The organism is Apibacter sp. ESL0404, assembly GCF_019469245.1.
Lineage (GTDB): Bacteria > Bacteroidota > Bacteroidia > Flavobacteriales > Weeksellaceae > Apibacter.
This window is the reverse complement of record NZ_CP048267.1, coordinates 1-57671: the sequence shown is the minus strand read 5'-3', so window position 1 is coordinate 57671 and position 57671 is coordinate 1. Positions and strand designations below refer to the sequence as shown.

The following is a 57671-nucleotide window of genomic DNA, read 5'->3' as shown; positions in this document are numbered from 1 at the left end:
TGAAAATATTTTTTTATTAAATATTTTCTTGATACTAAGATATGTAAAACATAAAGATGATAATAAAAATAAAAAATTGATAACCTTGGAAGATTCAATATTACGAGTTAAACAGTAAACAGAATATTGCGAAAATTCAATTCCTTTTACATAATGATTATATACATATTGAAAAGGAATATCTTTTGTCATCTCTTCGTATATAGGATTCCATTTTTTATTAATTTCCAAGATAATACCTTTATGATATAACATGCCATCCTGACTAAAATCAATGATAAAGCTATTAATGACTATTGTAATTAATACAAAAGCAGTAAAGCAAAACATGATTCCGTTTACCTTGCTTGTTGGAAATTTAAATAATGCTAAAAAATAGGACAGAATTATAGCTAAAGGAAAAACAAATAAGTTAGATTCTATCTTGAGATTTAAACATAAATTTATAAGTAAAAAATTAAAAAATAAGGTTGATATACATAAAAAGCCAATTAAATATATATCAATTTCTTTTAAGGAAAAATATGATAAAATTTTTTTCATTAATTTAAATGATCATAATTTACATCTTTAATTTTTTAAATATAAATTCAGGAATATTTCTTACAATTAGCATTATATATCTCCAGATGCCCGTAATATAAATTTTATTTTTTTTCTTCTTATATGCTTTATAAATAATGTCTGCGGCTTGTTGCGGTGAAGCGGTTAGGAGTTTAGGTAAAGCCATTCCCAAAGTCATCTTGGTATCCATAAATCCGGGAAGAACGGTCATAACATGAACATTTTTATGATAAAGATAATTACGCAAACCGTCTAAATAAACCATAAATCCGGCTTTCGAACTCCCGTAAATAAAATTACTTTGCCTACCCCGAAGTCCGGCAACAGATGATAATCCGATGATAGTTCCTGATTTTTTATTTTCAAATTTTTGAGCAAAATAATTTACTAATGGTACAAGTTTAGAATAATTTATTTCAAGAATTCTTTGTGTATTATATTCATCATATAATCCCGCTTCTGTATTTTTTCCTAAAAAACCTGTCGCACAAAATAACAAATCTGAATCAATAGAATCAAATACAGAATAATCAACATCTTTAGTTAAATCAAAATTTATAATTTCGGAATCTTGTTTAAACTTAATTAAAATATGCTTTGATAATCGTTGGGTTTCTTCCGGGTTTGACGTTATTAAATATATTTTGGGATACCTATTTATATTTTCAGATAATAATTTATTAATAAATGCTTGAGAGATGTCTGAAGTTGCTCCTAGAATTATCATTTTATTTCGGAATTGTATAATATTAAACTTTTATTTGTAATTGAATTGTCTTTTTGAATGGTTTGTATATCAGGATTAATTGATCTTACAATATTAGAATTTATATAACCTGATTGTAAATAAGGATGAAAGTATTCAAATTTTTTATTAAGTAATGGAATTTTATATATCGAAACATGATCGTTACCCGTATCATTTAAAAAATATTTTAGATTTTTTCTTTCTTTTAAAATTTTTATCACTTTTACTCTATAAGAAAGGTAATTTACCGGCGATTTCAGTTGATATATTATATTTATTGCTAACGATAAAATACTTAACATAAAAATATAATGCAATTTGTTAGGATAAATTTTAAAAAATAATATTAGAAATGAAAAACAAAAACAGAAAGATGCCGGAGCCAACATTCTTGTGTTTAATGATTCTATTCCCTGTGTAAATTCTGAAATAAACATTAAAATGAGATATATACATCCTATAGTCATTAATAATTGATGAAATGTGGTAACCTTACCTTTAAAAGGCCTTTGATAAAACCAAATATAGGTTAGTAGAAAGAATAAATCAATTAACAATATACCTATCATTATAAAAATTACTGCCGACGTTGGTTCCAGCATTTTAATTGAAAATATAGGATTAACAACATTTAGTACACCTAACAAATTATCTAAGGTATGTTTCCAAAGGCTATCCAATGAGGAAGCTGATCTTATATGCTCACCAAAAAAACTTCCAAATTCCAGGTAATTATAAATTAAGTATATACCAATTCCTAAAAATGAAAATAACAAATAATAAAAATAATTTTTAGAGATAAGTTTATCGAAGAGCTTATATTTAATTGTATAACATATAAAGTATATTGTTATTGCTATAAAAATATATAGGCCTGTATATCGTACTAAAGTTAAAAATACAGTTAAGATAACTGCCGGATAAATAATTTTAAATTTTAACTTGTTTTCTGTCAAAAATTTATTTAAATTAAAGATTAAAATATAAAAAAGCGTTAAGAAAATACTTTCAGAAATAGAAAGAATATAGAGAGAAATAATAAATTTAAAAGTAACCAGTAAAGCCGTCTCCTTAAAATAAAATTTTTTAAAATATGAGAAGCTAATTATAACAGCAAAACTTAGGCAACTAATAATTCGAGAACTAAAATAAAACTCATTTGTAAAAAAATATCCAATTCTTAAAACTATTGGATATCCGATAGGAAACAAATTACTTTTACCATTCGGTATTTCCTTTGCAATCTTAAAATAAGACAATGAATCAGGTGTAATACCACCAAACGGTAAAAACAAAGGTAATAAAGTAATACTTAATAATGTAATTATGATGAGAGTCCAATATTTAACTTTCTTATAATCCGCCATTATCAAGATAAATAATTGGTAATTCTTTTTCTTTGTAAAGAATCAAATTTACCCGTTTCAGGAACTTTGACATAGTCTATAAGTGATTTTTTGGACATGGAATCTTTGGCTAAATAAATCCTTCCCCCATAATGTTCAACTATTTCATCTAATTCCTTAACTAGAAATGGTAATTTTTTATTGATTTTAAAATCCAATGCTAAACTGTATCCGTCAATAGGAAACGAATTATGAGCATTTATATTTCCTTTTTTATATAATTTTAAAACTGCAAGGAATGAACCTTGTCCACTTTTTGCTATGGTTTTTAAAATCTCTGTCATTCCCTCTTTACCAACCTTTTTAGGTATTATAAATTGATATTGGATAAACCCATTTTTACCATAAATCCTGTTCCAATTGTTGATCGCATCTAGAGGGTAGAAAAATGTATCATAGTCTACTACATTACTTATGATTTTTTTTCTTTGTTTCAAATAATATAAAAAATTAAAAGCCTTAACAGACCATGTATTCAACACAAATGACGGAAAATCAAAAGGAACATTTAATTTTAATTTTTTCTTAGTTTGTAATGGATTTTCTTTCCATTGAGTGGGTAATTCTGACAACTTTGCATGTTCACCCACCATTAATATTGATCTCCCCATTTGGTTGCCTTTTTGTAGACAATCAATCCATGCTACACTATACGTCCAATTTTCACATTCCTCGAAAAATTTAAAAATCTCCTCAAGGTTTTCAGCCTTTAAAACCTTTTGTTTAATATATGCCGTCTGTATTCTTTTTAAAGTAAATTTAGCAGAAATAATGATACCGGTTAATCCCATACCTCCAATGGTATTCCAAAATAAATCGGAATTTTCCTCACGGGAGCATTTTTTTATTTCTCCATCTTGGGTGATTATTTTAAAATCAATCAAATAATCCCCAAAACAACCTTCAGAATGATTATTTTTTCCATGAACATCAGATCCTATAGCCCCTCCAACCGTAATTAATTTAGTACCTGGTGTTACAGGTAAAAAATAACCTTCCGAAACAATTACATCAAGTATATCGGATAAAATAACTCCAGATTCACATTCAAAAATACCCTTTTCTCTATCAAAGGATAAAAATTTATTTAATCGCAGAGTAGATAAAATATGATCGCTATTTAACGAATTATCACCATAGGACCTCCCATTTCCCCTTGCAATAATTGAAGTACTATTTTTTATTATTTTTACTATTTCTTTTACGTCAGATGTTACATGAAAATTAGTATTAACTACCGGATATTTCCCCCAATTAGTTATATTTATTTTATTTTCAATTTCACTCATCTTTTTAATTTAAATATTTTAGTATAAAAATCATCACAACCCAAATTGCCAAGTCTATTTGGAGAAATAAGTCTCTGTAAAGCACCTTGGTAGGAGATTCTGTTTTATTATATACAAAAGTTAATTGTAAATACCTTAGTATACCAATTAACGCAAACAAAGAAGTATATACAATATAATAATGGAAGTTCATTTTTATTACAGGATCTAAGGTATACATAATATAGCAAACGACAAAACAGGTAGAAACCATCGTAATTGCAATATCTATAAATTGAAGATTATATCCGTCTAATGCTTTTCTAGTTTCGCCGGTTAATTGAACGTTTATTAATTCTCCCCTTCTTTTCCCTAAAGCCATAACTAGTGCTAAAAAAAAGGTAACTAATATCGCCCATACAGTAATGGGTAAATTTGTTGCAAATCCTCCCATATAAATCCTTAGTAAAAATCCTAAGGCAATAATCACTACATCTATAATAGCAATTTGCTTTAATTTAAAGCTATAAGCTAAATTCATTACAAAGTAAACCGAAATTATTAAAATTACTCCCCAAGAATGAATAAGATACCCCATAAAATAGGATGCAAGAACTAGAAATAGAAAAACAATAATTGCATGATTAATTCGTATCTTCCCGGCGGCCAGAGGTCTATTTTTTTTTTCAGGATGCATTTTATCTTTTTCAATATCTATATAATCGTTAATTATATAAATTGAACTGGCTATAAATGAAAACGAAAAAAAAGCGACTATTGAATTTAACAATAAATGCAAATCCAAAATCTTACCTGCAAAAAATATAGGAAGAAATACAAAAAGATTTTTTAACCATTGCTTGATCCTTATTAACCTTAAATAATCCACTTTTATTTTATGTTCTTGAATATATAAGTTGTAAAGATAAAAAATTTATGTCAATTATATCTTTATACAATGAGCTTTAAAAGCTATAATTTATAAATTTAAGAATAATTGATTGTCTAACAGTTTAAAAGTCTTTCTATGAAGGTAAGTAATTCCATATTTTTTTATTGCTTGCCTATGAGCAATCGTTGGGTACCCCTTGTTCTTTTTCCATAAATAATCAGGAAATTCTTCATGGAATTTATCCATTAAAAAATCTCTGTAATTTTTAGCCAAGATGGATGCAGCAGCTATATTCATATAATTAGCATCACCCTTTATCGCACAAAAATGCAGTATTTCTTTATATTTATGGAATCTATTTCCATCAACTAATAAAAATTCGGGTTGAACTTTTAATTTATCTACAGCTAAATGCATAGCTAAAAAGCTGGCATTTAAAATATTAATTTCATCAATTTTTTGTGGAGAAACTTCTGCAATAGCATAATCAATTGCATTTTGTCTAATAATACTATCTAATTCTTTTCTTTTCCTTTCACTTAGCTGTTTGGAATCATTGATTTCTTCATTAAAAAAGTCTTCAGGAAGCACGACTGCTGCTGCAACTACAGGACCGGCCAAACAACCTCTTCCTACTTCATCCAGTGCAACTTCAAATTTATATTTTGAATATTTTAATTTCATTTAGAATATTCTTCTGATAAAACGCAACTGATGCGTATATTTATTAAGGTCTGAATTAAATATCCCTGTATAATCTAAATTGTCAATGCGCACTTTTCCGTGGGCATGTAAAATTTTCCGATCAGGAAGTATAAACCCAACGTGTATAATTTTTCCATCCTGATTTTCAAAAAAAGCAAGATCTCCCGGTTCTGCTTCTTCTATAAAACTTAATACTTGCCCTTCTAATGCTTGTTGACCGGCATCTCTTGGTAATTTATACCCGGCTAATTTATATACCATTTGCACCAAACCACTGCAATCAATACCATAGGTTGTTTTTCCACCCCACAAATAGGGAGTATTTATGTATTTAAAAGCCAATTCTAAAATTTGATCTTTTTTTTGTTTTCCTTTTAACAAAGTTTCATCAATAAAAAAATGTTTATCTGGAGCTAATTTAAAAACACTATTTTCAATTGCACCGTGAACCTCTGCACCAATGGTAACCGGAAAAGGTTGATTATTTAAAATTAATAGGCTGAAAGGCTCTGATATATATGAATGATCTTGAGAAAAATTAGCAAATTCTATTTCACTTAGAATGGAAACCTGTTTATAATCTACCCATCCTTCATAACCATCAAAATAAATTTTAATTTTAACCCATTGTTGTTTCACTTCTAAAATCTCACATAGCTCTCCAAACAACAATTGAGTAACCATTTCTGAAGAATCAGACGGTTCTTTTCGTACTGGGGCAACACTTACCTGGCAAATAGATTTACTCATAAATGCAAATTTATTTTTTTCTAACAATACTTATACCATCTCTGATAGGTAAAATTAGCACTTCTAGTGATGAATCCGATCTTATAAAAGAATTGAATTCCCTTATACTTTCCGTTTTTTTGTCTTTAAAATCTTGGACTACCTTTCCCTTCCATAAAATATTATCTGCTATTATTATTCCCCCTGAACGCAACTTTGGCTTGACTATCTCAACATACTTACTATAATTCTTTTTATCGGCATCCAGAAAAACCATATCAATTTCCTGATTAATTTCTTGTAAAACATTTATAGCATCATCCAAAATAAAATGAATTTTTTTAGAGTATTCAGATTTTAAAAAGTATTTTTTTGGTATATATGCCGTTTCGCGATTATTATCTACTGTAATTATTTTACCGGACTCTGAAAGTCCTTCAGCTAAACATAAAGTTGAATATCCGGTAAAAGTTCCTATTTCAACTATTAAATGAGGAGAAATTAATTTCGAAATCATACTTAACAGTCTTCCTTGCAATAAACCGGACAACATATGTGGTTGTGTCGTTTTTAAATACGTTTCTCTCCTTAATTCTTTTAATAAAGTCGGTTCTTCTGTACTGTTTTTTTCTATATAATCTTCAAGTAAAGGGGGTATCTCCATTATTTTATATTATTCTTTACAAATATAATTCGTTTCTAAAAAATCATTACCATTAAATGGCATTATATCTAACTAATAATTAGGACATTTAAACTTAATAACATTTACATTCTATTATATAAAATGTCTTCTATAAAGCAAATTATAAAGAAATTTTTTTTATCAAAAATTTAATTACACATATTTTTAATGAATTTAATAACATAAATTACAATAACTTTTTAACAGTATAACATAATGGATAAAATACAATATTTTTATACACATAAAAGTTACAAAGAAAAAATATAACCATTATAAGTATATATAAGATAAACTAAAATCATATAAAATTGCATGCTACTGGTGAAAAATGCAAAAATGTCAGTATACAATTTTGTGTACATCATTGTAAAAATTATCTTAAAAAATGTTAAATTTTAAATTATAAATTTTATTCAAAATAAGCTACAATCCTTTATTTTAGCCTATCCTATGATATTATCACATTTTTTATCTATTGTTAAAAAATACAGAATAGTTTTGTTTATAAAATAATGGCATGATTTTTTCCTACCTTATGCCATATTAACACTAAATAGTATAACAATATGTTTGAAATTTTCAAAGACAAAGAAGGAGCTTTTTTCTTTAGATTAAAAGAAAAAAATGGTCAAATTATTCTTGAAAGTGATGGATATACACAAAAAACAAATTGTCAAAAAGGAATCAGTTCAGTAAAAAGAAATTCCAAAAATGAAGATCGTTTTGAAGTGAAACAAGCTTCCAATAAAAAATGGATGTTTAGTTTAAAATCCGGAAACGGACAATTAGTAGGGACCAGTTCTTATTTTGATTCTGAAACCGATGCTAAAAACGGTATAAGAACAGTAATGAAAACTGCACCTGTATCCGAAACAGTTGACTTGTCAAAATAATAGATTCCATAAATTGTTATCAAAAAATGAAAAAACCATCCGCTGGATGGTTTTTTTTTATAATTAATACGATACTAATTACATTTTTAAAAAATTATTTATTTCCCTACCTTTGTATATACTATATTTATAGTAAAATAGCGTTACTTTTCAATTTAGCTAATCAAATACAAACTTTTGAAAACAAATAATAAAATTAAAACACATCCAGATCAAGATGTGGTTTTCATAAAAAATGCACATCTTCATAATCTTAGAAATATAGATGTTTCCATTCCCAAAAATAAATTAACCATAATAACTGGTGTATCCGGAAGTGGAAAATCTACCCTGGCTTTTGATACCTTATACGCAGAAGGTCAAAGACGATATGTGGAAAGCCTAAGCTCCTATGCGCGGCAATTTTTAGGAAAATTAGAGAAACCTCAAGTAGATGACATTAAGGGACTTGCTCCGGCAATTGCCATTCAACAAAAGGTTATTTCAGGAAACCCTAGATCAACCGTAGGAACTTCTACTGAAATTTATGATTATTTAAGACTATTGTTTTCTCGTGTAGGTAAAACCTATTCGCCCATATCGGGACAAGAAGTAAAAAAAGATGAGGTTACAGATGTTATCGATTATATACTCTCTTTAGCGGAAGGTGGTAAATACATCTTATCTGCTCCGATTACTACGGTAGATAAAGATTTTAAAGTATTTTTAAATACTTTGAAAGGCCAAGGATATGTCAGGTTGGAAGTTGGTGGAAATATTGCTACTATTGAGGATTTGGAAAGTTTTGGATTTGTACCGGATAGCAATACCCCTATAAATTTAGTTATTGAACGTTTTTCCGTTGAACATAATGAGGAATTCTTACAAAGATTTGCTGATAGTGTTCAAATTGCTTTTTACGAAGGCAAAGGCTCTTGTTCCATTAAAAATGTTGATACCCAAGAAATTAAAACCTTTTCTAATGCATTTGAACTGGACGGAATTAAGTTTTTGGAGCCTACCATACATTTTTTTAGCTTTAATAATCCTTATGGAGCTTGTCCGGTTTGTGAAGGATATGGAAAAATTTTAGGTATTGATGAAGACCTGGTAATTCCTAACAAAAATTTATCCATATATGAAGATGCTGTTGTTGCTTGGAGAGGAGAAAAAATGAGTGAATGGAAAGATGATTTTATTAAAAAATCATCTAAACTCAACTTTCCCATTCACAAACCGTATTTTGAATTAACAGATAAACAAAAAGATATTTTATGGAAAGGTACAGGGGATCATAGTTTTCCCAGCCTGAACCATTTCTTCAAAATGGTTGAAGAAAATACGTATAAAATTCAATACAGGGTAATGCTTTCCAGATATAGAGGCAAAACTATTTGCCCGGAATGCAAAGGAAAACGTTTACGACCTGAAACCAATTACGTTAAAATCAATGGATATTCGATTAACGATTGGATTGATTTACCTATTGACCAATTACACGGTATAATAAAAAATTTAACGCTTAATGAATATCAACAAAAAATTGCTAAACGATTACTTTTTGAGATTAATAGTAGAATTGAATTTCTTTTAGACGTTGGCTTGGGATATTTAACTTTAAATCGGGCTTCTAATACCCTTTCAGGGGGAGAATCTCAACGAATTAATTTAGCAACGTCATTAGGAAGCAGTTTAGTAGGTTCAATTTATATTTTAGATGAACCTAGTATCGGACTACATGGAAGAGATACCAACCGCTTAATTACTGTACTGGAAAAATTAAGAGATCTGGGAAATACCGTGGTTGTAGTTGAACATGATGAGGATATTATGAAAGCTGCCGATTATTTGGTTGATATTGGACCAAAAGCCGGTAGTCTGGGAGGAAATGTCGTATTTTCGGGCACTTATTCGGAAATGATGCAAACCCATACATTAACCGCCGAATATTTAAATGGTGAAAAGAGAATTGAAATACCTAAAACTCGAAGAAAAACTAAAGAATTTATTGAAATAACAGGAGCCAGACAAAATAATTTAAAAGGCATTGATGTTAAATTACCCTTACACTGTTTAACGGTTATAACCGGAGTAAGCGGTTCAGGTAAAAGTACCATAATGAAAAATATCTTAACTCCTGCATTACAAAGAAAATTGGGAATAAACGGTGATAAACCCGGTAATTTTTCCGAATTAAAGGGAAATTGGAAGGAAATTAAACATCTGGAACTGATTGACCAAAATCCAATCGGAAAATCTTCTCGATCTAATCCTGCTACCTATGTTAAGGCTTTTGACGATATACGCGATTTATTTTCCAAGCAAAAACTAAGTAAGCTTAACAATTTCAAACCGAAACATTTTTCATTCAATGTAGAGGGCGGACGTTGTGAAACTTGTTTAGGAGAAGGATTTATAACTGTTGAAATGCAGTTTATGGCAGATATTGAATTAGAATGCGAAACCTGTCATGGCAAAAGATTTAAGCAAGATGTTTTGGAAGTAAAATATGAAGGTAAAAATATTGCTGATGTCTTAGAAATGACCATTGATGAGGCCATAGCCTTTTTCAACGAACACAATCAGGATAAAATTGCAACCAAATTGCAACCTTTACAAGATGTGGGCTTAGGTTATTTGGAATTAGGACAATCATCCGGTACACTATCCGGAGGAGAAGCTCAACGAATTAAATTAGCTTCATTTTTGGTAAAAGGTAATTCTTCCGAAAATACCTTATTTATTTTTGATGAACCAAGTACCGGTTTGCATTTTGATGACATAAATAAATTACTAAAATCATTTAATGCATTAATTGAGAAAGGCCACAGTGTAATGGTTATTGAACATCATCCGGATATCATCAAATGTGCAGATTATCTGGTTGATATCGGGCCGGATGCCGGAATTAATGGAGGAAATATTGTCTTTCAAGGCACTCCTGAAGAAATTATTAAATGTAAAGAATCTTATACCGGACAATTTTTAAAAGAAAAGTTTAACGAATAATGATACGTACACTTTGTTTACACGTTTAAATGTTTATTTAAAAATGACAAAATTTCAGTGGTCAATCATTATATTATTAAAAGAAAAAACACCGGAATGAACCGGTATTTTGTTATGATTGTTTTTTTATTTTAGATCTTACCCTCATTTTTCTTAATTAAATTTAATGCTGAACCTGCCTTAAACCATTCGATTTGTCCATTATTATAAGTATGATTGGCTATGATATTTTCTCTAGTTCCATCAGAATGAACTAATTCAATAGTAATAGGTTTTCCGGGAGCAAATTGATCTAAATCTAAAAAATTAAATAGATCATCTTCCTGAATTTTATCGTAATCTTCGGGATTACCAAAAGTTAAAGCTAACATCCCCTGTTTTTTTAAGTTTGTTTCATGTATTCTTGCAAAGGATTTAACCAAAACAGCTCTTACTCCTAAATGACGTGGCTGCATAGCTGCATGTTCTCTTGATGATCCTTCTCCATAATTATAATCTCCTACAACAATAGTAGGAACTCCATCTGCTTTATATTTTCTTGCCGAATCAGGAACAGCCATATATTCCCTCGTATCTTCATTCTTAACTTTATTTGTTTCCATGTTAAAAGCATTTACAGCACCAATCAAAGTATTATTTGAAATATTGTCTAAATGCCCTCTGTATTTTAACCAAGGTCCGGCCATAGAAATATGGTCTGTAGTACATTTTCCATAAGCTTTAATCAGCAATCTCATTCCGGTAATATTTTTGCCGTCCCATGCAGGGAAGCTTTCTAACAACTGTAATCTTTCTGAAGTAGGTGAAACTTGAACCTGTATTCCGGAACCATCTTCGGCAGGTTTTTGATATCCCGGATCATCTACTTCAAATCCTCTCGGTGGAAGCTCAAATCCTTGAGGTTCGTCCAACATTACCTCTTCTCCTAGATCGTTTATCAATTTATCTTTTCTAGGATCAAAACTTATATCTCCTGCAATAGCCAATGCAGTAACTAATTCCGGAGAAGCTACAAAAGCATATGTATTAGGATTTCCATCTGCTCTTTTGGCAAAATTTCTATTGAAAGAATGCACTATAGTATTCTTTTGTTGTTTTTCTGCCCCTTCTCTAGCCCATTGTCCAATACATGGTCCACATGCATTTGCAAAGACTTTGCCTCCAATTTTATCGAAAACAGCTAAATATCCGTCTCTTTCTACGGTATAACGTACCAATTCCGACCCCGGTGTTATGGTATATTCTGCTTTAGGACTAATCTTTTTATCTGCTGCTTGTTTCGCTATCGAGGCTGCTCTTGAAATATCTTCATAAGAAGAATTGGTACAAGAACCTATTAATCCGACATCTACTTTTAAAGGCCATCCATTTTTTTCAGCTACTTCTTTAATTCGAGATATAGGTGTTGCTATATCCGGAGAAAATGGACCATTGAGATGAGGCTCTAAAGAAGTTAAATCAATTTCAACAACCCGGTCATAATATTTTTCCGGGTTTTCATAAACTTCTTTATCGGAACGAAGTTCCTCTTTAATTTTATCTGCCATGTCTGCAACCTCTGTACGTCCGGTAGCTTTTAGATACTTTGACATATTTTCGTCATAAGCAAATATTGAAGTAGTTGCTCCTACTTCCGCTCCCATGTTACAAATAGTTCCTTTTCCAGTAGCCGATAATGATTCTGCTCCTTCTCCGAAGTATTCTATGATACATCCGGTACCTCCTTTTACGGTCAAAAGACCTGTTACTTCCAATATGATATCTTTAGGTGCAGTCCAGCCATTGAGTTTACCTTTAAGATAAATTCCAATTAATTTTGGAAATTTTAATTCCCAAGACATTCCCGCCATAACGTCGACCGCATCAGCTCCTCCAACTCCTATGGCTACCATTCCTAAACCACCTGCATTAGGAGTATGGGAATCAGTTCCTATCATCATTCCTCCCGGAAATGCATAATTTTCAAGAATTACCTGATGTATAATTCCCGCTCCGGGTTTCCAAAATCCTATATTGTATTTGTTGGAAACTGATGATAGAAAATTATATACTTCGTTATTTTTATTGATTGCCTCTTGCAAGTCTTTATCGGCTCCAACTCTGGCCTGAATTAAATGATCGGCATGAACGGTAGAGGGCACCGCTACCTTTTTCTTACCGGCTTGCATAAATTGTAATAAGGCCATTTGTGCAGTAGCATCCTGCATAGCTACTCTATCCGGTGCAAAATCTACATAAGATTCTCCTCTTTTATATGCTTCAGATGGATTTCCATCAAACAAATGTGAATATAATATTTTTTCAGAATATGTCAGAGGCCTCCCCACTACTTTTCGCGCCATTCCAACCTTTAACTGAAAGCGATTATACACCGCTTTTATCATATCTAAATCAAAAATCATATAGTAAATTTATTTTTTGCTTTGTTAATTTTATGTAACATTTAAATTTTACTTTACTATTGCTGTTTAATGACAGCCTTTTAATAAAACAAGTATTTTTAAAGGAAAATTTATCTGCTAGGTTTTTAAATATACAATTTTAAAATCAATATATATGATGTTTTAATTTTTTGACAGATATTTATAAAGATTCTAAATAATTTTAAGATATATTACATGCATTATATTAAATAAAGCTTTTTATATATAAATTTATTTGATATAAGAATTTATTTTTTTTATTCAATTTATACACATTTATTAATATTTAAATATGACTAATTAAAACCACTATAAAACTATCTATAATTAAATAAAAGAGGAAGTTATTAACATATATTTAAATTATTCTAGTGTTACAAACGGATTTATTTGCCTATAAATTTAAAGCATTAAACAAACAAAAAATAATTTTATTTAATCGATTAAATTTTATTTGAGTTTTCAATTAAAAGCTCTCTTTTTTTTAAAAAAAAGAGAGCTTAAACTACACTAATTAGTTGTTTTGGCTATAACAATAGGTGCTTAAATATTTAAAATTTGTACTTAGCAAAGATATTCTATTATTACTACATTAAATTGAGGAATCCCGTAATAATTATTTTTTTTATTGATTTTTTTTTATCAAAATATAGTTTTTTAATTAAAAAAAATTTCATTATACAATAAATCTTCTTTATTATAGCTTATTCACGTATAATATAATTCATTATAAATTTATTTTATAATTTTAATTTTAAATATAAATTTAATCGAAATATGAAAAAAATCATATTAAAAAAAAATTACCTAATAATCTAAGATATATACTAAATACTATAAATGAATAAAAATATATTACAATTTGAAGAATCTAAAATTACAATTTTTATATTTAGTATATTTATATAATATTAACATACAAATAAACATTATAATTATATATTATTATAATATTGAATATTAATGCTTTTAATTAATGACAAAAATATTTTTTTCTTAAATTTTAAAATATTTACATCACTGTTGAAACCATTAAGCTGAATTTAATATTTTTAAATTATCATTTTTATTGCATATATTGATTTTATAATATGCTAAAACTCTTATTATTTAAAATTTAAATCATCATAATAAAATTATAAGCTTATATTTTAATAATTCTTATGAATCATTAATTGCTTAAAGTATAAGAAACTATATCTTCAATTTTTATGAAATATTTTCCTATTAATCTATTACTTAATTAAATTTTAAATTACATATTTATTATTCTTACTATACAAATAATAATCTATCGGTTGCGGAACACCTTCTAAATAATAATCATAATGATTAAATATATTTTTTTCTCGTTTAGAAGCTTCATACCATTCTTTAAATTTATGCAATCCGTAATAATTATTTTTTTTAAATTCTTTTTCATATCTACCATCATCTTTATAACGATAAAAGTGCCCCATAAACATCTGATTATAATTGTAACATTTATCGTATTTAAATGATTCTCCCCAGTATAGAAGATAAGCAGCAATTTTTGCCTTTAATGAAATGTTCAATTCTTTTTCATGTTCTAATTTATTGGCAAGATATTCTGCAATATACATGATATATAAATTTTTATTAGGAGTTGACAGCTCTTTGAATACGTCCAACGTATTCTGATTGATATGTACGTTCCCATCATAATCTTTAGTCCATAATAATTTACCTAATTCCTCAAGATCATTATCATTAGCATGCTTATAAAAATTTGGCAATTTAGTATTCTCTATTACCCATTTCAATAATTTTTTATCTTCCGTATACCCAAAATCAATCACTAAGCTTCTCATGAAGCGTGAATCATGTTTAATTAACCAAGAAAATTGACTTGAATCATCATTAAATAAATACTTATTACGAGAAATTAATACTTTTTGATTTATGTTTACCTGTTGAGGCAATTCTTCAATATCTTTCCATCTTAATGTCATCGTAATTTCACCCATAGAATCAATTATATATGGGGGTTCTTCAAATGGAATATCGCGATATATATTCTGATAATCTAAAATGTATGGTAATGGTAAAAATGATGTTATAAAATTTTTTTTATCAACTATATATACATTACTATTAATATTTGAATAATCATATTGGTATTTAGATGACTTATCATTTTCTTTAAGACTACTAATTTTTAAATAGGAATTTTCTGATTGAGAATCTATAACTTTACCAAAAATTGATTTAATTTTTTCATCAAATATTTCTTGATTTGGAAATTCAAATCCACTACTTTTTAGTATTATTTCTTCTATTGATACTAAAACATCAAAATCTTTTTTAGAATAAAAATTACTGAAAAATTTTGTATTAGCTCCAATTTTAACTTGATTTCTTAAAGTATTTAAAAGATCAGGAATTTCTTTTATATTTCTAATTTTTCTATTTTCTTTTGCTCCTTTTCTTTCTTCCACCATACTCTTTTCTCGTGTTTTATTCTTTTTAGAATAACTGATTTTATCTTCATTACAATTATATAGGAATACGATAAGAATTGCAATAATTAAGTTTATTTTCATAGCTTTTGTTAAGAGTTTTACCCTTAGTAAATAATTATCATAGATTAAATTAAACCTTTACATCTTCTTATTTATAATAAATATACTTATTACGATATTTAAAATAATATTAACAAAAGAAACATATCAAAGAAATAAAGCATGATTATACTTCAATATTTCTCCTAATATTTTTAAATCCAATATTTAAATACTGGAAACCCAAAAATTTATAAGTATCATTTATTAATACTAAGATTTTAGCCTATATAGAAGCATTATCAATAAGATAATTATAACGATATTATTTCTTTAGCTTAACCAAACTTTTAAGTATAAAACAATTTTATTCATTTTACAACGTATAAGATCAGTTTTAAGAAACTATTAATGTCGTTGCATCTTAAAAATCTAATTAGTTTAAAATAACTAAATTTATTTATTAATACAACTTTTAAATATTCGTAATTAATAAGTTATAATTTAATTTTTAATAAAAAATTATGATAAAGAATTATAAACATTAAGATCTTTTTCTTTCTGAATAAGATGAAGATTAATTGCAATATAACTTAAAAATGAAATTTTTCTCTAAATAGCAGCTTTTGTGAAAAAAATAACAAATAAGATACTTCGATTGAGTAGAAACGAAAATTTTATTTTGATTTATAAATGTTAAATCAATATTTTTTTTCTCATAAGAAGACTTACAACTTACTTTATGAAAATTGATATCATAATTATTGTAAAATTTACTATGATTATTAATAATTATCTTATTATTTAAATTTAATTGAAAATTGATAAGATTTTCCTTTCTATTAATAAATTGAGGCAAACTTGAAAGCAAGAACGAACTTTCATAGCTTTCTTTTTCTCTGAATTTATCAATATAAAATTTTTCATTTTTTTTGATTAGATAAAAAAATAATCCATAAAATAAATCATATTTGGCAGAAATATTCATATAAAATAATTTTTATTATTAGTAAAATCAAATTTTAAGCAAATTTAGTAATTATTTTGATATTATATTTATAATTAAAAAAACAAAAATTATCCTAATAAATAATACACAAAAAAGTAAACATTTTGTTTTATATAAACATTATTTATACTTTTTAATCAACAATACATTTTTACATATTTTCATTAGTATTATTTTTTTTATACTCTATAGTCAATATTGACAATTCATTTTTTACTAAATTAACTTAATTGATTACTCTTATTTTATAAGAATTCTGATTCTACCTAATTATATAATTTTAATTTTAAAATTTATTATTTTTAGATTTTATTTTTAACTTTTTTTATTCAAATAATTCCTATTTTATAAAAATTACTACTTAAATCAATAACTTTATTTTATATTTTTAAAAATTTTATATTATTTTTAAATTATAAAAATGATTGACTAAATTCTTAATTCTCAACATCTACTTTATTATTCAAATTCATAAAGTAATTAATATTTTAAATTTTATGAATTCCTCTTTACAGTTGCAATACAGGCAATTAACTTCCTATTAGATAAATGCCCTATAAGTTTTAGAATATTGTTGGTCATTATCTTTATTAATTATACCGTTTCAGATATGTGTATTTTAATCAAACAAATTGTGGATTTATATTTACCTAATCTTGAAATTTTACAAATTTTTCCAATAGAGAATATTCTATTTATAAATAAGATTTAGTTGTTAAAAATTCAAAAAGTTTATCCTTGTATTTATTTATCCCCGCTAAAATATTGTTTATCGGTAACCGGATGAAGCCACACAGCTCCGCCTAAATTGCTATTAGTTCCAATGGCAATATGTGTCATGGACTGATCTTTTGAAGCTCCATGCCAATGCTCAATATCAGGCGGACATTTTATTACGTCTCCTTTTTTAATAATTTCAACGGGCTTCCCTTTTTCTTGATACCATCCTTCCCCTTCAGTTATCAATAATATTTGACCTCCAGGGTGATAATGCCAATGAGTTCTTGCTCCCGGCTCAAAACTTACAGAACCAATTACAACATTATAAACGTTATCGGATGGAGCTAAATATGTTAACCATACGTTTCCTGTAAAATGCTCATTGGAAACCTTAGTTCCTTTAAGAAAAATCGTCGACACTTCCCGTGCATCCTCCAATCTATTACTTTGATGGGTACTCCTACACGCCATTAATAATAATAAAGTACATAAAAGTATTCCTTGAAAAAATGAGCTCCTAATTTGATTCATGGTTTATTAAATTTAAAAAACTCAACGATTTATCCTCTACTTTTTAAAGGTTTTTCTTATAAAATTCAACTAATTTATTTACTGCTTGAGATACGTATTCAGGCTTCCAATAGGTTTGTATATGAGTTGACCCTTCTATTTGGAATAACTTCTTATTTTTTGCATTAATAGCCTTAGAAAAAGCTTCTTCGGTCATGTATTTGGTATCTGCTTTACTTCCAGCAATCATTACTAATGGCTGATTAAGTAATTCTATTTGATCGGTCGCATCCCACGCCATTAAATATATAAGGCTACTAGTAGTATAAAGAAAAGTTGAATTGGGATGCGCATGAGTTCTGTAATAATATACAAATCCTTCACGATATAAATCCGTAGGAGTTTTATTAATCTCTTCATCTGTAACACTAGCTACTCCCGAATACAAAATTTTTCCTCCGGATGCTTCTTGGGCTCGAGCCTCGGATGCTTGTTTTAATCGTTCTTGAATCGTACTGATTTGTGAGTTCCGGAATCCATTGCGTCGTACTTCTCCCGAATTAAACATACTAAGAGTGGCTATAGCTTTTAATCTTTTATCTGTTTGAGCCGCCTTAAGAGTATACCCACCGCCCCCGCAAATTCCCAGAGCTCCGATACGATTGGCGTTAACTCCGGGGTATTGAGAAATGTAGTCTGCCATGCCATGAATATCTTCGGTGCGATAGGCCGGATTATCCGTATGACGAGGCTCTCCCCCACTGGCTCCTTGATAGGCAGCATCGGCAGCTATGGTAATATAACCTGCTTCTGCCAATTTTTGCGCATAAAGTCCGGCAGTTTGTTCTTTCACTCCCCCGTTAGGATGGGCTACAACTACAGCCGGATATTTTTTTGAAGACTCGTAATGGGCCGGAGTATAAACATTAGCTGCTATTTCAATTCCATGTAATTTATAGGTAACCGGATGTATATTTACTTTCCCCGGTTCATTTTTTCCGATCGCGCCTTCATAAACTAAGGTAAACGGATTTAGTTGATCATTTTTATGAGACGATTGTGCTTGTATTGCATCAGCTCCTACTAATGATGTTGCAATAGCTAATATTGAGGTTAATTTATTCATGATTAAAATGTTATGTTTTTTTTCTTGCTGTTCAACTATTTCATTTACAATTTTTCGCACAGAGGCAGCTTCTTTTCTTTTTAAAGTTGTTTTTATTATGGATGTAAATTGTTGAAGTTGTCGTGAAGACCATCCTAAATGAAGACAGATATTTAAATGAGAACGAAGCATAGGTTCTGCTTTTCCAATTGCACTAATAGCTGAAATGGTAACTAACTCCCTTTCAGCATAAGTAAGAATATCTCTTTCAAAAATATCGGCAAATAAATGTTCTTTCAAAAAGGTATCAATTATCGGAGCAAATGCTGAATAACCACTAAGTTTTTCAGGTTGTTGGGTTTTAGTCAATTCTTCCAGTATCCTTTTTCCTCTTTCATATTTGTTTTCGTTCCTCTTAAGGGGAGAAATATCTTTTCCATCTATGTCTTTTATGCCTTGATTTTTACGATTCTCAATCACTTCCATAAAGGTTTGTAATCCCCGAATACTTCGCGGAAATCCACAATAGGCATATAAATGTACCAAGATCTCTTTGATTTCATTTACTGTTAAACCGGAGTTAAGCCCATTATTTAACGCTTTTTTAAGTTGAGATAAGTCTCCTTTAGCTGTATAGCTCGATATAATTATTATACTTTGCTGCCTTGAATTCAAAAGAGGATCCTGTATTTTATTGTTATATTGTGATATAAGATGGCTAACCATACCAATGACAATAAATAAAAACAGTATGGTTTTATAATATATTATTTTCATCCTTTAAATACATGCAGTTGTTAACAAGAATCTTCTAAAATTTAATTACTTCATCTCTACCTATACTCTAATTGCAATGATTATACCTTTATAATTTTTAAATCGTTGATAAAGACACCGATGGTATTTTTTTAAACTTTTTTTATTTCATAAACAAATTATTTTAATGATAATCATGTTTATAAACATTGATAGAGCTAATGTAAATTTCTGATTTTAAACTACGTTAATTTGTATATCTATTACCTTTATTTCTACCAATATAACTGATTTTTAAATGGATTGATTTTCAAAAGAGAGGAGGTACTTATAGGTGTAGAAATTAGAGTTATTAAAAAAATAAAAGCACCAAAAAAATAATTTGGTGCTTGTTTTTATATTTTTAGATTAATTGATTTCTTTTCTACTATCTATTTACTAAAATAAAAATTAAACATCTTTGTTTTTCTGTCACACTTAAAATTTATATCATTCTAATTCATGACTTTCTTTATGCCCTTTATCAACAACTTTAATAGTGCCTCCTGTTGCGCAAGGACAAAAAGAAGTATCCAATAAAATTTTATGGCCGTTTAGTTCATCTTTTTCCGCAGTTTGCTTCCATAAAAGTGGTGCCGGCATGCAAGGACGATATCCTCCGGAAAAAGGTTTTAATTTGCACAAACCTAAAGGATGTATATTGATATTGGGTTCTTTATCTCGCTCTGTGGCTATCGCTTTATTTTCTATATAGAAAAAATTTTGACTTGTTACCGTTAATTGTGTTTCAATAGTTCCCTTATCGCATTGTAATACTGCTTTCTCTGTTATTTTTTGTGACATTTTGTTTCAATTTAATCATCTAATAAAAATCGGGAAGTAAATCCATTTGGATCGTTTGGGTCTTTTTTATCATTTTTAGCCGATGAAATATTATTCTTACGTGCATATTCTTCATATAGCTTTTCTTCTAATTCTTCCCATTCTTTTTGGGTATACTCTTTGCCTGTATAGGTTTTATACACACTTGAAGTTTTATTATTATTTTGTAAGGGAATTAGTTCAAAAGGTGCACCTGCTCTATCTAACATATACTTATAAATCGGTGTTATTTCACCTGTTAAAGCATCTACTTTATATACTATTGCATAAGGTTGATTTCCATCATGTAAGTAATAGCTTCTAATTACTTCCCAAAAGGGTGTATCACCTTTTTTAAAAGTTAAAAAAAATGTCCAGTTTTTTGGTGATTTATCATAATGATATTGTACTGATAAAATACCTTTTTGTCGTTCTTTTTTACTGTATATTCCTTCTTTATCCAAAATATCAAATAATACTTCTGGATTAATTTTTACATCATTATATAATTTATTATTATCTACTTTGTCAATTAGCCTTCCCTTTTCATTATAATGGTATTCTAATCCAAATGATATATCTCCTCCTACGATATTCATTTTTGTATATTTAGTTTTTAAATTTCCATTGGGATAATAGATCTTATAAATACAAAACATTCCAGGAGGGGGAGGAGTAATACTTTCATTATATTCAATTATACCCGTATCAACATATTCTAAAACCTCATATATTATTTTAGTACCATCCGAAAGAGAATCAATAATTCTATCTCCCATTTTATTAACTTCAACATATTTGTCTTCACTTGAATTATAGGTTTTCCCAATTGTTTTTCGAGATTGATTAAATTTTTCAATATTAAATTTTTCCGTTGCATACATTTCTTCGGGTGTTATAATTTCTTTTTTCTGTCCGCTACACGAAAAAAAACTACCTATAAAAAAGATTAACAACAATTTAAAGGGTTTTCCTTTGATTCTAGTATTATATATATACGATCTAATCATCTAATAAAAATCTTGAGGCAAATCCATTATTATTTTTGTCTTGATTGTCATTTTTGGCAGGTGAAATATTATTCTTTCGAGAATATTCTTCATATAATTTTTCTTCTAATTCTTCCCATTCTTTTTGAGTATACTCTTTGCCTTTATAGGTTTTATACACCGAGATGGTGTCTTTATCTTCTGCTCCATCTATTTTAACTTTTCCTGTTTCTCCATCCATTACATAATTTAACGGTAAATAAGCCGGAGGTTCTCCAAACTTTGGAAAGTTTTTGGGATCGGTATTAGGGATTCCTTTAACTATGGATATGACCCAATATTTTTCTTTATTCTTTTCTCCAAAATATAGTTTAAATACGGGGCGCCCCTCCTCATCTACTCGTCCTTTACCTGTTTTCAGATTGATATACCCTTTTTCCTGTAAAAATTCCAATACTTGTTGGGGTTTGATTTTTCCAAATTTTTGGTCTTCATTTACCTTCTTTATAAGATTTCCCTGTTCATCGTAATACTGAGAAATTCCCACTTTCACTTGTTGACCTATATAGGTTTCTTTTAACTTTAAATTTCCATTGGCATAATATTCTTTATATATAGTTAAAAAGGAAGGAGGAGGTAGTCTTTCATATTGAAATCCTTTTTTATTCTTAATAAATCCTATAGAAAATATTGTATTACCATTAGGTAAAGTATATTCATCAGATCCTTTATTAGTTTTTTCATATATATTAAAATCAAATTTTTCTATCATGGTAGTATTTTTTTTATAGGATATTCTTTTTTGAGGTTGCAGCTCTTTACATGAAATAAAACCACTGATTATAAATAAGATCAGAAATTTTAAAAACTTTCCTTTGATTCTAATATTATATATATACGATCTAATCATCTAATAAAAATCGGGAGGCAAATCCATTATTATTTTTATCTTGATTGTCATTTTTGGCAGTTGAAATATTATTCTTACGGGCATATTCTTCATATAGTTTTTCTTCTAATTCTTCCCATTCTTTTTTGGTATACTCTTTTCCTTTGTAGGTTTTATAAACTCCAGAAGTTTTTTTATCCTGTATCATTTCTTTCCCTTTATATAGATGACTTAATATATCTCCTGTTTGAGCATCTATATAATAAATATTTTCAAATGTAGGTGGAGAAATAAAATTCTTTATAATCCAAACATCTTTATTTTGTAGTTGTTTTGTTTCTTGATTATTTTTTTCTTTTTTTATAAAAATAACAGACAATTCTCCTTTTAACTCTTTAGTTTTATCATTATATATATTTTCTTTTATCAAAAATGAAATTATATCTTTATATCTTATATTATTATATTTTTTATCTTCATTTATTTCTCTAATCATTTTCCCATTTCTATCAAACTCTTGTGTGATACCAATAGAATTATTATCTAAAAAATATAGTGATTTTCTTTTTATTATACAATTTGGATAAAATTCTTTATATAATGAAAGTAAAGGATTATCTCTTAAAATAGTTACTTGTACATATTCAGATTCTCCTTCTCCAATTGATTTAAAATACTCCCCACCCGATTCTATTACTTTATTTCCCAAATTGTCTGCATAAATGTACTTTCCAAATTTGGCATCTTTATCAAACAGTTTTTTATTAAAAGTATCTGGTTTAAAATTTAATATTTTTAAATATTCATAATATTGTATGGTATCCATATTTTGTATCATATTTTCAGAGTTCATTTTTACTGTTTTTTCGTTTACCTGCCCTTGACATGAATAACATAAAAAACAAAAAAGTAATAGTATATAATTATAATTCATTTTAATGAGTATTTTTTAAATTAGAATTTAATTTAATCATTTGCCACCTAAATAGTGTTCTTCCTTCTACTGGAGTCCTAGCGTTACCCTCAATATCTTGGTCCCAATGACAGTAATCCATGAAGTTATCGGTTTGCTGAGCTTTATATGTAAATTCTCCTCTTAGTCCATCAAATGTATGTGGTAATCCCATTGCATGCATAGTTTCATGGGCAAGGGTTGATTTATCATGCCCCTTAAAAAGCATTACATGCTTACAGTTCAAAGAAGGAGAATATCCTTGCACAATAGAACCAGGATAAGGACCAGGATAATAAATATCTAGAAAGTATAATTTAAAATAATCATTATATTTATTATTATATAATTTGTTTAGGTACTTATCTAAAAAATCTTCAATTTTCATTTTATTAAACTTACCTGTAGTTTTTTTTATTCCTTCTTTATTACAATATTCTTTTTCGATATGAGATTTCATATCCATCCCTACATATTCAACTTTGCCATTCTTAGGAAAAGTATATGCTTGCTTCAATCCTTGTAAAAAGAATGATTCTCCACCACGTACAGCTGAACCTTGAATCTCTTTACCACCAAATTTAGTTTTAATTTCTACAAATACAATAGGAATAAATCTATATCTAGAAGGATCATTAGCTAAAATTTTAAGTCTTCCACATATTTCTGTATCCGCAACTACTTCTATAATTTGATCCTTATTAAAACTTTTAATGCATTCTATTTCCAATTTGTTATATATACTATAATTTTGATTATCACCCCTTATTTCTAAGTTCGAATTTTTGAGGTTAAAATAATTTGAGTCTGATTTTTGTTGTCTTACAAATAGCTTTTTAGGCTTCTTAGAGATTTCTATTTTAAGAGTTAGCTTATGATTTCCTCCTTTTAGCATAGTCATTATTGGTATGGGATATAAATACGGATTTCCATTTATTTTTGGTTTCCATGGTATTATGATTGACTTATATGATCTTAATATTTTATCATATAAGTTCCGATCTTGTTTAAAAAATACACTCCAAGAGTTTGTATTAGGAAAAATTGTTGTATAAGATGCATCTGTATAATGCCTTCCAACTATTTCTCCAAACCATTTAGGATCTGAATTCAATCCACTATCTCCTAATCTAAGCCAGTCAAATCCATATTCTCCTTTCCAATTACCATGAGGCCTGAACATGACTAAACATTTTGCCTTTATTTCATCTCGGTGTGGTTCATAATCATTACTTTTATTACTCAAAGAATTTTTAGTTTCTCCTTTCATTTCTGCAATTCCTTGAGAATTTAGGGTAGCCAATTCATCGGAATGAAGCAACAAACGTTCCCCTCCTTGCACAAAGGTTTTCGGGCTTTCAATTTTTATTTGATTTTCCGAGTTTATAAGGGCCTTGCCCGCTTGGGTATGGTAAAAATTGCTGATCATTTGTTGCATAAACGGGGTGTTTATCAAAATTTTTTGCATTATATCCAGGGTTGCTTGGTTGCCTACCGAAAAATGCAAATCTTTGCCTACTTGTATTTTCATATTTTCGCCCGCAATCATTTCTATATCTTTGGGCGCATAGGCTTTCATGTTCCCTTTGCCGTCCAAAAATATCTTATTTCCGCTCGGGTCTTCCACTATAATGCTTCCCTGTTCTTCTGCATCGTTAAATATTATCTTAGTTCCACTGCGAGTTTGTATCACTTTCAGGTCATTTCCTTCACTGTAATAAGCGGCTATTTCTCCTCCGTTGTAGGCCGTTCCCAATACTATCGGCGCTTCAGCATTTCCGCCTTGGAAAGCACATAAAACCGTTTCCCCAATCTCAGGATTAAAATACGTACCTTTTCCATTCCCCGAATGCGGTTGTATGACTTGTATCCACGGAGTTTGACTGTTTGTGTTTCGTTGCCAGGCAAACTGTACCCGTACCCTGCCCATTTTCTGCGGGTCTTTATTATCTGTTACTCGTGCATGTTGGATATCGGCTTTGGGAGTATCTTTTATTTCATAATAAGGAGGAACCGGTATATCTTTTGGTACCCCTACAAAAGTATTCGTATATCCTTCTCCGTCTACAAATCTGTGAATCAGCTCAGTAATTTTATACGACTCAATGGGAACTCGTCCGCTTTTAAAAATCTCATGACCGGGCATCCATACCATCATCTTGGCAACATCACCCAAGCGTAAATTCGGATTATTACTCGTTGCTTCCAAGTATACCAAATTTTGCCTTTTTTTCTTATCTCTCTCCAAGGAACGTTGAATATCCATTGAGCCATTAGATAATAAACTTTGATCGTAATGACTGGTCGGGGATACATTATACAGGTTTTCCGAGGCTTGGAAGGCATACTGCTGGAAAGGATTTTGAGAGGGTTGCATGCCATAACTTCTTGAATCCAATAAATAATCTTTTCCTTGTTGGGCATCGTAAGCAGTATAGGAAAAACTTTGGGGATGAACCTCCATCTTCAGCTCATAGTCGTATACGTCTTCGCCTTCCATAATTTCAATTATTTTTCCTCCCCAAGAAGAAAAACAAAATTGATCCCCATTATAGTAAAAATATTCTCCAAAGCGACGGCTAAGTTGTTGTAAAAATTCAAAATCGCTGCTGTTATACTGGACTACATAGTTTATTCTTTCTTTATAATTAGGATTGATGTGAAAATTGATTAGGTTTTGAGGATAGTCTTTGATGACTTCTTTGATAATATCTTCAAAGTTTTTATTTTCAAAACTGCGACAATGTTGTCCGTTGTCCATTAAAACAGATGGGGATTTTCCTTTAAGAAGTATTTGACGTATACCTCCTTTATTAGGGGAGGAAATTTGGGTAATGATCCCCGTAAACATCGAGGAAGCCTTGCCGAACTGTCGAAATTGAAAGGTTATCCTTTTCCCTAAGTAGGCGCGTGAATTTTGTAATAAATAGGTATTAGCATTTTCTCCAAATTCTTCAGGTACACAGGTTAATGTAAATTCATGCAGTTCATTAATTTTTTGTCTGATTTCCAATTGAATATTGGTTTGAGTGAAAAACTCTATCCCGTCTATCTGTATTTTTACCGAAATTATATGGGAATTCTCGTATATGTCTTCTTTTGTTCCGCCATATTTGGCATAATAACGGACCTCTTTTGCAAGCGGATTTAATTGAAATGATGAGCCTGTGCCTTCCTCATTGTTTGCAGTGGTTTTCATATAAAAATATTTTATTTTTATAACTATACCTTAAATAACAGATTATTTTATAAATTGTTGTATAAAATATAAAATTATTTATTAATTTAACTATACAAGATAATTTTTTTTAATAAATTTGTTTTATTGTTCGAACAAACTATTTATTTATATTTTAATATTTAAAATACTTATATTGATTTTTATTATATTGATTAAACTTTACCTCTTCTGATTTAATGCTGATTTAAGGCAAAAACTTACTTCAGATTAAACAGCAAAAATTCAAAAACCGGCATCTATTCTTATAAATTTTAAAGTTCAGTTGATTTTGGAAAAAATAAAGGGTGAATTTACTTGTATAATATCCTAATAGAAGTTAATTATTTATAGTAAAATATCAGAGCTTTTTTTTAATCAACCTTTCATTTATTTTATTGGACTCATATTTTGGAAAGCATACGTATAAAGATTTAACCTATACTCATTTACTTTGGATACTATTAGATTTTAAACTACATTCGCTTAGAAAATTTTTTATATGGAATCTGATTTAATTCAAAGAGGAATAAAAGAAAACCTTATCAAATTAGATAAAGAAGCACATACAATAACCTATATACACCAAAATAAAAAAAGAAACTATGCTAACCCGGAAGAAAAGGTACAGGCTGAAGCTTTTTTAAAACTTATTTTACATTACGGATACAAACCCGAACGGATAAAACTTTTTGTTTCTGTTACGATGGGATCGGGTATAAAAGAAGCTGATTTAATTGTTTATAACGATGACGATTGCGAAGAGCCTTACATTTTGGTAGAATGTAAAAAAGAAGAGGTTAGCGAGCCCGAATTTGCCCAGGCAATAAATCAGGCATACAGCTATGCCTATGCCTTGCCCAACAATGTTAAGTTTGTATGGGTAACTTCAGGATTAAAAAACGAATATTTTGAAGTAAATAAAAATAAAAACAGTAAAATAAGCCAGCCCGACATACCTCAGTTTGGAGTAAAAAAACTGGCTAATTATAAATTTGTTTATGAAGCAGATAGCCTGAAATCTGAAACGGGAAAACAAAAATTTTCAGACATTAAAGTTGTTTCCGAAGAAGAACTTACCCGTCAGTTTAAAAAGGCTCACGATGCCCTTTGGGGTGGAGGGCATTTAAACCCTTCAGAAGCATTTGATGAGCTCGATAAACTTATTTTCTGCAAAATATGGGATGAACGCAAACCCCGCAAACCCGGAGAACCTTATGATTTTCAAATTATTACCATTGAACCTTCTGAAATAAAAAATTACTATAAATTACCCAATAAAGACTTAGAGGAAGCCGTTAGAAAAGAAGAAAATAACCGATTGGCCCAAAGGATAAAAATCTTATATGGAGAGGGTAGAAAAAAAGATCCCGAAGTTTTTAGAGACGATATACGCCTGGCAAACGAACGTATAAGAACCGTGGTTGCCTATTTGCAGGAAATTAATTTAGGAGAAACCGACCTGGATAGTAAAGGACGTGCCTTTGAAACCTTTATGAGTTCATTTTTCCGAGGCAATTTCGGGCAGTATTTCACTCCGCGCCCTATAGTGAAATTTATTACTGATGTGCTGCCTATTAACAAGGATTCCTTAGTATTGGATACCGCTTGCGGAAGTGGCGGGTTTTTATTGTATGCACTGAATAAAGTAAGAAACCAGGCTTCGGAATTTTACCCCAAATATAAAATAGACAGTACACAAGGTACCAAGCATTATAGATATTGGCACGACTTTGCTGAGAAGAATTTATTTGGAATAGAAATAAACGAACAAATTTCCAGGGCAGCCAAAATGAATATGATTATTCATGACGACGGGCATACCAATGTAATTACTTCCGACGGATTATTACATCCCAACGAAATTAAAAAAAACACGGCAAACAGTGGGTTTACTTATGATCGTTTTGATTTTATTATTACCAATCCCCCGTTTGGAAGCATTGTAAGACAGACCGAAAAGGCCTATGTGAAAGAATTTAACCTCGGAAAAAAAGAGGCCGATTGGCTGGCGTTAAAAACAAAGCCCGAAACCAATCGAGAAAACCAAAGTACTGAAGTACTCTTTATAGAACAAAATTACCGTTTTCTTAAAGAAGGAGGCTATATGGCTATTGTATTGCCCGACGGTATACTTACCAACAGCAGCCTTCAATATGTACGCGATTCTATAGAAGAAATGTTTCGTATTGTGGCAGTGGTATCCTTGCCACAAACAGCCTTTACCGCTACCGGTGCAGGTGTAAAAAGCTCCGTGTTGTTTCTTAAAAAGCATACTCAGGAAACTACTGAAAAAATAAAACAAATAAAAGATTCTTCCCGGTTTAGTTTACTATCGTCTTCACAATATAAAGAAAAAGTAACTCAATACGAAAAAGAGAAAAAACAGGAGATTAAAAAACGGGAAAAAGAGTACAAAAAAAAACATCCCGATTTAGATAAAAAAGCCCTGAATAAAGTAATGCAGGAGGAGAAAACCGAAATTAAAAATAGCATTACCGAAAAGATAAACCTTTTAAAAGAAGAGTTACAGGAAGCTTTTACTAAGGAAAGGCAAAGCAAATTGCCCGATTATCCTATTTTTATGGCTATTGCCGAAAATATAGGATATGATGCTACCGGAAAGGCTACTAATACTAATGAATTGGACTTTATAAGCGAAGAACTTACTAAATTTATTAATTCTATAGAGTAATGAAAACATACAAAGTATCTTCGCATATAGACCCCGATAAACTCTTTCTAGTAAACCGTTCTGAGTTGGAAGGAAGATTAGATCCTAATTTTTATAAACCTAAATATACTAATTTAGTATATCAAATAAGTAAAAAAGAATGTTTGAAGTTAAAACAAATTGTTAAATTTTCAAATGAAACTTGGAACCAAATTGATTTTTTTGAAAACCAATTTCCATATATAGAAATCGGAGAAGTTAATCTCGAAACAGGATATATTAACTCAATAAAGGAAATACCAATATCAGGAGCTCCTAGTAGGGCTAAAATGGTAGCAAGAGCTTATGATATACTTATTTCTACAACACGACCAACTAGAGGAGCAGTTTCTTATTTGAAAGATATTGGAAAAATAAATATAGCATCTACAGGATTTTCCATAATACGTAATATAAAAAAAGAAATTATTCTTAGAGAATATTTGTTTTATGTATTGAGATTACCAATTTTATTAGAACAAATGGGTCAACGTAGCAGTGGAGGTAATTATCCTGCAATAACTCAAGAAGAATTAGGTAATATAATCATTCCCCTTCCCCCGCTAGAAATACAACAACAAATAGTTGACTATTACCAAAAGGCTTATCAACAAAAACAACAAAAAGAAGCCGAAGCCCAGGCTTTATTAGAAAGTATAGATACGTATCTACTTACAGAATTAGGAATAGCCTTACCCGAAAAAGATAACTCTTTACAAAATAGGATTTTTACTACTATGCTTAGTGAGATATCTGGAGGAAGGTTGGATCCAAAATTATATGATACTAATACAACGAGGTTGAAAAGATCCTTATATAATACAGATGAGAATAGATTTATAAAATATCCACTAAAAAAATTAATAGTTCAAAGTATTTCGGGTGATTGGGGAAGTGAAAAAGTAGATGATTTTGACAAACAAAAATACAAAAAATGTCTCGTAATAAGAGCTACAGAATTTGATAATGATTATAATTTGAATCTTATTAATCCAAGAATAAAATTTAGGTTAATTAAAAATGAAAAACTGAAAAAAATTGATATTCAGGAAAATGATTTATTAATAGAAAAATCAGGTGGTAGCCCTGACCAGCCAGTTGGAAGAATAGCAATCTTAGATAATAAGATAATTAATGAAAATATAATATGTTATTCTAATTTTATACATAAAATTAGAATTAATGAAAAACTAATAAATCCGAAATATTTATTTAGTTATTTAAAGACAATCTACAATATTAAATTAACAGAATCTATGCAAAGTCAAACAAATGGCATTAGAAATTTAATAATGAGTAATTATTTTAATCAAACAATACTTATACCTAAAAATCAAGATAATTCAGTAAATTTTGAAAAACAAAACGAAATTGCCGAACATATACAGCAATTGCGTAGCCGGGCAAAACACTTACAGGAAGAAGCAAAAAATATATTAGAGCAGGCCAAACAAGAAGTTGAAAAAATGATTTTAGGCGAATAATTTTTAAATTTAATGACAATAAAATATGTAAAATAATCAAGGGAATTTTTGTTTACTTATAAGAAGATCACTTTTAAAATAAATCCGAAAAAGTTAAAGAATTGTATAAAACGTTTAAAAAAGCAATAATAAATCTACTGGAAACTATTGAGGCAAAACCAAAAAATTATACTCTATTTTTAAGGTAGTTAAAAGGAACATAGTAGATATATGTGTAAGATATAAAGGTTTAAAAGTTTAGATTAATTTAAAGATTGAATAGGTAGATAATACTAAAAAATTAACTAAAGATGTTTATATTACAAGACATTGGAATAATGGATATTATAATAAATTGATAAAAAATAAAACTAAATTTAGAATATTTTATTAGTTTAATAAAACAAACATTTACTTACTATCTTCTTTAAATTTTATTAAAAACTACCTCGGCTCTCTATTCAAAAATTCAAATTTAATTTTGAAATAAGGTTATTAGAAGTTTCCAGCAGGTTGTAAATATGAATCCGTACTTATTCTCCCTCTAACGTTGATTCCTTGTTTTCTAGTGAAAAAATGCGTTTGGCAGGTATTGAGTAATTAAAATAAGGAAAAACCCAATAGCTTATATAAAGAAGAAGCCTGTATGACCTATTCTTTTTATTTTCAATAAAAAATCAAACCGGCTTTATGGATATTGCCTAAAAATAAAAACACCGAATATTATAATTCGGTGTTACAGATATTTGAATTTTAATCTTGTGGAGCTGATGGGGCTCGAACCCACGACCTTTAGACTGCCAGTCTAACACTCTAGCCAGCTGAGCTACAGCCCCGAATTTTCGATCACAAAGATAACTTATTTTTCTTTTTTGCCAAACTTGCTAAGGTTGTTTTTCTATATATTTCTAAGGTTGCATCTCGAACTTCTATAAATACATCGCGTATGGTACAAGTATCTTCTGTTGTACATGTATCACACGGCTGATGGTACATAATCGACACACAAGGCAATAAAGCTATCGGCCCATCCATTAATCGAATCACTTCTATCAAGGTTACTTTTTCGGGATCTTTATTCAATCGATACCCTCCTTTTGCTCCTCTTCTACTGGTTAAAAATTGTGCATTCTTAAGGTCTCTTAAAATATTCTCCAAAAACTTTTTGGGAATATTTTCATCATTAGAGATTTCTGTCGATAATATACTTTTATCCTTATCTTGTCTTGCTATATAAATTAAAGCTTTTAAAGCGTATTTACACCGGTTGGAAATCATAAATCTAAAGATACTTATTTTCCTTCAATTAGTAAAACTATTTCGCCTTTCAAAGGCTTTTCTTTGCATATTTTTACTATTTCGCCTACGCTGCCCCGCAATGTTTCTTCATACATTTTGGTTAGTTCTCTGCTTATGCTAACTCTTCGATCTTCTCCGAAAATTTCAGAGATTTGTTCCAAAGTAGTATTTATTTTATGGGGGCTTTCATATAAAATAATAGTTCTGCTCTCTTGAGATAGCTCTTTAAGTTTTGTTTGCCTTCCTTTTTTGGCCGGTAAAAAGCCTACAAAAATAAATTCATGAGAAGGAAGACCTGAGATAGCCAGGGCAGGAACAAAAGCCGTTGCCCCTGGAAGGCATTCTACCGATATATTTTTTTCGATACACGATTTTACAAGCATATATCCGGGGTCCGAGATTCCCGGCGTTCCGGCATCCGTGATTAAAGCAATGACACGTCCTTCAGAAATTTGCTGAGTATACCCCTCTGTTTTTTGATGTTCATTAAACATATGATATGATTGCATAGGTGTTTGGATATCGTAATGCTTTAAAAGCTTTCCGGAAGTACGAGTATCTTCAGCCAAAATTAAGTCTACTTCCTTTAAAAGCCGTAAAGCCCGCAGAGTTATATCTTCCAGATTTCCAATAGGAGTTGGAATTAAATATAGCTTTCCACTCATATATTTTATAAACTTTTAAGAATCAAACCTGTGAACTATTAAACCGGATAGACGTTCCACATATTCTTCTTTGTTTTTCCAATTATATTTTACGAACATTTCTTCCATCCATCTTTTTGCTTCTTCTATGGTTTGCGTTTGGTTCAATTGGGCAAATTCATTATCCATATCTGATTTGCTGCCTTTAAACAATTGACTGATAAATGCTATGGAATCATTAAAATCTAAATTAATTGGTCGTACAATTCTATTCTTTTCTTGAGGTTTTATTTCTGCAATATGGATATTCAGAGAATCCATTTTTTTTAAATTTTCTTCCTCTGATTTTCTCATCTCTTCAGTTGTATCAACTGCTTCTACAAAGGGATCATCAACTTTTTGTTCTTCTGTAATTACATTATTTTCAACCTTATCATTTTTTGTTGAGACTATAGGATCAGACACTTCACTTGCCGTCTCATTGTCCGTTTCATAAAAATCTCTAACCTCTACTTTTTTTTCCTGAACTTTACCATTACTTTCTAAATTTTCAAGAATCTGCTGATATTTAGAAGTAGATAATTGTTTTAAAAAAATAAATTTTTCGTATAAATTTTGAATTTTCTGCTGATGCGACAAAAGACCTGAAAAGCTTTGCACACGGCTAATTTCTCCGGCAATGGATTTTATTTCCTCTAGAACTTCCTTTTGAAATATTTCTTTAGCATTCATAATTTGCTTTTTAATATGTTCGTTAATTTCTACTTTTGTAAAAATTTTTATTAAAGACCCGAAATTTACAAATGTTTCTTGAAAATACAACAAATAGCACTCAACAAACTGGCTGGATTGAAGTAATTTGCGGTTCCATGTTCTCCGGTAAAACTGAAGAACTTATACGCAGACTTAAACGTGCAGAATTTGCAAAACAAAAGGTTGAAATTTTCAAACCTGCCATGGATGTAAGATATGATGAAACATTGGTGGTTTCCCATGATCAAACCTCTTATCCCAGCACTCCTATTGATAATCCTTTAGAAATTCCTCTTTTGGCAGCCGATTGCGATGTTGTAGGAATCGATGAAGCTCAGTTTTTTAGCGATACTATAGTGGAAGTTTGCAATCTACTTGCGAATCAAGGAAAACGAGTTATAGTTGCAGGTTTGGATATGGATTTTAAAGGCAGACCTTTTGGCCCGATGCCCTTTTTAATGGCTACCGCCGAATACGTAACAAAAGTTCATGCTGTTTGCGTAAAAACCGGAAATTTAGCTAATTATTCCCATCGAATTTCATCCGGTGAAAACTTGGTGGAATTAGGAGAAAAGGACAAGTATGAACCTCTAAGCAGGCAAGCTTTTTGGGAGATAATGAATAAGGAAAAAGTACAGAAAAAGGATGAAATTTAACTAGAGATTTTCCGATGAAATATTCAGCATCTCAACTGGCCCGAATTATCGATGCCCAACTCATCGGCAATCCTGATAGAATAATTAAACTTGTATTCTATGACAGCCGAAATATAGTATCTCCTGCAGATGGTACTTTTATTGCATTTAAAGGAGTTCGAGACGGACATACTTATATGGAAGATGCTTATAATAAATCGGTTCGAATTTTTATAGCGTCACATATTCCCTCAATGCATCCCGATGCTACGTATTTGATAGTAGATGATACCGTTTCAGCGTTGCAAAAATGGGCTCGTCATCACGCAACTTCTTTTCCTAATCTTCTAACCATAGGCATTACCGGAAGTAATGGTAAAACCATACTAAAAGAATGGCTTGACCAATGTTTATGGGATGAATTTTCAATTATAAAAAGTCCTAAGAGTTTTAATTCACAAATTGGACTTCCCTTATCTCTATTACAAATTAATTCTAAACACAATTTAGGAATTTTTGAAGTCGGAATTTCCAAACCCGGTGAAATGGATAAACAGGAAGATGTTTTGCATCCTTCAATTGGAGTTCTCACAAATATACTGGCAGCTCATTCCGAATATTTTAAAGATCGCGAAGAGCAAATTATAGAAAAAATAAAACTTTTTAAACACTCAAGGGTAATTATTTATCCAAGTGATCCGATTATTTCAAAAATAATTCAAAAAACGTATCCCAATAAAAAATTAATTTCTTTCGGAAAGGAAAATTCAGACATCCAATTATTAGATATTTCTCTTACCGGTAATACAACAGAATTGAGCATTTCCGTTTGGGGGGAAAAGAGAACATATACTATCCCTTTTACTGATAATGCCTCTATTCAAAATGTATTATGTTTAGTAGCCGTACTTTCTGAATTGGGTTGTAAATACGATTTTATACAAGAAAAAATTTTTCATTTGCAACCGGTATCGATGCGTTTAGAACAAGTATCGGGAATTAACAATTGTACTATCATAAACGATACCTTCAATTCGGATTATCAATCATTGGAAATAGCCTTACAGTTTCTTTTTCAGCAAAATAAACCTAAAAAAGTATTGGTATTATCAGATATTTTCCAATCTCGTCTTCCTGAAGCTGCATTGTATAAAAAAATTGCTGACTTAGTTAATTCTTTTCCTTTACATCATGTCCTTTTAGTAGGAGAAAAAATGCACCAATATCAAAGCTTATTTAATGCTATGTTAAAAAGCTTTTTGACCACGGCAGAAGTTATTAAGTTTTTAGAAAGTCGATCTATAAAAGATGCTGCCCTATTAATTAAAGGGGCCCGTGCGTTTGAATTGGAAAAAGTTGCTCAATTACTGCAAGTTCAATCTCATGATACCATACTGGAAGTTAATCTGAATTCACTTTTGAATAATGTAAATTATTTCAAAAGTCAATTAAAACCGAAAACTAAAATTATTGCCATGGTTAAGGCTTTTTCTTACGGTTTGGGAAATTTTGAAATTGCAGAAGTTTTACAATATTATCATATAGACTATCTGGCCGTAGCTTATGCGGATGAAGGTATTAAATTAAGAGACCGGGGGATTTATTTACCCATTATGGTTATGAATCCTGAAATCAGCAGTTATGATCGTGTCATTGAATATAACTTGGAGCCGGAAATATACAGTTTTAGGGAACTTGATTTATTTACACAAAAATTAAAAGAAAAAAACTTATCGGATTATCCTATTCATATTAAAATAGATACCGGAATGCATCGTTTAGGCTTCCAACCCGATGAAGCTCAAAAATTAGGTGACTTATTAAAAGATAATATTTATGTAAAGGTAAAATCGGTTTTCAGTCATTTTGCAGTGTCCGATGTGTTAGAGCAAGAAGAATTTACCAGATTGCAAGCGACGAGACTGAAATATTCATTTGATCTATTAGTTAAAATATTAGGTTATCAACCTCTTCTTCATATAGCAAATTCAAACGGTATTCTTAATTATCCCGAATATCAATTTGACGCCGTTCGTTTAGGTATTGGTATGTATGGATATATTGATAACGAAAAGGCTTTAAAAATGCTGGAAAATGTAATTACTTTAAAAACTGTTATCTCTAATATTCACAATCTTAAACCCGGAGAAACGGTTGGATATGGCCGACATTATGTTGTTGAAAAAAATTCTTCTATTGCAACTTTACCTATTGGCTATGCAGACGGTATTCGTAGAATCATAGGAAATGGTAAAGGATATGTAACGATACATGGAATGAAAGCTCCTATCATTGGAAATATTTGTATGGATATGATGATGATTGATGTAACGGGCATTGCTTGTAAGGAAGGTGACCCAGTCATTATAATTGGTGAAAATCCTAGTTTGAAAGAATATGCTGACTGGTATCAAACAATTCCTTATGAAGTCTTAACCTCTATTTCGCCCAGAGTAAAGCGCATCTATTACAGGGATTAAATATTTCTTCCTATTTATATTTGAGGATTATCTATATTCTTATATAATTTTGAATTAATAAGCTTTTAATTACTATTGATCACAATATTATTTATTTATAAAAATTTATAATATCTACAGGTTTAAAAAAAACGGTTAAAGTAAAAAAAGTTACTTTATGAAGTTTTCAGATAAATTTTACTTAACCGTATAAAATCTCAAACGTATTAAATATAGTAATTTAATTATGCAACCGTATACTTGCTCGTATTAAAGCAATAGCATTTATATGTTCCATTAACATATCTTTAGGCTGATGATGTTGATTCTGTGAAACCAGCTTTATATAATTGTCTCCTAATTCGGATTTTTGGACAAACTTAACGGTAATATATTCGCTCCAATCATCAATTTTTATAGATAGTAAATACATTTCTCCCCAAAAAATTTTATCTAAAGTTATTTCTTTATATAATACTATATCACCACTTTTCAGTAATGGATACATGGAATCTCCTTTCACATATACTCCTCCATCGCAATTAGCTATACCCGGTATACGAATTCGATCCAGAATTGCTTCACTGGAAGTCCCCTTAAAAAGCTCAACCAAACCGGCTGTAGCTTCTAAATCATATAATGGGACATCTTGTATTTCTCTAACAGGATCCGCCGTTTTACGGTGCACATTTATCGGAACAGTAATAATTTCTTTTCCTCTCGGAAATCCTGATCCTCTTTTTAACATAGATTCTCTTCCGGTAAGAAGCCAATTTACATTTATTTCATCAAACTTATTGGCAATATCTTCTAATATGTCATAAGAAGGCTTAGTTCCTTCCCTTTTTAATCGGTTTAATTTTTCCGAAGAACTATATCCCAACCCATTAATTGCAAAATCATGAACACTTCTAAATCCTTTATATTTAATGATCTCAGCTATTCTTTCAAAGAAATTTGTGTTATTTTTCATATTTTATTTATTTTTTGCAAATATGTTTGTATGTTTGTTTTGTATTATAACGTAAATATACATTATTTTTTTAAAAACCCATATAATTACCAGAAAATTAATTTATTAGATATCGAAACTTTTATTTCGATTTACAAACAAACAAGAAAGATGTTAACTAAATAGGAACTAATAAATGATTATATGAATATTAAGAACAAAATACCATTTTTAAGATTGATTCCACGAATTATAACGGTTTAGTTAAATATAGTGCGCGAATTTAGAATGATCCAATTATTAATATTCAATTATAATCCGATTTAGCCTGGTCTCATTTAGCAATTAAAAAGAAGCAATTCACCAATTAATACACCATACCATGAGAAAAAGAAAATTAAACATCCATGATTTAAGAACCTGTTTAAGCTATGATTCTGAAGTTCGAAAATTTCTTAGTTTAAAGGAAAGATGTATCATCCATCATAATCAAATTAAAATTTTAGAGTGGTCTTACCCTTTAGAAATACCCGTCGATCTCATTAATAAAATTGAAGATAAATTAGATGAAATACGTCGAAAAAGATGGAAACGACCTGAGTTTCATTTTGAAAGAGAAAGCAACCATATTACGAGAATACAAATAAAATGAAAGAAAATATTCTTTTTTTAAGATTTATCTATTGATATGTTACCGATTTCATTTTGTAAGAATTTCCTTTTTTTATTCTTTTTTATTGAAAGCTTCTTTATTATTAGCTTTTCTTATCCCTTAATTTTCAAGAAGTAATAAGCTAATAATTTTTGTTATCGAAACTAGACACCCTAAAAATTAATATTTTATATGATATAATTAAAGTGTATTTCATATTAAAACCTTAAATAACAACCTTTAAAAAGCCCATATGATACCATATTGTAAAGAAATTAACGAAACACTATTTGATTTTTTTATCCAAAACAAAGGTGTGATCTTTGTTACTGTGATCAGTATGATCGCTCGTTCCTTATATAAAGGAACTTCGGTATGCAGACTTCTAATCAAAACACCCATTTCCATAATAATAGGAATTTCCATGGGGATACTGATGCAAGAATTTACCGATGTATCCCACAATACTATATACGTATTATGTATGCTTACCGGTGCATATACGGGAGAAATTTTAGATGGCATTGAACAACTTTTAAAGTGGATTCCATCGGCTTTAAAGAAAATTATAAGTAAAAAACTGGATATTGATGATAAAGACCCTTAATTTAAAGAAAATCAACATCAATTGAATTTATTGAATTTATTAAAACATACTTTTTTATATAAGAAGTATTTTAAAATGAGAGATTTTCTGTGAAATATTCCATTTAATAGGAAACCTTTGCATTAGTAAGTCTTTGAAAAATATTTATTTAAATAATGTTAATCAATTTTGAAATCAATAAAATTTATAACCTATTTTTTACAGCAGTTATAAAGGTAGTATATTTGTTTTTGAATAAGTTTAAGATAATATACGATAAAAATGCTATCAATAAAAAATTTGCACGCAAGAATTGGAGAAAAAGAAATACTTAAAGGAATAAATCTTGAAATTAACAAAGGAGAAGTACATGCGATTATGGGGCCTAATGGAGGGGGAAAAAGTACGCTTTCCAATGTAATTACCGGAAGAGAAGATTATGAAGTTACCGAAGGTTCTATTCTTTTAGACGGAAAAAATTTGTTAGACCTTGCTCCTGAAGAAAGAGCCAATGCCGGTATATTTATGTCTTTTCAATATCCCGTGGAAATTCCTGGTGTAAGCGTTTCCAACTTTTTAAAGGCAGCCATTAATGCTAACCGCAAAGCTCGCGGACAGGAAGATATTTCGGCACAGGAATTTTTACAAAAAGTTAAAGAAAAATCTGAAATGCTTGAAATAAGAAAAGATTTTCTTTCCCGATCTCTTAATGAAGGATTTTCAGGTGGTGAAAAGAAAAGAAATGAAATTTTCCAAATGGCTATGTTAGAACCTAAATTATCCATTTTGGATGAAACGGATTCAGGGCTTGATATTGATGCATTACGTATTGTTTCTAACGGGGTTAATAAATTAAAAAATAAAGATAATGCCGTTTTAGTTATTACTCATTACCAACGCTTATTGGATTATATCGTTCCTGACTTTGTACATGTTTTAATGAACGGAAAAATTATAAAATCGGGAACTAAAGAATTAGCATTGGAATTAGAAGAAAAAGGTTACGATTGGTTATAATTTTCAAATACGCCAATCAGTCATCCTCTTAACTAAAATTAGTAAAATGAACATTCCACAACATACAGAATTAGTAAAAATTATAAAACAAGCTCAACAAACATTAGAGAATAGCAGTCTTCCAACCTCAAAAAATGAAGATTGGAAATTTTCTAAAATAGCAGATTTTAATCCGGAAACTTATAAAGCTGCAAAAAACAACCCTGTTTCTAAAGAGATTATAGAGAGTATTTTAGGTAATGAATCGAATCCTTTTAAAATAGTTTTGATTGATGGAATCATTTCACCAATGTATTCCAATTACCCACAGGATTCATGGAAAGTGCTTCCTTTTTCTGAAGCATTACAAAATGAAACGTATCAAACAATTATTCTCTCTAAGCTAAATTCCATTTCTAATAATGAGAATTATTTTAACGTATTAAATACGGCATCATATCAAGAAGGAACTTTTATTTATGTGCCTAAACATACAATAGAGAATCAGTTAATTGAATTAATCTATATAAGCTCAAAACAAGAATATAAGGCCATTAGCAACCTTCGTAATTTATTTGTCATTGAAGATCAGTCTCAAATTCAAATTTCTGAAAGAATTCATACGCTTTCTGAATTGGACTTCTTTCATAATATAGTTACAGAAATTTTTGTTGGAAAAAATACGAATTTCAGCCTTTATAAAATTCAGGATGATAAACATTCCTCTTGTTTAATAGACTCTACCTATATTGAACAAGAAAAAGACAGCAACGCTTTTGTGCATACTTTTTCTTTTGGCGGCAAAACGGTTCGTAATGAATTATCTTTTGATCACAAAGGAAAAAATATCAATTCAACATTAAAAGGGGTTACCCTTATAGGAGATGGACAAGAAGTGGGAAATCATACACTTGTTAAACATAACCAACCTAATTGTGAAAGCCATGAACTTTATAGAGGGATATATCAAGATTCTGCACATGGCATATTTAACGGAAAAATCAAAGTAAATAAAATAGCTCAAAAAACGAATGCTTTCCAGCAAAATAATAATATTTTGCTATCTGAAAATTCGAGCATCGATACGAAACCTCAGTTAGAAATTTTTGCAGACGACGTGAAATGTTCCCATGGATGTACCGTAGGGCAACTTGATGAAGATGCCTTGTTTTATATGAAACAAAGGGGAATACATGAGAAAGAAGCTAAAGCTTTACTTATGTTCGCATTCTGTGCGGATGTAATGGAATCTGTTTCCATTCCTTATTTGAAAAATAAAATAAACAAGATTATTGCTCACAAATTAGACGTAAATTCTGATTTTGAAATATAAAAAATATATATAATTTTTTTCAAAGGTTAGGATTAATTCCTAACCTTTCGTATTTAAATAAGTTAAATTCAACGTTTAAACATCAATCTTTTTTAATAACTTAGCTACATCGCTAATAAATTTTAAATGAAAATACTTCTTTCTCCGGCAAAAATTATGAGTTTGGAAACCAATTCAAGCTGGAATCAACACACTCAACCCGAATTCATTGATTATAGTAAAAAATTACAATTTGTTTTAAAGGAATATTCTCCATCTGAATTAGAAAATCTATTGAATATTTCATCAAAATTGTCCGAAGAAAATTGGGAACGAATTCAGAAATGGACTCCCAATCCTTTAAAAAAGGAGTGTGTACAGGCAATTTTTGCATTTAAAGGAGAAGTTTACAGAGGGCTAGATGCCGAATCCTTATCTAAATCCGCCTTAGATTATCTACAAAAAAATTTATTAATTCTTTCAGGCCTTTACGGTTTGCTTCATCCTTCAGATGATATTATGTTATATCGATTGGAAATGGGCAAAAAACTTAAAACCGAACAGGCCAACGATTTATATGGATTTTGGAAAGATATATTGAATACTTATTTGAATAACTTACTTGAAAATGATGAACCTATACTAAACCTTGCGAGTAAAGAATATTTTAAAGTAATTGACCTAAAAAAGTTGAAAGGTCAAGTTATGGATATTGAATTTAAAGATTATAAAAATGGATCTTTAAAAAGCATTATGATGTATTTTAAAAATGCCCGTGGAAAGATGACTCGTTGGTGCGCTGAAAACTCTATCACCCATTGGGAGGATATCAAGACGTATAATGAGGACGGATATGAATATTCAGATCAATTATCTACAGAAAAAAGTTTGGTATTTGTCAGGTAATTAAAGTAAATTTTTTTTAAGATAAAAGCTTACGTGCTCTCATCAAGCTTACTTTTACATTAGCTAAAGATAAACCTGTTTCTTCAACTATATCTTTAAGCTTTTTTCCTTCTACATATCGTGAATAAATTAATTTTCGATAATTTTCAGGAAGATTATTTAATCTTTTTTCAAATGCTTCTAAATTTTGTTTATCAATAAACAACTGCTCAGGCGATGGTTCCCAATCTCTTGGCTGTTGATAGTCATCATCTAAAAATTTGTTTTTATCCTTATTTTTTTTTCTTAAAAAATCTATGGCTGAATTATGTGCAATGGAAGTAACCCAAGTTCTAAAATCAAAATCAGAATTGTATAAATTTAACTTACTTAAAACTTTTGTAAAGGTTTCAACAGTGAGCTCTTCTGAATAATTTTCATCTTTCACTAAAGAAAAAATATAGGACTTAATATCACTCCAAAATAAATTTACTATTTTACTTTGAGCCTGTTGCCTGGAATTTTTTGCTTCTTCGATTAGCTGTAATAGATCTAATTTATTTTTCAATTTGAAATTATTCTCTTTTTTAGTTGACAATCTACAATAATAATACCTAATTAAAAAAATAAAAATTTAATAGTTACACTTATTATATGAGTACTTATCAACCTTTATTCCATTTGTATATAACAATTTCATGGCATTATTTTTGAAATTATCTTATCCTAATAATTACATAAAATTTATATGAAATCATTTATAAAAAATTGGTGGATTATGCTCCTTTTAGGCATATTGTTCATTTTAGCAGGTATTATAGTAATGGTGTCTCCTACTCCATCACTAATTTTCTTAACAACATTTTTTTCTGTCTCTTTTCTGGTTTTTGGTATTTTCGAAATTGTTTTTTCATTAAGTAATACTCATACCAGCAATTGGGGATGGTATTTGGCCGGTGGTATTTTAGATTTATTGGTAGGGATTATATTAATATCCTCCAATATATTTACTCAAATGGGAATCTTATCTTTCTTTATTGGCTTTTGGCTGTTATTTAAAGGAGTTAGTTTAATTGGCCACTCGTTTGATATTAAGAACATGGGGTTAAGTAATTGGGGATGGTTATTAACTTTAGGTATACTGGAAGTTATCCTTTCATTTGTAATAGTGGTATTCCCTCCAATAGGATTAGCCGCTTTGCTAATATGGGTTAGCATATCTATGTTGTTTTTAGGAATTTATTACATCAGTTTATCTTTTAGTGTTAAAAAAATAAAAAATAATATAGTTTAATTTTAAATTATCTATATTTCATTATAGACCTTTGATATTTTTATTTTATCAAAGGTTTTTTCATTTATACATAAGATTTTTAAACGTATTTTAAACTTATAGCACTATATTACAAATACTTATTTATAAAAATAAATACCCCACTTAAACAATATATATAAGTCATCTGACACCTTGACGCGTTTACTTTCTTTTTGTCATAAAACTTTTATTTGGCATATTTTTAGAAAAAAGAAAAGGGTATTACCAATTAGTTTAAAAAAATAATATAAAAATTAAAAATAATAGATATGTCAGAACTATCAATTAAACCATTGGCTGACCGTGTAGTAGTAGAGCCGGCAGCTGCTGAAACAAAAACAGCTTCAGGAATCATTATCCCTGATAGTGCTAAAGAAAAACCACAAGAAGGGGTTATAGTTGCAGTAGGAGCCGGAAAAAAAGACGAACCGTTAACTGTTAAAGTTGGTGATAAAGTTTTATATGGTAAATATTCCGGAACTGAACTAAAACTTAATGGAAAGGATTATCTTATAATGAGAGAGTCTGATATTTTAGCAATTGTTTAATTAAACCAAATACTCAAATCTTAAAAAAATTAAAATGGCAAAAGATATAAAATTTAATATTGAATCTAGAGATGCCCTTAAAAAAGGGGTAGATGCTTTAGCTGACGCTGTTAAAGTTACTTTAGGACCTAAAGGAAGAAATGTAGTTATACAAAAATCTTTCGGAGCTCCTCATGTAACTAAAGATGGTGTTACTGTTGCAAAAGAAATTGAATTAGAAGAGCCTATTGAAAATTTAGGAGCTCAAATGGTTAAAGAAGTTGCTTCTAAAACCAATGATGTTGCCGGTGATGGAACAACTACAGCAACTGTATTGGCACAAGCTATTGTAAGAGAAGGATTAAAAAATGTAGCTGCGGGTGCAAATCCAATGGATTTAAAAAGAGGGATTGATAAAGCAGTAGCAGCTGTTGTTGAAGAATTAAAAAAACAATCCCAAGAAGTTGGTTCTGATTCAGAAAAGATCAAACAAGTTGCATCAATTTCTGCAAATAACGATGATACTATCGGTTCACTTATTGCTGAAGCTTTCGGTAAAGTAGGAAAAGAAGGTGTTATCACTGTGGAAGAAGCAAAAGGTACAGATACTTACGTAGACGTAGTAGAAGGTATGCAATTTGACAGAGGATACCAATCTCCTTACTTTGTAACTAATACAGATAAAATGATCACTGAGCTGGAAAATCCATATATTTTATTATGCGATAAAAAAATATCCAGCATGAAAGATTTACTTCCTGTATTAGAACCGGTTGCACAACATGGTAAATCTTTACTTATTATTTCTGAAGAAGTAGATGGTGAAGCATTGGCTACTTTAGTAGTAAATAAGTTAAGAGGGTCTTTAAAAATTGCTGCTGTTAAAGCTCCAGGATTTGGAGACAGAAGAAAAGCAATGTTAGAAGATATCGCTATTTTAACAGGAGGAACCGTTATTTCTGAAGAAGCAGGATTAACTCTTGAAGGAGCAACATTAGAAATGTTAGGTACTGCTGAAAAAGTATCTATTGATAAAGATAACACGACCATCGTTAACGGTGCTGGAAGTGATGAAAACATCAAACAAAGAGTAGCTCAAATTAAAGCTCAAATTGAAAATACTACTTCTGATTACGATAAAGAAAAACTTCAAGAAAGACTTGCTAAATTAGCAGGAGGAGTTGCTGTTTTATATGTAGGGGCTGCTTCAGAAGTTGAAATGAAAGAGAAAAAAGACCGAGTAGATGATGCATTACATGCAACTCGTGCTGCTGTTGAGGAAGGTTTTGTTGCCGGAGGTGGTGTCGCTTTAGTTCGCGCAATTAACGGAATTGAATCTCTTAAAGGTATTAATCAAGATGAAGAAACCGGTATCAAAATCGTTAGAAGAGCTATTGAAGAACCACTTCGTCAAATTGTAGCTAATGCCGGTGGTGAAGGTTCTGTTGTTGTTAATAAAGTTAAAGAAGGAAAAGATGATTTCGGGTACAATGCTAAATCTGAACAATACGAAAATATGTTCAGTGCCGGAATTATTGATCCTACTAAAGTAACTCGTGTTGCATTAGAAAATGCGGCTTCTGTTGCCGGAATGTTATTAACTACTGAATGTGTAATTACTGATATTAAAAAAGATGAACCTGCAATGCCACCAATGGGTGGAGGAATGCCGGGAATGATGTAACAATCACATTTTTTCTTTATAAAAATAAAAAATCCCGGAATTCCGGGATTTTTTTATTTTATTTTAAATTATTCAATTGATTTTTAGAATATTCTTTATTTTATATTTATACCGTTATTTGTTGAATTTATTTTTACCCATAACATTACAGTTATTTAACTTCTTATTTAAAAAACCGTCTACAACAAGGTAACTCGCTAATTAGATGAATAATAGCAATTATATCTAAACCTAAAAAAATTACTGATACGTATGCAATATCAAAAAATTTGTATACGATTAAGTTAATCTTCAAGTTACTGAAAAATTTATGTCAAATTATTCATTTTCAGCAATATTATTTTGTTCATAAAGCCATTCGATTGAAATAATTTTTAAAATAAGAAACTGTCAAAGGTTTTTAAAAATATTAGTTAAATTTTAATTATAAAATTAATATAATGTGTAAATTTGTAACGTTTTTTGAAGAATATTAAAATATGAAGCATCCTTTATTTTATGCAAAAATTTTACTCTTTGGAGAATATGGAATTATTGAAAATTCAAGAGGGTTAACCTTACCCTACAATGCCTACAAAGGAACCTTACAGTTTTCATCAGAACTTAATGAAATTGAATCAAAATCAAATAAATCATTGCATAAATTTGCAGATTATTTGAAAACTTTATCGTTACCTGAAAAATTTTCGATTAATATTTCTCAGCTTGAAAAAGATATTGAAAAAGGAATGTTCTTTGATTCTAATATTCCTCAAGGGTATGGGGTTGGTAGCTCCGGTGCTCTGGTAGCTGCTATCTTCGATAAATATTCTGTAAATAAAATTTCATCTGATAAGATTCTAAAAACTGATTTAAAAGATTTAAAAAACGTTTTAGGACAAATGGAATCTTTTTTTCACGGAAAAAGTTCAGGTATTGACCCTCTTATCTGTTATATGAATATCCCGTTATTAATTCAGCCTAATGCAGATGTTGACAAAATAGGATTAACTGAGAGTAAAGATGGAAAAGGAGCTGTTTTTTTAATTAATTCCGGTATGCCCGGTGAAACAGAACCTATGGTTCAGATATTTTTCGAAAAACTTAAAAATGAAGGTTTTAGAAAAACTTTAAAAGAAGAATTTATAAAATATAATAACAATTGTATAGATTCTTTCCTAAATAGGGACATGGGATCCTTTTTTCAAAACTTGAAACATCTTTCTCTGTGGGCCTTAAATCATTTTACTCCTATGATCCCTCGAAAATTTTTAAAAATTTGGAAAAAGGGTATTGATACTAATACTTATTATTTGAAACTTTGTGGATCCGGAGGAGGCGGATATATATTAGGCTTTACCCAGGATTATGAAGCTACTGAAAAAATGTTAAAAAATTACAAAAAAGAAGTCGTATACCGTTTTTAATTATAAATCCCTTAATTTTTTTTGTATTTTTACCTGGTTAATATCCTTAATGGATGTACTCTTCAGGAAAAAAAATAATTTTAATTAACCTCTCTTTTTTGGTTAGAGTTAGAATTTTTAATGTAATTATGCTAATTCTAGCCATGTATATTTCTGCTATCTATTTATTTGGTGATGAAAAAAATATTGTTGAGAATTTAAAAAATATAAAGCTTCATGGTATAGTCTTATCCTCCTCACTAAGCGCCATGGCCGGTTATATAATAAATTTTTTTTACGATCAGGAAAAAGATATGGTATATAGACCGATAACTTCTATATTGCAACGATTTATCAGTAATGGAATAGCTTTACGATTTTACATTTTTTTCAATTTCATATCTTTAACTATTGCCATAGTGTTATCTTATCGTATTTTTATTTTTTTTCTAATTTATCAATTTATCATTTGGTTTTACAGCCATAAACTAAGTCGAATAGTTTTTATCAATAATTTGACTAATTCTGCAATCATGCTTTTTCCTTTTTTAGCGCTGTTTTTATTTTATGAAAATTTTTCTTCTTACATTTTATATCTTTCTGGATTTTTATTCTTTATCATATTCATAAAAGATATTTGTAAAGATCTTCTCTCTTATAAATATGATCATCTATTTAACTACCATACTTTGCCTAATACTTTAGGTATTATACCTACCAAAATTATATTAAATATATTATTTTGTTTATTATTAGGTATTTCCTTTCAATTAAGTTGCGAACCTCATCTTTATGAAATACGACTTTATTATTTACTAACCATACTATTATGCGTTTGTTCGATTGTGGTTATCTGGTTAAGTAAACCTCAATATATTCAGATATTAATATTTATGATCAAATTTTGGATTTTTTTAGGCACTATTTCTCTAGTATTTATTGATGGGAATCCCTTAACTTTGCACTTTTAATGAAGTTTGTTTAAAAATAGCTTTCTACCCTATTTATACGCACGTATATCATAAAGGTATATTAACATAGATTTGCAACAAATGAAAAATAATAAATCATACGACAGAAGAGGCTCTGGAAGAAATGAAAAATCTCATAAAAAAGAATATTTCAAAGCCAATGATAAAAAGGAAAATAAATCCGGCAAAAAAAATAAATTCGAGGATAAAAAAAGGTACGCATCCGCTGCTCCATTTAGAAAAAGATTACCTAAATCTCCTAAAGAAAATGACGGAACAAGACTCAATAAATATATAGCAAATTCAGGCGTTTGCAGCAGAAGAGAAGCGGATATATTCATTCAAAATGGAGTTGTTGAAGTTAACGGAAAAATTATTACAGAATTTGGGTATAAAGTACAACCGGGCGATGAAGTATTTTTTGACGGGAGATATATTCGTCCTGAAAAAAATGTATACGTACTTTTGAATAAACCCAAAGGTTATATTTCAACTACTAAGGATGAAAAGGCCAGAAAGACCGTATTGGATTTAGTCGCCAATGCTTCTCCTTATCGTTTATATCCTGTTGGACGATTGGATAGGCAAACCACCGGTGTACTTCTTTTAACTAATGATGGAGATCTTACTAAAAAATTAACCCATCCTTCCCATGAAGTTAAAAAGATTTATCATGTCACACTAAATAAAAAAGTATCGGTTGAAGATTTTGGCAAATTGCTGGAAGGTTTACGATTTGAAGAGGGAATAGCTAAGGTTGACAAGATATCCTATATTGAAGGAGCTCCAAAAAACGAAGTAGGAGTTGAAATCCATATCGGGTGGAATCGTATTATTCGAAGAATGTTTGAAAGGTTAGGCTATGAGGTAGAAAAGCTCGATCGGGTCATGTTTGCCGGATTAACAAAAAAAGCATTAAAACGAGGTTACTGGAGAATTCTCACAGACCTCGAAGTTAATACTTTAAAAATGCTTTAAATATTTGTTATTATAACTTTCCTATTGGAAAGTTTTTTTTTTCTTTATAGTTATCTTATTTACAATATTGTCAATTAATTTTTGCCATACATACGCTAAAATAAATGTTAAAATGAATGCACATATATTTTCAATGTTGGAAGGCAAAAACAGATGAAATAAATAGAGGATTTTCTCATGAAATATAAATAAGGTAAGGCTATGTATTCCTAAAAATGTAAGAATCGGAAATTTATACGACTTAAATAAAGAAAATAAATAACATAAGAACATACACAATGGCAAGGTTATAAGAATGAAAGGGGCTACATAAATTCCATACTCTTCAAAATAGGGAGTATAATAATAAAAATAATAAAGAAGACTTACTCCTACTATTAGACATAATGCAAACAAAACTATTGTAAATTTATTAAATTCATATTCCTTATTTCTAATTAAGAAATCGGCTAGCCAAAAACCTATAACGTAATGAGGTATTCTAAATGTTAAATTATAAAGATATTCGTACGTATTATAGGTTGAATAGCTAAAAATATAAGCTGCTGCTATGGCACATAGTGTAGTTGCAGTCTTATTTATTTTAAAAAACTTGTAATATAAAGGTGTTACAAGGTATAAAAACAAAAGTGCAGGAATATACCAATCATATATTTTTCCTAAACCCACATTTCTCCAATAGCCTAAAGTAGTTAAATTATAAAATAATGAATCTGTATTCCAAATCCCTAATTTTATCGCTATGATAGTAACTATTAAAACAACTGGATAATAATAAGGTAATATACGTAATGCTCTTTTTTTATAAAAATGTCTAATTGAATCATCATTATGGATAGAAAAATAGACACCAAAACCAGATACTAATATAAAAATATCCACCCCACCATAGCCTATCCGTTTAAAGAATTCTAAAAATTTTGATGTACCTACATACACGTGAGAATGGTAAAACATAACCCATAAAATGGCAAAACCCATCAATAAGGTTCTGTATTTACTAAGTAAATTTAATTTCATAATATTTATTTTAGTTTATTTTGAGCGAATTTAACCAATCAATGTAGTCTCTGGCATTTTTCATATGCTCTGTCGGATTGGAGGTGAAGGCATGTCTGCCGGTATTTCTTATGGCACACATATACAAATAATCAGTTTTAGCCGGATTTAAAACGGCATCGACTACAAAATCATTAGGAATACAAATAGGTAGAGGAGGTAAACCTTTATACTTATAGGTATTGTACGGAGAATCAATAGATACATTTTTTACTCTCTTAACTTGAACCTTAAAGCCATATACTTTTCTTTCAGCATACTGAACGGTAGGATCCGATTGTAATTTCATATCTTTTTTTAGACGATTAAGATATAAGCTAGCGATGATAGGCAGTTCGTCTTTTTTAACATATTCCCTTTGAACTATGGAAGCTAAGGTATAAACCTCTAGAACAGACAACCCTAATTTATCGGCTTCTGCTTTTCTTTTTTCATTCCAAAAACGGTTATGAATAGTTTCAAATCTTGAAAATAATTTTTCAGGCGAAGTATTCCAGTCCATATAATAGGTTTCAGGAGTGAAATATATTTTCAGTTCTTCCACATCATTATATCCTTTTAACGATGCTTGTTTTTTAAAATAATTTATAAAATGTAAAGAATCATCTTCTAAATTCTTACCTAAATCGGAAGCTAATTCATAAATGTCATCATATGATTTAATTCTTAAATGAACTTCATCTTGCTTGCCCAGTAATAAACGTCTGATTAAATCTTTATTATTTTCTCCTACATTTAATTTATATCTCCCAGCTTTTATTTTATCCGGATAATTTTCGGCATAAGCTACTTTGTCAAAAGATTCGATGTCTTTAAGATATGGAGCAAGCATTTTTTTTACCTGATGGTAACTAGCTCGAGTTGGAATATATATAAGCTTTTCCTGAATAACATTAGAGCTGTAATATTTTTTGTAATAAGGAACGCCTACTATAATTAATCCCAACGAAAATAATAAAAACAAAATTATTATAACAATAATTATTTTTTTCATATTCGATTACTTGGTTCGACAAACATCCAATTAGGATTAAACGCTACAAAAATACATATCTTTATTTAATTTGTATAATATAAACTTGGGTTTTTATATATTTGTTAGTAACTTCAAGTTGATTAAATATGATTTTAGGTTTATTAGGGAAAAATATTTCTTATTCTTTTTCCAAAAATTATTTCACGGAAAAATTTAAATTACTGGGATTAAAAGATTTTTCCTATAAAATATTTGATATTCCTTCCAAAAATGATATTTCAAAACTCTTTAACACGCCAGATTTAATCGGTTTTAATGTTACCATTCCTTATAAAAAAGATATACTAGATTTTCTAGATGAATTAAGTCCTGAGGCTGAAAAAATTGGAGCTGTTAATACGGTTAAAATTAAAGGTAAAAAAAGAATAGGTTATAATACCGATGCTATTGGTTTTAAAAACTCATTAGTTCCTTTATTAAAACCCCATCATCAATCGGCTTTAATTCTCGGTAACGGTGGAGCTTCCCAAGCGGTCGCTTATATATTACACCATCTTTCCATACCTTATACAATCATATCCCGAAACGGAATAAATACCTATAGCTCATTAACCCAAGAAATAATTTCATCTCACAATTTAATTATAAATACAACACCGGTAGGAACTTATCCTAATATAGATGATTGTCCCCCCATACCAGCTCATTTTTTTACCCCTGAACATTTAATTTATGATTTGATATACAATCCGGAAGAAACTAAATTGTTACAGCTGGGAAAAAAAGCAGGTTCACAAACTAAAAATGGATTGGAAATGCTCCATTTACAAGCTGATCATGCCTGGAATATCTGGTATGAAAATAAGTAACTAAATAATTATTTTCTGTCAAATAACGTTCCGGAAGCTTGAGCTTTGGGAAATATGGTCATATCCGCAATTTGTACATGGTCGGGTCTAGAAACGGCATAATAGATAGCATCCGCTATATCTTCTGCAACTAAAGGCTCAAAACCCTGATAAACAGAGTCTGCTCTTTTTTGGTCTCCTTTAAATCGAACTAAGGAAAATTCAGTTTCAACAGCACCCGGAGCAATATTGGTAACTTTTATCCCTTGAGTTAATAAATCCATTCTCATTCCTTTACTGATTGCTTCCACGGCATGTTTGGTAGCACAATAAACCGTTCCTTTTGGATAAGTTTCTTTTCCTGCAATAGAACTTATATTTATTATATGCCCTCTTTTGTTGGCAACTAAAATAGGCACGACGGCTTTGGATACATACAGAAGTCCTTTAACATTCGAATCGATCATCGAATCAAAATCATCAATTGAAGAATCCAAAAATGTGTCTAATCCATGGGCATTTCCTGCACAATTTACTAATATATTTATATCTTTCTTGTTTTGATCAGACAAACTTCCTATAGCAGAAAATACCGCTTCTCTATTTCCAACATCGAATGAAAGAGTGGTTATTTTCACTTTATCTTCCAATTCTTTTTTTATATCGTCCAATCTACTTTTTCGTCTTCCACAAAGTATAAGGTTGATTCCTTTTTCAGCGAAAATTTTCGCCGTAGCTTGACCTATACCTGAAGTAGCCCCGGTAATTAAAGCTGTTTTTTGCATATACTATTTTTAAAGAATTAACTTACTAAATATACAAAATTATTCCAATTAAAATAGCTTATAAAAAACAGTTTGTTTATTATTTACCTTTATTCAAAATTCGGAAAATTCTCAACCAATTCAATATCATCAACTCTAAAACCTCTATCATTACTTGCCGCTTCACTGAACAATTCTAAGGTTGAAATTTCTTTTAAAATTTCATCAGGAATTCTGATCATTACGCCTTTGTATTTGTTTCTATTGTTGAATGCATTGAGTTCAATATCGGGTAATGTCAGCTCTTTCTCATTAAATCTAATTCTTAGCTTGTTTGTATTAGAAATTTCATCTGAGTTATAAATATTTGCATTGAAATTATATCTCAAGGCTATATTTTTTCGGTTTCCTAATGGGATATTACTTATGATTAAAGATGATTCTTTGTTTGCCGGGAACCATATAAAAAATTCTTTCTTGGCAATTTCACTGGATCCGTTTAATTTTCTAATATCAGCCAACCTAAATGGATCCGAATAAACTGCTCCTTCAGCCTCTCCATCAAAATTAGTAACCGCAGATACTTTAGGCCATGGACTTGAAATAATTATTCCTCCCTTGACTTTAGTTACCTTATTAAAAGTTTCTTTAAAAAATCCGCTAGGAGGAATCGGTGGCGTTGAGTAGTCATCATTATCAACACAGGAGATAAGAAACCCCTTAACCACTAATCCAATTATTATAAGTGAATATGTGTATTTTAATTTCATCATTTCAATAATTAATCTTCCAATTGTATCGTATCAATCCTAATTCCTTTTTTATTTTTACTTGCCGATCCAAAAAATTCAATTTTTTGAGTACCATCCGGAATAGGAATTCGCACAGTATAAAAAGTATTTTTATTGTTGCTTATATCTAAAGCAATATGGGGCAGCTCCACTTCAACATCATTACATTTCACTATTAAATCATCCACAAAGCCAATATCCAATGAATTAAAAATGCCTACATTGAGTTTAAACGATAAAACCATTTGTTTATGACCGGATGTATTGATATGGTCTATAATTAATGAAGCATTAGTATTTGCCGGAAACCATACCAAAGGGGAAGGAAATGAAGTTCCTGAAGTTCTAATATCTGCTTTTCCATAAGGATCACTATAGGCGACCGATTGAGAATTATCAAAACCGTTTGCATTATTTATTTTAGGTCTTACGGATACATTTGAAACCTTATTAAAAGTTTCAATAAAAAAAGGTTGAGTAAGTGGAAAATCTTTGACATCTTCTATAGTTCTCAGGTTCAACCTATAGGTTTTATACTTTCCATCATATCGGGTCATAATTCCTCTCAATTTACCCTCTCCATAGGGAATTTTATATCCCGCAAAAGAAGCATAATTACTTATAGGTACAGCAAAATAATTGAGATTTATAGTATTTACCTGATTGTCTGTACTAGAATTGTTTCTAACAAATGTTTTTCCCGGTTCATTAAATTCTACTCCGCTGATTTCAACCAAAGTACACAAATATTTTTCATTATTATTGACCTCTCTTGCAGTTAACAATTTACCGGCTGAATTTCTTTTAATAACCAATTCTTCTTCTTTTTTTTGATCTTTACCCAAGATAATATTCGATTTCATAATTGAAGGAGATATTTGATCGACGATATATTTTTCCGGCTGAGTGGGAAGCATACCAATCTGAACCATACCGTTTTGCTTACCATAATAGAGATCATCTAATTTAATATATAGTTTAGATCCAAGCGGATAATAAGTATATAAGCTGGATTTATTAATGCTGAGTACAATCCCTTGAGTTCCATCTTCAGTAACTAAAAATAAATTTTTATAAAAATTTCCGGCATGATCTGTTGAAATAACATAGCCCTCTAAAATTTCGCCATTTGTAAAAGCTTGTGCCTCTATACCATTTTTTCCGGTAAAAACAGGAGCTGTTTTTAAAAGATCAGAAATGTATACAGTCGCTTGCATTAGCCGACCTTGATTTACTGACGGATTTTTATAATCATCATCATGTACACAGGCCAAGAGAAACCAAGATATAAATATAAATAGTACACTATTTTTAATCATTTTTTCAATTTTAAAATTTATCGTTTATTTCAGCATTAATTTAAAATCTAAAAGAAACGTTTATGAAATACGATCTGCCTCTATCGTAAAAAAGCTTATTTCCAAAAAGCGGATAGGCCAACGATTTATCTTTTTCCAATTGTTCATAATTGGAATATCTTCCTTGTTCAAATGATCCGGTAACATATCCTCTTTCATTTAAAATATTATTTATCGAAGCACTTAAACTCAAGGAATACTTACCCATTTTAAGGGATTTACCCAAAGAAGCATTTAACATAAAAACATCTTGAAATTGCTTCTGTTTTATAATTGATTTAACATTTTCTTGAGTAGCTCCCTCATATGGAAAAGCATCATCTTTCATAACAAAGTTTTTGGTTCTTGATAGAGAAGATATATTCGAATAATTATCTTGTAAAAAATTACCACTAACTCCTACCCACCAATAGTTAGGCGAATCATATTTAATTCCTACAACATATGCTTTTTGTGGTGTTCCCGTAATCTTATAATTTTTAATGAAAGAAGATCCGTAATTATGTACACCCGGTGAATTATCACTAAGTATGTACAAATTAGGATTATTTTTATATGTATATTGTCCTATAGATGCTATTCCGGAGAGGGTTAAAGATGGTGTTAATTTCCATTCCAACCCTATTTCGGACCCTAAATATTCTTTTTCAACACCTGCTAAAACTTCTGAAACAAACGCGTCTTCACTTTCATCTAAACTAACTCCTTTAGCATAATAACGAGTTATTTCTACCGCATCTTTTATCTTTGTATAGTATCCGGTAATCCTGGCTTTCACAAAAGGAGACCTTAAAATATATGTTAAATCATTAGTATTTATTCTTTGATTGGATATATGAGGTGTTATATCATTATTTAATCGGGAATTCACAAATATTTCATTTAAAGTTGGTGAAGACTCAAAATAGGCTAAGTTTACTATAATGAAATTTCTTCCATTAATCTTATAAGTAATTCCTGTTCTAAGACCCAATTCTGTAAAATTGGCTTTATTAGATTTTCCGTACGAATTATTCGGATATAATCCGTGTTTAAATTTTCCGTTTCTATAGGCTTCATTCCAACCGAATACTAATGATACTGCCATCTCCCAATGGTTTAACGTCACTCTTGAGGTAGCATTTCCCGTTATTTCCTGCCTGAACATTCGGTAATCATATTCCGTTTTCTCGCCTTTCCTTGCTACACTACCAGGTTTTAAGCTGTTATAATCATCGGTAGATGAACCGGAACCATCACCCTTTATAAATGAACTTTTATTTACGACAAAATCTGCTCCCAATAAATCATTTACCTCTCTATAATTATCTGAAACTAAATTTTGATAATTTAAATTGAGAAAAAATTTCCAATTATCGCTCAAAAAAGTCTGCAAATGAGTGGCAGCATTAAAGGTTTTATCTTTATAAACATCATCCACCAGGAAATAGGAAGCTCTTCTGCCTATTTGCCCGCTGTAGGGATCTTGATATGTTGGAGCATGATAATTTGTATTATATAAATATCCCCAATCGAGTTGAGTCACGTTGAGATCATTAGTCTTCCAAGCATGAAGAAAATTTTCATATTCCGTCATATTTTCCTGACTAAGCCAGTAACTAGGTAAATTTTTATAATAAGTTGGAGTTGGATTATCGGCTTCATACCTATTTAGACGGGAACTTTTATTATATCCAAATTGATATGAGGCTGTAGTTGTTAACTTTGATTTATCGCTTAAATTCCAATAATGAGTTAACATAAATATCGGCTCAAAAATTCTTTTAACCCTTTCATTTCTTTTATCTCCATCTTGCCAGCCCCAATATGAATTATAATTCTTACCTCTTAGGTCATATACTTCTTGTGTATTAGGACTCATTCCTGTTTTTCTTGTTGGAGTACCGAATGCAGTAAGATTTAGTCTGTGGTTATCATTAATTTTTTTCTCAAGAGATGCGAAGTACGCATAGGAATTATTATAGGTCCCATCAATTACTCCTTCTTCCATCCATCTTCTGGAACCTGAAAAAGTGAAAGCCCATCCCGACGGTAGCATTCCCGAGGAATACGTTGTCATGATTCTATGTTGATACGTACGATTTGAGAAAGAATAGGTTAGCTGAAATCCTTTCCTGTAAGAAGAAGAACGTGTATCGTAATAGGTTGTTCCTCCCAAATTGCTGAAAGAATAATCAGAGATGGTATTATTTTCCGCTAATTCGTAAGGATATTTAATAACATTATTTAAACCACCCCAATTTCCAAAATCAGGTTTTCCTGTATGATTTTTAGACATTGGAATACCATTAAACATAATATTTGCATAACTGTTATCAATTCCCCTTACTTTGAACCAGTAAGATCCTAATTCAAAAGAGGCGGTTTTAGAAAATACATCTTTAGAAGATTGTAATAATCCAATTCCGGTCATAGATTGAGAACTCTCTTCATCAGGCGAAAAATCATCTTCCATCAATGTCAATAAACCTTCATCCTCTTGAGAAGGATTATATTCTAATTTTATCACTCCTAAATCTTTCTTCGTTTCTTTAGGAAAAACTTTTACCGTTAGAGTTAAAGGCACATAACCTACTCTATTAATGATGATTTGATAAGTTCCGGCAGCTACATCTTTAAATTGAAAATATCCTACCCTATCGGATTTAGATTGTATCAAACGATCTTCACCTAAGCTAACGACAGCCTGATCCAAAGGCTTATCCTGGTCTCCTTTGAGATAACCATAGATCATAGTTTGCGCAAATATTACCTGATTTACAAAAAGTATCCAATACAATAACTTAAATTTCATCATCTTTTAGTAATTTCAAGAAGCCTATTGAAGCAAAT

The 57671-nt window shown here is 29.8% G+C and carries 46 protein-coding genes and 1 tRNA gene (1 of these 47 running past the window's edge); 18 read left to right on the top strand and 29 right to left on the bottom strand.

From position 1 onward, the window contains the following. From GYM72_RS00240 to GYM72_RS00205, 8 genes are all read right to left on the bottom strand, one after another. Positions 1 to 543: the start of a hypothetical protein gene (locus GYM72_RS00240; protein ID WP_220264305.1), read on the bottom strand. The gene continues 1137 nt to the left of window position 1, outside the view; the window shows 543 of its 1680 coding nt (coding positions 1–543); its start codon is at positions 541 to 543; its stop codon lies beyond the left edge, outside the window. A 19-nt stretch (positions 544 to 562) separates the two neighbouring features. Beyond that, entirely contained in the window at positions 563 to 1291 is a 729-nt protein-coding gene (locus GYM72_RS00235; RefSeq protein WP_166005149.1) for an SDR family NAD(P)-dependent oxidoreductase, read from the bottom strand. Beyond that, on the bottom strand, positions 1288 to 2088 hold the full coding sequence (locus GYM72_RS00230; protein ID WP_220264304.1) for a hypothetical protein: 801 nt from the start codon (positions 2086 to 2088) through the stop codon (positions 1288 to 1290). Before GYM72_RS00230 ends, GYM72_RS00235 begins: the two co-directional genes overlap by 4 nt. Positions 2089 to 2681: 593 nt before the next feature. Then, entirely contained in the window at positions 2682 to 4007 is a 1326-nt protein-coding gene (locus tag GYM72_RS00225) for an FAD-binding oxidoreductase (protein ID WP_220264303.1), read from the bottom strand. 4 nt (positions 4008 to 4011) lie between these two features. After that, positions 4012 to 4875 (bottom strand): decaprenyl-phosphate phosphoribosyltransferase, encoded by an 864-nt coding sequence (locus GYM72_RS00220; protein WP_160557630.1) that lies wholly within the window; start codon positions 4873 to 4875, stop codon positions 4012 to 4014. A gap of 90 nt (positions 4876 to 4965) precedes the next feature. After that, positions 4966 to 5562, bottom strand: coding sequence for a ribonuclease HII (locus tag GYM72_RS00215; RefSeq protein ID WP_220264302.1), 597 nt, complete (start codon positions 5560 to 5562; stop codon positions 4966 to 4968). Next, the gene (locus GYM72_RS00210; RefSeq protein WP_220264301.1) at positions 5563 to 6333 is read right to left on the bottom strand and encodes a C40 family peptidase; all 771 of its coding nucleotides are present in this window, start codon (positions 6331 to 6333) and stop codon (positions 5563 to 5565) included. 10 nt (positions 6334 to 6343) lie between these two features. Beyond that, the gene (locus GYM72_RS00205; RefSeq protein WP_220264300.1) at positions 6344 to 6976 is read right to left on the bottom strand and encodes an O-methyltransferase; all 633 of its coding nucleotides are present in this window, start codon (positions 6974 to 6976) and stop codon (positions 6344 to 6346) included. 590 nt (positions 6977 to 7566) lie between these two features. On the opposite strand from GYM72_RS00205, the gene GYM72_RS00200 reads away from it, so the two are divergent. Further along, a complete protein-coding gene (locus GYM72_RS00200) occupies positions 7567 to 7893 on the top strand; it encodes a YegP family protein (RefSeq protein ID WP_105296398.1) in 327 nt (108 codons plus the stop codon). 177 nt (positions 7894 to 8070) lie between these two features. Then, entirely contained in the window at positions 8071 to 10881 is a 2811-nt protein-coding gene (uvrA, locus tag GYM72_RS00195) for an excinuclease ABC subunit UvrA (protein WP_255571509.1), read from the top strand. Positions 10882 to 11012: 131 nt separating this feature from the next. Here uvrA and GYM72_RS00190 read toward each other — a convergent pair whose 3' ends face one another. The 9 genes from GYM72_RS00190 to GYM72_RS00145 all read right to left on the bottom strand — a co-directional run bounded on the left by GYM72_RS00190 (position 11013) and on the right by GYM72_RS00145 (position 26816). Beyond that, positions 11013 to 13283 carry an aconitate hydratase gene (locus GYM72_RS00190; protein ID WP_220264299.1) on the bottom strand — a complete coding sequence of 757 codons (2271 nt, stop codon included), beginning with the start codon at positions 13281 to 13283 and terminating at the stop codon, positions 11013 to 11015. Between the two features lie 1271 nt (positions 13284 to 14554). Further along, positions 14555 to 15868, bottom strand: a complete 1314-nt coding sequence (locus tag GYM72_RS00185; RefSeq protein WP_220264298.1) for a hypothetical protein — start codon at positions 15866 to 15868, stop codon at positions 14555 to 14557. Between the two features lie 1711 nt (positions 15869 to 17579). Continuing rightward, positions 17580 to 18086 (bottom strand): cupin domain-containing protein, encoded by a 507-nt coding sequence (locus tag GYM72_RS00180; protein WP_255571508.1) that lies wholly within the window; start codon positions 18084 to 18086, stop codon positions 17580 to 17582. A 43-nt stretch (positions 18087 to 18129) separates the two neighbouring features. Then, the gene (locus GYM72_RS09845; RefSeq protein ID WP_255571507.1) at positions 18130 to 19947 is read right to left on the bottom strand and encodes a carboxymuconolactone decarboxylase family protein; all 1818 of its coding nucleotides are present in this window, start codon (positions 19945 to 19947) and stop codon (positions 18130 to 18132) included. A gap of 468 nt (positions 19948 to 20415) precedes the next feature. Then, positions 20416 to 20769, bottom strand: a complete 354-nt coding sequence (locus GYM72_RS00165) for a DUF4280 domain-containing protein (RefSeq protein WP_220264297.1) — start codon at positions 20767 to 20769, stop codon at positions 20416 to 20418. An 11-nt stretch (positions 20770 to 20780) separates the two neighbouring features. Beyond that, positions 20781 to 21746 (bottom strand): hypothetical protein, encoded by a 966-nt coding sequence (locus GYM72_RS00160; protein WP_220264296.1) that lies wholly within the window; start codon positions 21744 to 21746, stop codon positions 20781 to 20783. 43 nt (positions 21747 to 21789) lie between these two features. Further along, on the bottom strand, positions 21790 to 22548 hold the full coding sequence (locus GYM72_RS00155; RefSeq protein ID WP_220264295.1) for a hypothetical protein: 759 nt from the start codon (positions 22546 to 22548) through the stop codon (positions 21790 to 21792). Between the two features lie 130 nt (positions 22549 to 22678). Next, positions 22679 to 23518 (bottom strand): hypothetical protein, encoded by an 840-nt coding sequence (locus tag GYM72_RS00150; RefSeq protein ID WP_220264294.1) that lies wholly within the window; start codon positions 23516 to 23518, stop codon positions 22679 to 22681. Positions 23519 to 23600: 82 nt separating this feature from the next. Further along, positions 23601 to 26816, bottom strand: a complete 3216-nt coding sequence (locus GYM72_RS00145) for a phage baseplate assembly protein V (protein ID WP_220264293.1) — start codon at positions 26814 to 26816, stop codon at positions 23601 to 23603. A 520-nt stretch (positions 26817 to 27336) separates the two neighbouring features. Here GYM72_RS00145 and GYM72_RS00140 point away from each other — a divergent pair. Both GYM72_RS00140 and GYM72_RS00135 read left to right on the top strand, forming a co-directional pair. Beyond that, positions 27337 to 29529, top strand: a complete 2193-nt coding sequence (locus GYM72_RS00140) for an N-6 DNA methylase (RefSeq protein WP_220264292.1) — start codon at positions 27337 to 27339, stop codon at positions 29527 to 29529. Then, a complete protein-coding gene (locus tag GYM72_RS00135) occupies positions 29529 to 31031 on the top strand; it encodes a restriction endonuclease subunit S (protein WP_220264291.1) in 1503 nt (500 codons plus the stop codon). Before GYM72_RS00140 ends, GYM72_RS00135 begins: the two co-directional genes overlap by 1 nt. 741 nt (positions 31032 to 31772) lie before the next feature. On the opposite strand, the gene GYM72_RS00130 is transcribed toward GYM72_RS00135, so the two are convergent. The 4 genes from GYM72_RS00130 to GYM72_RS00115 form a co-directional block, all read right to left on the bottom strand. Next, positions 31773 to 31846 (bottom strand) — tRNA-Ala (locus GYM72_RS00130). Positions 31847 to 31856: 10 nt separating this feature from the next. Next, on the bottom strand, positions 31857 to 32288 hold the full coding sequence (locus GYM72_RS00125; RefSeq protein WP_105296402.1) for an Rrf2 family transcriptional regulator: 432 nt from the start codon (positions 32286 to 32288) through the stop codon (positions 31857 to 31859). Between the two features lie 14 nt (positions 32289 to 32302). After that, on the bottom strand, positions 32303 to 32974 hold the full coding sequence (gene rsmI, locus GYM72_RS00120) for a 16S rRNA (cytidine(1402)-2'-O)-methyltransferase (protein ID WP_166005127.1): 672 nt from the start codon (positions 32972 to 32974) through the stop codon (positions 32303 to 32305). Between the two features lie 15 nt (positions 32975 to 32989). Continuing rightward, positions 32990 to 33685 carry a hypothetical protein gene (locus GYM72_RS00115; RefSeq protein ID WP_220264290.1) on the bottom strand — a complete coding sequence of 232 codons (696 nt, stop codon included), beginning with the start codon at positions 33683 to 33685 and terminating at the stop codon, positions 32990 to 32992. Positions 33686 to 33756: 71 nt separating this feature from the next. On the opposite strand from GYM72_RS00115, the gene GYM72_RS00110 reads away from it, so the two are divergent. Both GYM72_RS00110 and GYM72_RS00105 read left to right on the top strand, forming a co-directional pair. After that, positions 33757 to 34362: a thymidine kinase gene (locus GYM72_RS00110; RefSeq protein WP_160557642.1), complete on the top strand. Its 606-nt coding sequence runs from the start codon at positions 33757 to 33759 to the stop codon at positions 34360 to 34362. Between the two features lie 14 nt (positions 34363 to 34376). Further along, on the top strand, positions 34377 to 36821 hold the full coding sequence (locus tag GYM72_RS00105) for a bifunctional UDP-N-acetylmuramoyl-tripeptide:D-alanyl-D-alanine ligase/alanine racemase (protein ID WP_220264289.1): 2445 nt from the start codon (positions 34377 to 34379) through the stop codon (positions 36819 to 36821). A 220-nt stretch (positions 36822 to 37041) separates the two neighbouring features. On the opposite strand, the gene GYM72_RS00100 is transcribed toward GYM72_RS00105, so the two are convergent. Further along, on the bottom strand, positions 37042 to 37773 hold the full coding sequence (locus GYM72_RS00100; RefSeq protein ID WP_255570981.1) for a S24 family peptidase: 732 nt from the start codon (positions 37771 to 37773) through the stop codon (positions 37042 to 37044). Positions 37774 to 38134: 361 nt separating this feature from the next. On the opposite strand from GYM72_RS00100, the gene GYM72_RS00095 reads away from it, so the two are divergent. The 5 genes from GYM72_RS00095 (at position 38135) to yaaA (ending at position 42204) form a co-directional block, all read left to right on the top strand. Beyond that, positions 38135 to 38404 carry a hypothetical protein gene (locus GYM72_RS00095; protein ID WP_220264288.1) on the top strand — a complete coding sequence of 90 codons (270 nt, stop codon included), beginning with the start codon at positions 38135 to 38137 and terminating at the stop codon, positions 38402 to 38404. A gap of 253 nt (positions 38405 to 38657) precedes the next feature. Continuing rightward, positions 38658 to 39011, top strand: a complete 354-nt coding sequence (locus GYM72_RS00090) for a hypothetical protein (RefSeq protein ID WP_166005119.1) — start codon at positions 38658 to 38660, stop codon at positions 39009 to 39011. A 261-nt stretch (positions 39012 to 39272) separates the two neighbouring features. Further along, positions 39273 to 40007 carry a Fe-S cluster assembly ATPase SufC gene (gene sufC, locus GYM72_RS00085; RefSeq protein ID WP_160542566.1) on the top strand — a complete coding sequence of 245 codons (735 nt, stop codon included), beginning with the start codon at positions 39273 to 39275 and terminating at the stop codon, positions 40005 to 40007. Positions 40008 to 40053: 46 nt separating this feature from the next. Continuing rightward, entirely contained in the window at positions 40054 to 41319 is a 1266-nt protein-coding gene (gene sufD / locus GYM72_RS00080) for a Fe-S cluster assembly protein SufD (RefSeq protein WP_220264287.1), read from the top strand. Positions 41320 to 41445: 126 nt separating this feature from the next. Then, on the top strand, positions 41446 to 42204 hold the full coding sequence (yaaA, locus tag GYM72_RS00075; protein ID WP_220264286.1) for a peroxide stress protein YaaA: 759 nt from the start codon (positions 41446 to 41448) through the stop codon (positions 42202 to 42204). A 16-nt stretch (positions 42205 to 42220) separates the two neighbouring features. Here yaaA and GYM72_RS00070 read toward each other — a convergent pair whose 3' ends face one another. Next, positions 42221 to 42751 carry an RNA polymerase sigma factor gene (locus GYM72_RS00070; protein WP_158254190.1) on the bottom strand — a complete coding sequence of 177 codons (531 nt, stop codon included), beginning with the start codon at positions 42749 to 42751 and terminating at the stop codon, positions 42221 to 42223. A gap of 180 nt (positions 42752 to 42931) precedes the next feature. Here GYM72_RS00070 and GYM72_RS00065 point away from each other — a divergent pair, with 180 nt between their 5' ends. The 6 genes from GYM72_RS00065 to GYM72_RS00040 all read left to right on the top strand — a co-directional run bounded on the left by GYM72_RS00065 (position 42932) and on the right by GYM72_RS00040 (position 49043). Further along, entirely contained in the window at positions 42932 to 43477 is a 546-nt protein-coding gene (locus tag GYM72_RS00065; protein WP_105296414.1) for an HdeD family acid-resistance protein, read from the top strand. A 290-nt stretch (positions 43478 to 43767) separates the two neighbouring features. Then, on the top strand, positions 43768 to 44046 hold the full coding sequence (gene groES, locus GYM72_RS00060; RefSeq protein WP_055426187.1) for a co-chaperone GroES: 279 nt from the start codon (positions 43768 to 43770) through the stop codon (positions 44044 to 44046). 34 nt (positions 44047 to 44080) lie between these two features. Beyond that, positions 44081 to 45709 carry a chaperonin GroEL gene (gene groL, locus GYM72_RS00055; protein ID WP_105296415.1) on the top strand — a complete coding sequence of 543 codons (1629 nt, stop codon included), beginning with the start codon at positions 44081 to 44083 and terminating at the stop codon, positions 45707 to 45709. Positions 45710 to 46188: 479 nt separating this feature from the next. Further along, complete coding sequence (locus GYM72_RS00050) at positions 46189 to 47115, top strand: mevalonate kinase (RefSeq protein ID WP_160542569.1); 927 nt, start codon at positions 46189 to 46191, stop codon at positions 47113 to 47115. 53 nt (positions 47116 to 47168) lie between these two features. Continuing rightward, on the top strand, positions 47169 to 48065 hold the full coding sequence (locus tag GYM72_RS00045) for a UbiA family prenyltransferase (RefSeq protein WP_220264285.1): 897 nt from the start codon (positions 47169 to 47171) through the stop codon (positions 48063 to 48065). An 81-nt stretch (positions 48066 to 48146) separates the two neighbouring features. After that, positions 48147 to 49043 carry a pseudouridine synthase gene (locus tag GYM72_RS00040; protein WP_220264284.1) on the top strand — a complete coding sequence of 299 codons (897 nt, stop codon included), beginning with the start codon at positions 48147 to 48149 and terminating at the stop codon, positions 49041 to 49043. Positions 49044 to 49064: 21 nt separating this feature from the next. Here GYM72_RS00040 and GYM72_RS00035 read toward each other — a convergent pair whose 3' ends face one another. Together GYM72_RS00035 and mltG are read right to left on the bottom strand one after the other, a co-directional pair. Further along, entirely contained in the window at positions 49065 to 50063 is a 999-nt protein-coding gene (locus tag GYM72_RS00035) for an acyltransferase (protein WP_220264283.1), read from the bottom strand. Positions 50064 to 50073: 10 nt separating this feature from the next. Next, positions 50074 to 51096 (bottom strand): endolytic transglycosylase MltG, encoded by a 1023-nt coding sequence (mltG, locus tag GYM72_RS00030; protein ID WP_220264282.1) that lies wholly within the window; start codon positions 51094 to 51096, stop codon positions 50074 to 50076. Between the two features lie 128 nt (positions 51097 to 51224). On the opposite strand from mltG, the gene GYM72_RS00025 reads away from it, so the two are divergent. Further along, positions 51225 to 51947, top strand: coding sequence for a shikimate dehydrogenase (locus GYM72_RS00025; RefSeq protein ID WP_220264281.1), 723 nt, complete (start codon positions 51225 to 51227; stop codon positions 51945 to 51947). An 8-nt stretch (positions 51948 to 51955) separates the two neighbouring features. Here the strand turns inward: GYM72_RS00025 and GYM72_RS00020 are convergent, their stop codons facing one another. The 4 genes from GYM72_RS00020 to GYM72_RS00005 form a co-directional block, all read right to left on the bottom strand. Further along, the gene (locus GYM72_RS00020) at positions 51956 to 52711 is read right to left on the bottom strand and encodes an SDR family NAD(P)-dependent oxidoreductase (protein WP_220264280.1); all 756 of its coding nucleotides are present in this window, start codon (positions 52709 to 52711) and stop codon (positions 51956 to 51958) included. A gap of 89 nt (positions 52712 to 52800) precedes the next feature. Then, positions 52801 to 53463, bottom strand: a complete 663-nt coding sequence (locus GYM72_RS00015) for a hypothetical protein (protein ID WP_220264279.1) — start codon at positions 53461 to 53463, stop codon at positions 52801 to 52803. A gap of 8 nt (positions 53464 to 53471) precedes the next feature. Next, positions 53472 to 54800, bottom strand: coding sequence for a DUF5689 domain-containing protein (locus tag GYM72_RS00010; RefSeq protein WP_220264278.1), 1329 nt, complete (start codon positions 54798 to 54800; stop codon positions 53472 to 53474). Positions 54801 to 54840: 40 nt separating this feature from the next. Next, positions 54841 to 57636, bottom strand: a complete 2796-nt coding sequence (locus tag GYM72_RS00005) for a hypothetical protein (protein WP_220264277.1) — start codon at positions 57634 to 57636, stop codon at positions 54841 to 54843. Positions 57637 to 57671: the final 35 nt, after the last annotated feature.

Excerpts from the sequence above, each read along its gene's own strand:
- GYM72_RS00235 (WP_166005149.1), bottom strand. The coding sequence starts at position 1,291 with ATGATAATTCTAGGAGCAACTTCAGACATCTCTCAAGCATTTATTAAT.
- GYM72_RS00225 (WP_220264303.1), bottom strand. The coding sequence starts at position 4,007 with ATGAGTGAAATTGAAAATAAAATAAATATAACTAATTGGGGGAAATAT.
- GYM72_RS00215 (WP_220264302.1), bottom strand. The coding sequence starts at position 5,562 with ATGAAATTAAAATATTCAAAATATAAATTTGAAGTTGCACTGGATGAA.
- GYM72_RS00210 (WP_220264301.1), bottom strand. The coding sequence starts at position 6,333 with ATGAGTAAATCTATTTGCCAGGTAAGTGTTGCCCCAGTACGAAAAGAA.
- GYM72_RS00205 (WP_220264300.1), bottom strand. The coding sequence starts at position 6,976 with ATGGAGATACCCCCTTTACTTGAAGATTATATAGAAAAAAACAGTACA.
- GYM72_RS00200 (WP_105296398.1), top strand. The coding sequence starts at position 7,567 with ATGTTTGAAATTTTCAAAGACAAAGAAGGAGCTTTTTTCTTTAGATTA.
- GYM72_RS00190 (WP_220264299.1), bottom strand. The coding sequence starts at position 13,283 with ATGATTTTTGATTTAGATATGATAAAAGCGGTGTATAATCGCTTTCAG.
- GYM72_RS00185 (WP_220264298.1), bottom strand. The coding sequence starts at position 15,868 with ATGAAAATAAACTTAATTATTGCAATTCTTATCGTATTCCTATATAAT.
- GYM72_RS00180 (WP_255571508.1), bottom strand. The coding sequence starts at position 18,086 with ATGAATCAAATTAGGAGCTCATTTTTTCAAGGAATACTTTTATGTACT.
- GYM72_RS09845 (WP_255571507.1), bottom strand. The coding sequence starts at position 19,947 with ATGAAAATAATATATTATAAAACCATACTGTTTTTATTTATTGTCATT.
- GYM72_RS00165 (WP_220264297.1), bottom strand. The coding sequence starts at position 20,769 with ATGTCACAAAAAATAACAGAGAAAGCAGTATTACAATGCGATAAGGGA.
- GYM72_RS00155 (WP_220264295.1), bottom strand. The coding sequence starts at position 22,548 with ATGATAGAAAAATTTGATTTTAATATATATGAAAAAACTAATAAAGGA.
- GYM72_RS00150 (WP_220264294.1), bottom strand. The coding sequence starts at position 23,518 with ATGAACTCTGAAAATATGATACAAAATATGGATACCATACAATATTAT.
- GYM72_RS00145 (WP_220264293.1), bottom strand. The coding sequence starts at position 26,816 with ATGAAAACCACTGCAAACAATGAGGAAGGCACAGGCTCATCATTTCAA.
- GYM72_RS00140 (WP_220264292.1), top strand. The coding sequence starts at position 27,337 with ATGGAATCTGATTTAATTCAAAGAGGAATAAAAGAAAACCTTATCAAA.
- GYM72_RS00135 (WP_220264291.1), top strand. The coding sequence starts at position 29,529 with ATGAAAACATACAAAGTATCTTCGCATATAGACCCCGATAAACTCTTT.
- GYM72_RS00125 (WP_105296402.1), bottom strand. The coding sequence starts at position 32,288 with ATGATTTCCAACCGGTGTAAATACGCTTTAAAAGCTTTAATTTATATA.
- rsmI (WP_166005127.1), bottom strand. The coding sequence starts at position 32,974 with ATGAGTGGAAAGCTATATTTAATTCCAACTCCTATTGGAAATCTGGAA.
- GYM72_RS00115 (WP_220264290.1), bottom strand. The coding sequence starts at position 33,685 with ATGAATGCTAAAGAAATATTTCAAAAGGAAGTTCTAGAGGAAATAAAA.
- GYM72_RS00110 (WP_160557642.1), top strand. The coding sequence starts at position 33,757 with ATGTTTCTTGAAAATACAACAAATAGCACTCAACAAACTGGCTGGATT.
- GYM72_RS00105 (WP_220264289.1), top strand. The coding sequence starts at position 34,377 with ATGAAATATTCAGCATCTCAACTGGCCCGAATTATCGATGCCCAACTC.
- GYM72_RS00100 (WP_255570981.1), bottom strand. The coding sequence starts at position 37,773 with ATGAAAAATAACACAAATTTCTTTGAAAGAATAGCTGAGATCATTAAA.
- GYM72_RS00095 (WP_220264288.1), top strand. The coding sequence starts at position 38,135 with ATGAGAAAAAGAAAATTAAACATCCATGATTTAAGAACCTGTTTAAGC.
- GYM72_RS00090 (WP_166005119.1), top strand. The coding sequence starts at position 38,658 with ATGATACCATATTGTAAAGAAATTAACGAAACACTATTTGATTTTTTT.
- sufC (WP_160542566.1), top strand. The coding sequence starts at position 39,273 with ATGCTATCAATAAAAAATTTGCACGCAAGAATTGGAGAAAAAGAAATA.
- sufD (WP_220264287.1), top strand. The coding sequence starts at position 40,054 with ATGAACATTCCACAACATACAGAATTAGTAAAAATTATAAAACAAGCT.
- yaaA (WP_220264286.1), top strand. The coding sequence starts at position 41,446 with ATGAAAATACTTCTTTCTCCGGCAAAAATTATGAGTTTGGAAACCAAT.
- GYM72_RS00065 (WP_105296414.1), top strand. The coding sequence starts at position 42,932 with ATGAAATCATTTATAAAAAATTGGTGGATTATGCTCCTTTTAGGCATA.
- groES (WP_055426187.1), top strand. The coding sequence starts at position 43,768 with ATGTCAGAACTATCAATTAAACCATTGGCTGACCGTGTAGTAGTAGAG.
- groL (WP_105296415.1), top strand. The coding sequence starts at position 44,081 with ATGGCAAAAGATATAAAATTTAATATTGAATCTAGAGATGCCCTTAAA.
- GYM72_RS00050 (WP_160542569.1), top strand. The coding sequence starts at position 46,189 with ATGAAGCATCCTTTATTTTATGCAAAAATTTTACTCTTTGGAGAATAT.
- GYM72_RS00045 (WP_220264285.1), top strand. The coding sequence starts at position 47,169 with ATGTACTCTTCAGGAAAAAAAATAATTTTAATTAACCTCTCTTTTTTG.
- GYM72_RS00040 (WP_220264284.1), top strand. The coding sequence starts at position 48,147 with ATGAAAAATAATAAATCATACGACAGAAGAGGCTCTGGAAGAAATGAA.
- GYM72_RS00035 (WP_220264283.1), bottom strand. The coding sequence starts at position 50,063 with ATGAAATTAAATTTACTTAGTAAATACAGAACCTTATTGATGGGTTTT.
- mltG (WP_220264282.1), bottom strand. The coding sequence starts at position 51,096 with ATGAAAAAAATAATTATTGTTATAATAATTTTGTTTTTATTATTTTCG.
- GYM72_RS00025 (WP_220264281.1), top strand. The coding sequence starts at position 51,225 with ATGATTTTAGGTTTATTAGGGAAAAATATTTCTTATTCTTTTTCCAAA.
- GYM72_RS00020 (WP_220264280.1), bottom strand. The coding sequence starts at position 52,711 with ATGCAAAAAACAGCTTTAATTACCGGGGCTACTTCAGGTATAGGTCAA.
- GYM72_RS00015 (WP_220264279.1), bottom strand. The coding sequence starts at position 53,463 with ATGATGAAATTAAAATACACATATTCACTTATAATAATTGGATTAGTG.
- GYM72_RS00010 (WP_220264278.1), bottom strand. The coding sequence starts at position 54,800 with ATGATTAAAAATAGTGTACTATTTATATTTATATCTTGGTTTCTCTTG.
- GYM72_RS00005 (WP_220264277.1), bottom strand. The coding sequence starts at position 57,636 with ATGATGAAATTTAAGTTATTGTATTGGATACTTTTTGTAAATCAGGTA.